Below are 56836 nucleotides of genomic sequence, written 5' to 3'. Positions count from 1 at the left end.
ACGCCGAGCAGATTTTTGCCGGACATCAGCGGCAGCAGGCACAGCGTCTGGATTTGATTGCCCCAGGTTTCAAACAACATTCGCTCGTAGGGCGCGAGTTTGTCGCGCTCGTGCAGATTGAGCAGCAGCATCTCTTTGCTGCGGAACACCCGTTCGGTCAGCGTTCCCTCTTCGTCGGCTTCCTGAATCTCATGCTTCGGATTCAGTTCATCTTTGTAGTGCGTCGAATAGATAGTCAGCTTGCCTTTGCGGCTGCCGCGTAGCACCAGGCTGATAGCATCGATGCCGAAATAGTAGTGGATCTCTTTCGCCACTTCGCTGACCAGCTCGTCCATATGCAGCCGCGAGAGCACCGCATTGGTGATGGCTACCAGAATGCGAAAATCGTCCCGCTCCTGGCACAATAATTGGTAATCCGGCGTCTGGCTGTCGCGGCTCTGGAGCTGCTCGGCGACCACGGCGACGATTTGCGCCAGGGTGTGCAGGCGTTCGCTCTCTTTATCGCTCCACGGTTGCCCGTCGTGGCGAAAAAATTCGCAGCCGCCGAAAATTTGCCCCTCCGCCGCCAGCGGCAGCAGGCAGTAGTGCGCAAACGGCGGATAGAGCCGGTTCTGCGTCAGCGCCGGCCAGGTTTCCGCAAACGTGGCTGCGCTGCAATAGAGCGCCTGCGGGTGGGAAAGAATGTGCCTGACCGGCCCACTCGCCAGCAGTAAATGATCCTCATAAGTTGCGTTGTTTGCAGGGGCGTTGACGGCGTAGCGGCTGGCGCTGTGGCTGTCTGCATGCCACAGCACAATCGCCGCGCTATCCGCGAGTGCCGCCTGGCGGGTCAGCCGGGCCAGCGTTTCGCTGAGTAACGCCATATCCGGCTGTTGTAACAAAACACGGGTGATATCGAACAACCCCTGTTGTCCGAGATCGCTCATCGGTGTATACGACATATTGCTCATCCAGGAACACACTCGCAGGTGTGAAAAAATAATAAAAAACAAAAAATTAGCAAATACGCGGTAACGGTTCCGCGTGGGGTAAATCTAACAGGCGTTTAACGCCGTACAGCCCCGCCAGGCGTACGCCCTGACGTTCAACAACTTCACCAATGATAGCGGCATCCGCGCCAAGCGGGTGGGCGCGTAAACGTGACAGCGCCTGCTCTGCGGCCTCGCGCTGTACGGCAATCACCAGTTTGCCTTCGTTGGCAAAGTTCAGCGCTTCCAGCCCCAGTAACTCGCAAACGCCGCGCACCGCCGGTTTCACCGGTAACGCGGCTTCGTTGAGCTCGATACCGAAGCCGCAGGCTGCGGCAAACTCATGCACCACCGCATTCACGCCGCCGCGCGTGGCATCGCGCAGCGCTTTCACGCCGGGAAGATCGTGCAGGGTGGCGATTAACGGCGTCAGCACCGCGCAATCGCTGGACAACTCGCCGTCCAGCCCCAGCCCTTCGCGCAAGTTAAGAATCGTTGCGCCGTGATCGCCCAGCGTACCGCTTGCCAGCAGTACATCGCCCGGTTGCAGCGACTGCGCCGCCCAGCGAATCGAACGTGGAATCGCGCCAATCCCGGCGGTATTGATAAATAGCTTATCCGCCGCGCCGCGCTGCACCACTTTGGTATCGCCGGTCACAATCGCGATATCGGCCGCGCGGGCGGTGGCGGCCATGCTGTCGACGACGGTTTTCAGCGTCGCCATCGGCAGGCCTTCTTCAAGGATAAACCCGCAAGAGAGATAGCGCGGTGTCGCGCCACTGACGGCGATGTCGTTGGCGGTGCCGCACACCGCCAGCTTGCCAATATTGCCGCCGGGAAAGAACAGCGGATCGATCACATAGCTGTCGGTGGAGAATGCCAGCCTGTCGCCGCTGGCAGCCAGCGCGGCCAGATCCAGCCGCGCCTGATCTTCCTGCTCGGCCAGCCACGGGTTGGCAAACGCCTCCATAAAGAGCTGGCTGATAAGCTGTTGCATCGCCTGGCCGCCGCTGCCGTGGGCGAGTTGGACTTCATTCATACTTCACACTCCTGAGCGCGATACTGATACCAGGCTGCGCAGGCTCCTTCTGAGGAGACCATCAGCGCACCAAAGGCGCTTTGCGGATTACAGGTGTTGCCAAACAGCGGGCACTGGTGCGGTTTGCAGCGGCCGGTCAGCACATCGCCGCAGCGGGCGCGCGGATCGTCATACACCTGCTGCGCGGCCGGGCGAAAGTGCGCTTCGGCATCGAACTGCTGATAAGCCTGCGTCAGATGGACACCGGATTCGCCAATCACCCCCAGCCCGCGCCACTCGCTGTCGCCGCTGACGGCAAATACATCGGCAATCGCAGCCTGCGCCAGCCGGTTACCTTCATCCGGCACGACACGGCGGTACTGGTTTTCCACCCGGCTCTGCGCAGCGATTTTCTGTTCCACCAGCATTACCACGCCCTGCAACAGATCCAGTGGTTCAAACCCGGCAACCACCAGCGGGCGGCGAAATTCTTCGGCAATAAAGGTGTACGCGTCGGTACCGATCACCATGCTGACATGGCCGGGCGCAAGGAAAGCGTCGATGCCGTTATCCGGCTGCTCCAGCAGGCTGCGCAGCGTAGGGATCAGCGTAATGTGCTGGCAGAAAAACCAGAAGTTATTGATGTTGCGGGCTTTCGCCTGTTGCAGCGTAATGGCCGTGGCGGGCATGGTGGTTTCGAAACCGAGGCCGAAGAACACCACTTTGCGCTGCGGATTTTTTTCCGCCAGCGCCAGCGCATCCATCGGTGAATAGACGATGCGCACATCGGCACCGCGCGCTTTCGCCTGTAACAGCGAGCCTTTTTTCCCCGGTACACGAATGGCGTCGCCGAAAGTACAGAAGATCACTTCCGGATGGCTGGCGATCTCCACGCAGGTATCAATACGCCCCATTGGTAACACGCACACCGGGCAGCCCGGCCCGTGGATAAACTCGATGTTTTCCGGCAGTAACTGATCGAGGCCGAATTTAAAGATGGCGTGCGTATGGCCGCCGCACACTTCCATAATGCGCAGCGGACGCGCGGCGGTATAGCTAAGATGAGAGGCCCGTTCGCGCAGATGGGCAATCAGTTGCATCACCTGTTCCGGGGCGCGATATTCGTCGACAAAACGCATTATTTCTCCTCGCCGTAGAGCAGCGCGCCGACATCCGGCTCGACATCGAACATGTTTTGCAGCGCCGCCAGCGTATCCAGCGCCTCCGCTTCGTTAATCACGCTCATGGCAAAACCGACATGCACCAGCACCCACTGGCCGAGACGCGGCTGGCCGTGTTCATCATGGCTGCCGACCAGGGTTAAATCCACGTCGCGCTGAATGCCGCAGACGTCCACTTTGGCTTGCAGGCCGTCAATGGCGCAAATTTGCCCCGGTACGCCTATGCACATCGTTGTGTCTCCAGCCAGTCGAGCCAGGCGTCCATCCCGTCACCTTTGGTGGCGGAAACCAGCAGGATCTCAATCTGCGGGTTCACTTCACGGGCGTAGGCGATGCAGCGTTCGACATCGAAATTGAGGTACGGCAGCAGATCCACTTTGTTCAGCAGCATCAGCGAGGCGGCAGCGAACATGTGCGGATATTTCAGCGGCTTGTCTTCCCCTTCAGTCACTGACAGTACCGCCACTTTATGGCGTTCGCCCAGATCGAAGCCCGCCGGGCATACCAGGTTACCAACGTTTTCAATAAACAGAATGCCGCGATCGTCGAGCGGCAGACGCGGCGCAGCATCGGCAATCATCTGCGCATCCAGGTGGCAACCCTTGCCGGTGTTCACCTGAATCGCCGGGGTACCGGTGGCGCGAATACGCGCGGCGTCATTGACGGTTTGCTGATCCCCTTCGATCACCGCGCAGGGTACGCGCGCATTCAGGCGCTGCAGGGTTTCGGTAAGCAGGGTGGTTTTGCCGGAGCCAGGGCTGGAGACCAGGTTCAGCACCAGTTGCTGGCGGGCGGCAAAGCGGGCGCGGTTGCGGGCGGCGATCTGGTTATTTTTATCCAGTACGTCGATCTCCACTTCCAGCATCCGGCGCTGGCTCATGCCCGGCGCGTGGGTGCCGGCTTCGCCGTGACCGTAATGCAAATCGCCGTTACCCGATTGGGTTGGGGTGAACTCTCGGGTATTGACGCGTGTTATAGTTAGCGCAGGGCGCGCAGCAGGGGCGAACGGTGCGCTGCGAAACGCAGAGTGCGGGTTATGTTCGTCACCCTCGATATAAAGGTTACCGTCCTGACAACCACATGTTGTACACATTGTTTACTCCTCAATTTCCAGGCGCTGAATTTGCATTCCATCGTCGGCAACGATCTGCAACTGGTCGCTGTGGCATTGTGGGCAGCGGCGAACACGCTGGGTGAGCAGCGTGACGTACTGCCGACAAGACTCGCACCAGCACTCCGCTTGCTGTTGTTCGATGTGCAGTGTACAACCTTCAGCCAGGCTGCCACGGCACACCAGATCAAAACAAAACGTTAAAGCTTCGGTTTCGACACAGGAAAATGCGCCCACTTTTAACCAGACGCCGGTAACCCGACGCGCGCCGCTCGCGGTGGCCTGTTGTTCAATAATTTCCAGCGCCCGCTGGCACAAAGTGATCTCATGCATAATCCCTCCTTATGAGTTGCCGCGTTAATGCAATAAGAGTGCCATGAGTGATTTTGACACTGTGACGATGTCGAACCTGTCGAGATGACACGTCGAAATTAACGAATATTTTTATTTATTCCTTTAATAATCAATAAATTAAATGTTGGCATGGATGATGCTTTACCGCCGTTGTTTCAATTAATCAGGTAAGCAGACATGACGATTTGGGAAATTAGCGAAAAGGCAGATTACATTGCCGGGCGACACCATCTCCTGCAGGAGGAGTGGCGCAGTTACTGCAACGCGCTGGTTCAGGGGATCACGCTGTCAAAAGCGCGCCTGCACCATGCCATAGGTTGCGCGCCAGAGCAGCAGCTCTGTTTTGAGCTGTTCGGCCACTTCACGGTCACCGTCTCTCTGACCGGCGGCTTTAATGGTCATACCATCGAATATGCGATTGCCAATAAAGATGGCAGCGATAAACGCTTGATTGCAAAGGCGCAGCTCACCAGCGACGGCAAAGTGGACGGCGTTATCAGCACCCACGATCGTGAAAAAGTGCTGGAGCACTATCTGGAAAAAATCGCCACGGTTTACGACAGCCTGTACGCGGCGGTGGAAAACGATACCCCCATCAATCTCTCTCTTCTTGCCAGCAGCGCGCACGCGTCTGCGCTGGCCTGAGTTTGGGTGTCGAGATGTGTCGAAGTGACACGTCGTGCGACTGATTTCGTCAAAAATGACCGCCCGGACTGGGTGAATCACCTGAGGATTAGCTGGTGAACCGTTTTGTAATTGCCGACCCGGCGCTCTGTATCGGCTGCCACACCTGCGAGGCGGCCTGCGCGGAGACGCACCGCGCGTATGGCTTGCAGTCGATGCCGCGGCTGCGTGTGATGCGTAATGAACATGAATCCGCGCCGCAGCAGTGCCACCACTGCGAAGACGCGCCCTGTGCGGGCGTTTGTCCGGTAAATGCCATTAATCGCGTCGATGGCGCGGTGCAGTTAAATGAAAGCCTGTGCGTAAGCTGCAAACTGTGCGCGATTGCCTGCCCGTTTGGCGCTATCGAATTTGCCGGTAGCCGTCCGCTGGATATTCCGGCCAACGTTAACTCGCCGCTCGCACCCGCCGCGCCGCCTGCGCCTGCTCGCGTCAGTACGCTGCTGGACTGGGTGCCTGGCGTGCGGGCTATCGCCGTGAAGTGCGATCTCTGCCATTTCGATGATCAAGGCCCGGCCTGCGTGCGGATGTGCCCGACCAAGGCGCTGCATCTGGTCAATAACCTCGACATCGCCCGCGCCAGCCGTCGCAAACGCGAGCAGACCCTGAATACGGACTACGGCGATTTGTCGCTGTTTACCCAGCTTAACCGGAGTGCAAAATGACGATCCTCTCTTTGCTCAACGGCGCGGTGGCGGTGTTTATCTGCGCTGCTGCGCTGGCGTACCTGTTTACGCGGGCGAAAATTCTCAGCGGCTGGCTGGCCGGTCTTGGCGGCGCAATCGGCAGCGCCATGGCGACAGCCGCCGGGTTGTTGTCGCTGCTGGGCGCTGATGCCGTTTCCGGCAGCCTGACGCTGTTGCAGTACCCGTTACTGATCACACCCCTGCGTGCCGTGTGGGTGATCACCTTCGGCCTCTGCGGCCTGCTTATCAGCCTCTATAACATCCACTGGCACCGCCATGACGCGGTGAAAGCCAACGGGTTGTTGATCAATTTGCTACTGGCCGCCGCGCTGTGCGCCGTCTGCGCCGCGAATCTGGGCGAGCTGGTCGTGATGAGCGAAATCATGGCGCTGAGCGCGGTGTTTCTTACCGGGTGCAGCGCCTCTGGCAAGCTGTGGTTTGCCATGGGGCGTCTTGGCACGGTGCTGCTGGTGCTGGCCTGCTGGTTTATCTGGCAGCGTTATCAGACGCTCGATTTTGTTCAGCTTAGCGGGCAACAACTGAGCAGTGGCGTCTGGCTGCTGGGGGTGATTGGTTTTGGTTTGCTGGCGGGGATTATTCCGTTGCACGCCTGGGCGCCGCAGGCGCATGCCAGCGCGCAAGCGCCGGCCGCCGCGCTCTTTTCTACGGTGGTGATGAAAGTCGGGCTGTTCGGCATTCTCAGTTTCTCCTTGCTGGGCGGCCAGCCGCCGCTGTGGTGGGGCGTTGTGCTGCTGGTATTCGGCATGATCACCGCCTTTGTCGGCGGTTTGTATGCGCTGATGGAGCACAATATTCAGCGCCTGCTGGCGTATCACACGCTGGAAAACATCGGCATCATTTTGCTTGGCCTTGGCGCGGGCGTAACCGGGCTGGCATTGCAGCAACCGGCGCTGATGGCGCTGGGGCTGGTTGGCGGTCTGTATCACCTTTTCAACCACAGCCTGTTTAAGAGCACGCTGTTTCTTGGCGCGGGTGCGCTGTGGTTTGGCACCGGCTATCGCGATATCGAAAAACTGGGCGGTATCGGCAAAAAAATGCCGCTTATCTCGCTGGCGATGCTGGTCGGGCTGATGGCGATGGCGGCGCTGCCGCCGCTCAATGGCTTTGCCGGTGAGTGGGTGATTTATCAATCCTTCTTCAGCCTGAGCGGTAGCGGCCACTTTGTCCTGCAACTGATTGGGCCGCTGCTGGCCGTTGGCCTGGCGATAACCGGTGCGCTGGCGGTGATGTGTATGGCGAAAGTCTATGGCGTCACCTTCCTTGGCGCGCCGCGCACCCCGCAGGCGGAAAACCCGCAATCCATTCCTTGGCTGATGACCGCAAGCGTGGCCGTACTGGCACTCTGCTGCGTTATTGGCGGCGTTGCTGCGCCGTGGCTGCTGCCGCGTCTGTATGCCGCCGTACCGCTGCCGCTGCACACCGCGAACACGGTGGTGTCGCAACCGATGATCACGCTGCTGCTGATTGCCATGCCACTGCTGCCGCTGCTGTTGATGGTGCTGTTTAAAGGCGATCGTCTTCCGTCCCGCAGCCGCGGAAGCGCCTGGGTCTGCGGCTACGATCATGAAGGCTCAATGGTGATCACCGCCCACGGTTTTGCCATGCCGGTAAAAGCCGCATTTGCCCCGGTGTTGAAGCTGCGCAAATGGCTGGAGCCCACGCTGATTCTGCCCGGCTGGCGTACCGACGCGGCGCCGCTGCTGTTTCGTCGGCTGGCACTGATTGAGCTGGCGGTGCTGGTGGTTGTGGTGATTTCCCGAGGAGCCTGATGATGAATTTTCTGTATGCGTTATTGCAGGCGCTGGTGCTGTTTGCCTTTGCGCCGCTGCTGTCCGGTATCAGCCGCGTGGCGCGCGCCCGGTTGCACAATCGCCGTGGGCCTGGCGTGCTGCAAGAGTACCGCGACCTGGTCAAATTGCTGGGCCGCCAGAGTATTGCGCCTGCAGCGTCCGGCTGGGTGTTTCGCCTGATGCCGTTTGTGATGGTGGGCGTGATGCTGAGCATTGCGACGGCTTTGCCGGTGATCACCATTAACTCGCCGCTGCCTTTGCTGGGCGATTTGATCACCCTGATCTATCTGTTCGCCATCGCTCGCTTCTTCTTTGCTATTGCCGGGCTGGATACCGGTAGCCCGTTTACCGGCATCGGCGCCAGCCGCGAAGCGATGCTGGGCGTGCTGGTTGAACCGATTTTGCTGCTCGGTTTGTGGGTGGCGGCTCTGGTCGCAGGTTCCACTCATATCAGCCATATCACCGACACCGTTTACCACTGGCCGCGCGCGGCTTCAATCCCGCTGTTTCTGGCGCTCTGCGCCTGCGCGTTCGCCACCTTTATCGAAATGGGCAAACTGCCGTTTGATCTTGCGGAAGCGGAGCAGGAGTTGCAGGAAGGGCCGCTGTCGGAGTACAGCGGCAGCGGCTTTGCGCTGCTGAAGTGGGGGATCAGCTTAAAACAGCTGGTGGTGCTGCAAATGTTTGTCGGCGTCTTTCTGCCGTGGGGGCAGATGAGCAGCTTCAGCGCGGCGGGTCTGCTGCTGGTGCTGGTGGTGGCGGTAGTGAAATTAATCGTTGGCGTACTGGTGATTGCCCTGTTTGAAAACAGCATGGCGCGCCTGCGTTTTGCTGCCACGTCACGTGTCACCTGGGCCGGGTTCGGCGTTGCCTTTTTAGCGTTCGTCTCCTTACTGGCGACGTATTAAGAGAGTTTATGCATGTCTGAAGAAAAAATCGGTCAACACTATCTGGCTGCGCTGCACGAGAAATTTCCCGGCGTAGTGCTGGATGAAGCGTGGCAGACCAAAGACCAAATCACCCTTACCGTGAAAGTGAACTACCTGCCGGAGGTGGTGGAGTTTCTTTACTACCAGCAGGGCGGCTGGCTGTCGGTGCTGTTTGGTAACGACGAGCGCAAGCTGAACGGTCACTTTGCCGTTTACTACGTGCTGTCGATGGAGCAGGGCGTCAAATGCTGGATAACGGTGCGCGTTGAAGTCGATGCGCTGAAACCGGAGTATCCATCCGTGACGCCGCGCGTGCCTGCGGCCGTGTGGGGCGAGCGCGAAGTGCGTGATATGTATGGCCTGGTGCCGGTCGGTTTGCCGGATGAGCGCCGCCTGGTGCTGCCGGATGACTGGCCGGACGAACTCTATCCGCTGCGTAAAGACAGCATGGATTATCGCCAGCGCCCCGCGCCGACCACCGACGCGGAAACTTATGAATTCATCAACGAGCTGGGCGACAAGAAAAACAATGTGGTGCCGATTGGCCCGCTGCACGTTACGTCGGATGAACCGGGCCACTTCCGCCTGTTTGTGGATGGCGAGAATATTGTCGATGCCGACTACCGCATGTTCTATGTGCATCGCGGGATGGAGAAACTGGCGGAAACCCGCATGGGTTACAACGAAGTCACCTTTCTCTCGGATCGCGTGTGCGGCATCTGTGGGTTTGCCCACAGTACCGCTTACACCACCTCGGTAGAGAACGCGATGGGCATCGTGGTGCCGGAACGCGCGCAGATGATCCGTGCCATTCTGCTGGAGGTGGAACGTCTGCACTCGCACCTGTTAAACCTCGGTCTGGCTTGCCATTTTGTCGGTTTTGACTCCGGGTTTATGCAGTTTTTCCGCGTGCGTGAAACGTCAATGAAGATGGCGGAAATTCTTACCGGGGCGCGTAAAACCTACGGTCTGAACCTGATCGGTGGCATTCGCCGCGACATGCTGAAAGACGATATGGTGCAGACGCGCGCGCTGGCGCAGCAGATGCGCCGCGATGTGATGGAGCTGGTTGATGTGCTGATGAGCACGCCGAATATCGAGCAGCGCACCGTGGGTATTGGCCGTCTTGATCCGCAAATCGCCCGCGATTTCAGTAACGTCGGCCCGATGGTGCGCGCCAGCGGTCACGCCCGCGATACCCGCGCCGATCACCCGTTTGCCGGTTACGGCCTGTTGCCAATGACCGTGCACAGCGAGCAGGGTTGCGATGTCATTTCCCGCCTGAAAGTGCGTATCAACGAAGTGCTGACCGCGCTGAACATGATCGATTTCGGTCTGGATAATCTGCCCGGCGGCCCGCTGATGGTTGAAGGCTTTACCTACATTCCGCACCGCTTTGCCCTTGGTTTTGCCGAAGCGCCGCGTGGGGATGATATCCACTGGAGTATGACCGGCGACAACCAGAAGCTCTATCGCTGGCGTTGCCGTGCGGCGACCTACGCCAACTGGCCAACGCTGCGCTATATGCTGCGCGGCAACACCGTTTCTGATGCGCCGCTGATTATTGGCAGCCTCGATCCTTGCTACTCCTGCACCGACCGCATGACGGTGGTGGATGTGCGCAAGAAGAAAAGCAAGGTCGTGCCGTACAAAGAGCTGGAGCGTTACGGGATCGAGCGTAAAAACTCGCCGTTGAAATAGTGGGAGAACGCTAGCGATGTTTACCTTTATCAAAAAAGTGATCAAAACCGGGACGGCAACCAGCGCGTATCCGCTTGCGCCGATGCCGGTGGATAAAAACTTCCGCGGCAAACCGCAGCACAACCCGCAGCAGTGCATTGGCTGCGCGGCGTGCGTCAATGCCTGCCCGTCGAACGCGCTGACGGTGGAAACCGATCTTGCGACCGGCGAACTGGCCTGGCAGTTTAATCTCGGGCGCTGCATTTTCTGCGCCCGCTGCGAAGAAGTGTGCCCAACGGCGGCGATTAAGCTCTCTCAGGAGTACGAACTGGCGGTGTGGAGCAAAGCCGATTTTCTGCAACAGTCGCGCTACGAGCTGTGCCAGTGCCGCGAATGCGCGCGGCCTTTTGCGGTGCAGAAAGAGATCGATTACGCCATTGCGCTGCTGGCGCATAACGGGGATACCCGCGCAGAGCAGCACCGCGCCAGCTTTGAGACCTGCCCGGATTGCAAACGCCAGAAATGCCTGGTGTCGTCCGACCGCGTCGAATTGACCCGCCATATGAGAGAGGCCAGCTAATGAGCCAGCTAATAGGTCCGCGTGATGCGGATGGTATTCCGGTGCCGATGACGGTGGAGGAATCCATCGCCAGTATGAAAGCCTCGCTGTTGAATAAAATCAAACGCTCCGCTTACGTTTATCGTGTGGATTGCGGCGGCTGCAATGGCTGTGAGATCGAGATTTTCGCGACGCTTTCGCCGCTGTTCGATGCAGAACGCTTCGGCATTAAGGTCGTACCTTCACCGCGCCACGCCGACATTCTGCTGTTTACCGGCGCCGTCACCCGCGCGATGCGTTCACCGGCGCTGCGCGCCTGGCAATCTGCGCCGGATCCCAAAATCTGTATCTCCTACGGCGCATGCGGTAACAGCGGTGGTATCTTCCACGACCTGTACTGTGTCTGGGGCGGCACGGATAAAATCGTTCCGGTGGATGTCTATATTCCCGGCTGCCCGCCGACGCCTGCCGCCACGCTGTATGGTTTTGCTATGGCGCTGGGGCTGCTGGAGCAGAAAATTCATGCCCGTCTGCCCGGCGAACAGGACGATCAACCGGCAGAGATCCTGCATCCGACTATGGTGCAGCCGCTGCGGGTGAAAGTGGATCGCACCGCACGTCGCCTCGCGGGTTACCGCTATGGCCGCCAGATTGCCGATGATTACCTGCGCTTGCGCAGCGTCGGCGAACATGAAGTGGTGCGCTGGTTAGCGCAGGAGAACGATCCGCGTCTGACCGAAATTGTCAGCCACCTTAATCAGGTGGTGCAGGAGGCGAAAATCTGATGAGCGAGACGGTGGCCTTTAGCCAGCTGCGGCGGAAATTTGTCGATGAGAATGATGCCACGCCGCCGCAGGCGCAGCAGGTGGTCTATTACTCTCTGGCGATTGGTCACCATCTTGGCGTGATCGATTGCCTGGAAACGGCGCTTTCCTGCCCTTGGGAGGCTTATCTGGCGTGGATCGGCACGCTGGAGAGCGGCAGTGAAGCGCGGCGAAAAATGGAAGGCGTGCCGCGTTACGGCGAGATTGTTATCGACAGCACGCACGTGATGATGCTGGCCAACGCCTTTGACCGGGCGTTGGCCGGGCAGAATGAACAGCAGCAGGCCTGGAGCAGGGCGCTGCTGTCGATGTTGCACGACATTCATCAGGAAAGCGCTATCTATTTGATGGTAAGGAGATTACGTGACTGACGTATTACTTTGCGTGGGCAACAGCATGATGGGCGACGATGGCGCAGGCCCGTTGCTGGCGCAGATGTGCGCGGAAAACCCGCAGGGAAACTGGCGCGTGATCGACGGCGGCAGCGCACCGGAAAACGACGTGGTGGCGATCCGCGAGCTGCGCCCGACGCGGTTGCTGATTGTGGATGCTACCGATATGGGGCTGAACCCCGGCGAGATGCGCATTGTCGATCCCGATGACATCGCAGAGATGTTCCTGATGACCACTCACAATATGCCGCTCAACTATCTGATCGATCAGTTGAAAGAGGATATTGGCGAGGTGATTTTTCTTGGCATTCAGCCCGATATTGTCGGCTTTTACTACCCGATGACGCCGCCAGTGAAAGCGGCGGTAGAAACAATTTACCAGCGGCTGGCTGGCTGGGAAGGCAACGGCGGGTTCGAGCCGCTATAAACAGCGCCGGGTTTCCGGCGCTGTATTAACGACGGCGTTTTTCCGAGTACATCACCTTATCGCAATCTTCCAGCATGCCGCGCAGCGTGGTGTACTTATCGCCGCCGTTTTCAATAATCCCGTGCGAGTAGTTGATGTGATAATTCTTGCCGGAAAGATGGTCGATGGCATCGATGCGTGATTGCAGATCGAAGAGAAACGCATCAGCATTGTGAGTCGGCGTGTTCGCCAGTAGTACCGCAAACTCACCTCCGCTAAGCCGGGCGGCGATATCCTGATCTTTCAGGCATTTTGTCATATTGCTGGCGAAGATTTTTACCACCTCGTCGCCCTCTTTATTCCCCAGCAATTCATTGATCGATTTCAGATTGTCGATGCTGAAATAGAGCAGACTGAGATCTTTTTTATGCTCTTTGAGCCAGGCAAAACGTTTTTCGCCGGAGCGGTAAAAGCCACGGCTGTTGGGCATGCCGGTCAGCAAATCGGTCATTGCCATGCTGAGGATCAGAAACTCATCTTCCACAATGGCGGCGAAATCGAGCAGAGTGTTGATTTCCGCACTGGAAAACGGGCGCGGATAGGTATCGATGACGCAGATGGTTCCGGCAATTGCGCCGTCCGGCAGCCGCACCGGGCAACCCGCATAAAATCGCACCCACGGCTCGCCAACGACAAACGGGTTTTCGGCAAAGCGCGGATCGGCAAGGGTATCTTTGACAATAAACACGCCCTCTTCGAGGATCGCATGCGCGCAGAACGACAGATTGCGCGGCGTTTCGTGGGTATCGATGCCGCTGCGCGACAGCAACCACTGACGATCGCGATCGAGCAGACTTATCACCGCGATGGGGACATCAAAGGTAGTCTTTGCCGTGCGGGTGAGCCGGTCAAAACGTTCATCATCCTTTTTATCCAGAAGATCCATCATATACAAAGACTTAAGCCGCTCTCTTTCATTGACTGGCATGGCCGGGAAGATCATAGGGCATCCTCGATTTTCTTTGTTTTCTCAAGTGTAGACAGATCTTCCCATCATTGCGTTATATATCCGTGGTTTGCCCCTGAGCGCGGATAAAATCAATAAACGCCTGTAATGGCGCAGGGATTAAGCGTCGGGAATTGTAATAGAGCCAGGGGCCGCTAAATGATTGCCACCAGGGTTCCAGCAACGGCGTCAGCGCGCCGCTTTCGAACGACGGGCGCAGCCACTCTTCAAACAGATAGATGATGCCGCTACCGGCAATCGCCGCCTGTACCGCCAGATCCACCGCGCTGCCGACGCTGACCACCAGTGAACCATTCACCTGAATGCGCAGGGTTTCGCCCTCGCGGGTAAATTCCCACTCCGGCATCACGCCGCTGGCGTAGCGCCCGCGAATGCAGTTGTGGCTAATCAGATCGCGCGGGTGCTGCGGCAGGCCGTAACGCTGCAAATAGGCCGGTGCCGCCGCTGCGGCAAAACGCTGACGGCGCGGGCCGATGGGCAGCGCCACCATATCCTGTTCCAGGCTTTCGTCGTAACGGATCCCCGCATCGCAATTGTCGCGAAACACATCCTGTACGTTGCTTTCGGCGACGATCTCCAGGCGAATGTCCGGGTATTGCGCCAGAAAAGGGGGGACGATGGTGGGCAGAACCAGCCGTGCCGCGCTGACCGGGACATTCAAACGCAGCGTGCCGCTCGGCGTGGTGCGATAGCGGTTGATGGCGTCCAGCGCGGCATCCACTTCGCTCATTGCCGGTTGCAGGCGCTCCATCAGCGCTCTGCCTGCCTCGGTCAGCGCCACGGTACGGGTGGTGCGGTTAAACAGCCGTACGCCGAGTTGCTGCTCGGCGCGGCGCACCGCGTCGCTCAGGCGGGAGGGATTTGAACCGGTCACGCGCGCAGCTTCACGGAAGCCTCCGGCGTTGGCGACCGCGACAATGGCATTTAACAGGGCGAAATCCAGCTTCATTGTTCGGTGAACCGTACAGTGTGTATTAATTTTGCTGGATTGTTGCACAGCCGTACAGCTCCTACAATCGGGTTACTTAACGCACAGGAGGTTTTCCATGTCTCAATCCACACTTACTTATCGTCTTGGCGATCGTCAGGTTGGTCGTCTGGGTTACGGTGCGATGCAACTGGCTGGCCCTGGCGTGTTTGGTCCGCCCGCGGACGAAGCAAAGGCGCTGGCGGTATTGCGCGATGCTATTGCTGCCGGGGTGAATCATATCGACACCAGTGATTTTTATGGTCCGCATGTCACCAATAAATTGATTAAACAGGCGCTGCATCCTTATCCGGACGACTTATGCATCGTCACCAAAGTCGGCGCGCGTCGTGATGATAAAGCCAACTGGCTGCCCGCATTCAGCGCCGAAGAGTTGACCCGTGCGGTGGAAGATAATCTGCGTCACCTCGGTCTGGAGACGATAGAGGTGGTCAACCTGCGTTCGATGTTTGGTGTGCACGAGCCGGAAGAGGGGCCGCTCGAAGCGCCGCTGGAGGCGTTGATCAAACTGAAAGAGCGCGGGCTGATCCGCCATATCGGGCTGAGCAACGTTACAGCGAAGCAGGTGGCCGACGCGCAGAAAATGACGCCCATTGTCTGCGTGCAGAACCTGTATAACGTGGCGATCCGTAAGGATGATGCGCTGGTGGATAGCCTGAACGCGCAGGGCATTGCCTTCGTGCCGTTCTTCCCGCTGGGCGGTTTCACGCCGTTGCAATCCGGTGAGCTGAACGAGGTGGCGCAATCGCTTAACGCCACGCCGATGCAGGTGGCGCTGGCGTGGCTGTTGCAGCGTTCGCCGAATATCCTGCTGATCCCCGGTACGTCGTCGCCGCAGCATTTACAGGAAAACATGGCGAGCGCGAACCTCGTGCTGCCGCCGGAAGCGCTGGAAAAACTCAACGGCATTGGCGCGTAGCTTCTGCGCCGGATGGTTGCCCCGATCGGGCCTGTGGGATCGCATCGGTTCATAGGCCCGATAAAGCATCGCCGCCATCCGGCAATCAGCCGCCACAGAGCCATTATTTGGGGGGCGCCACCGACTCGCGCCGCACCAGTTCACCTTCGTGTGAACGGGCCGCGTGCTCGCCTGGCGTCAACAGAATGTCGATGGCGTGACGGATCATCGCCTCCATCGGCACATGAATGGTGGTGAGCGACGGGTTGTAATACTTGCCGAGCACCGAATCGTCAAACCCGGCCAGCGACACATCCTGCGGCAGGCGCAGCCCCGCTTCCAGACAGGCTTTCGCCACGCCAATCGCCATATCGTCATTGCCCGCGAGGATGCAGGTAAACGGCACCTTGCGCGCTAACAGTTCACGCCCTGCGGCATAACCACTGTCGGTAGACCATGCGCCATGTACCATCAGTTGCGGGTCTGGCTCAATACCGGCGCGGCGCAGCGCCTGCCGGTAGCCCGCCAGGCGTTTTTCCCCGGTTGGCGAACCTTCAGCACCGGCAACAAAAGCAATACGCGTATGCCCCTGCGCTAACAGGTGGGCCATCATCGTTTCACAACTTTGTTGATGATCGACAAACACGCACTGATTGCGGTGGCGGGAGAGTTCACGGTTGATGACGACGATAGGCGTCTGGCTGTTATCGATAATTGCGTCCAGCTCATCGACCGTCAGGTATTTGGGGTAAATCATGATCGCTTCACAGCGCAACGACATCAGCAGATCGATGGCGTCGCGCTCTTCCTGCGCGCTGTGTTTACCGTCTGCCAGCACCAGTTGTCGGCCATGTATTTCACTGTTGGTCGCCGCGTGGTAAGTCAGGCTGGCGAAAAACGGGCCGTTATACAGCCCGTTAGTGATCACCAGCCCCACTGAGTTGGTCTTATTATTGGCAAGATTGCGCGCCAGCTGGTTGGGGCGATACCCCGTCTCGGCAATGGCCTGGAAAATGCGTTCCTTCACTTCCTCACGGACAAAAACTTTGCCATTTAGCGCGCGCGATACCGTCGCTTTCGATACGCCAGCCAGCCTGGCGACATCCAGTATCGTTACCATTTTTCGACCTCACTCTTGTTATTATGCTGGCTGCGCTCCTGTCTCCAGTGACATCAGCGGCATACCGGGGCTGACGGCACCCTGCGACTGATGGCGAGTCAGCGTAAATTCATCACTGTTCACCACCAGCACCGGCGTGGTCAGATCGTAACCCGCCTGCTCAATACGCGCTTTATCAAACTCCAGCAGCGGCGTGCCAGCGGTGACTCTGTCGCCCTCTTTTACCAGCGGCGTAAAGTATTGACCCTGAAGGTTAACGGTATTCAGACCAACATGGATCAGTAATTCTGCGCCATTATCACATATCAGGCCGATAGCGTGATGCGTGTCAATTAATGTGGCGACCTGCGCGTCACACGGGGCGACCACTTTGCCTTCGTGAGGAACGATCGCCACACCGTCGCCGAGCACTTTCCCGGCAAGGGCTTCATCTGGCACGTTTTCCAGTGCGATCACTTCGCCTTTAATCGGGCTGAGCATCTGTAATGAACCAACCTTCAGCGGCGCGGGGTCAGCGCTTTCCTGCGGATCTTCAAAACCGACAAACTGCACCATCACAATGGTCAGCACAATCGCGGTGCCTGCGCCAACCAGTTCGCCAATAAACGACATTGGCGCATCCGGGCTAATGGCATTCACCAGCGTGAACAGGCCGGGCAGCGCCGCATAAGCGTAGTAGAGGCTGCCAAACAGGCTGGCGACCACCGCACCAATCGCTCCGCCGATACAGCCGCAGATAAACGGTTTTTTAAAGCGCAGCGTCACGCCGTAAATGGCGGGTTCAGTGATGCCGAAAATGGCGGTAACCCCCGCAGAAAGCGAGGTGGCTTTTAGCGCTTTATTGCGGCTTTTGATAAACACGCCAAACACGGCGGCCATCTGGCCAATCACCGCGATGGTCTGGTAAGCCTGGAATGAGTCATAACCCTGGGTATCGAAGTTCGCCATGATCACCGGCGTGATCCCCCAGTGAACGCCAAAAATGACGATCACCTGCCATACGCCGCCAATGATCGCAGCGGCAACGGCCGGAGCGGCATGGAACAACGTGTTATAGCCATGAGCAACGCCCAGCGCGGCCCAACTGGTAATCGGCCCAATCACCACCAGCGTCAGCGGCACAATCACCACAAAACAGAGAAGCGGCGTAAACAGCGGGCTTATCACTTCCGGCAGCCATTTTTCGACGCGGCGTTCAAACCAGGAGAGCGCCCAGACAAGGAACAGTGGCGGCAGTACCGATGAGGTATAAACCGTTTCCGCCAGCGGGAAGAAGAGGAATTTCACTTCGCTACCGGCGGCGATTTTCCCGGCCAGTGCCGTCCACTCCGGGTTGATCAGCGCACAGCAGCAGAGCACGGCAATAAACGGATTACATTTGAAATGGCGCGCCGCGGTAATGGCGATAAACACCGGCAGAAAGGCAAACGGTGTCCAGGACATAAAGTTAAGAATGGCGAAGGTGCCGGTGGTTTTGATATCCGCATCCGCGAGGCCCAGCAGAATCAGCAGCCCCTGCAAAATCCCGGCGGCGGCAAGAATATAGACAATCGGGGCAAACACCGCTGACATGGTGGCGATGACCGCATCCAGCCAGCGTGTTTTCGGCTGCGTGGCGCTGCCGTCTTTCTCTTTCACCATACCGCTCAGGGCGTTAAACACATCGGCGACATGGGTACCAATGACCACCTGGAACTGACCGCCGCTCTCCACCACGGCGATAACGCCGGGCAGGATCTGGATGCTGGCTTTCGCCGTGGCGGGCGTTTCGTTTAATACCAGACGCAGGCGGGTCGCGCAGCGGGAGAAGTTGTTGATGTTCTCTTCGCCACCCACCTCGCGCAGGATATCACTCGCTAACTTATTGTAATCCCTGATAACGGCCATTTTTGTTTACCTTTTATTATCGGTGACTGAGTAGGTGTATCTAGGTGAAACCGGTTTCATGCTAACCTGGTCAGATCGCCGTGCAACCGGTTTCATGGAAAACTGCGAAGGAAATCACGCCATAATATTTGGCATTTATATTTCGTTGCAGGCCGAAGCATGGTGTGCCGGGCTACGTAAACTGGCGGCACATTCACTGATGGAGAGCGCTTATGATCGCTGTACTGTTTGAAGCCGATGTCGCCGCTGGCAAGCAGGATCGCTACCTGCAATTAGCCGCGGAGCTCAAGCCGCAACTGGCAGAAATCGAGGGTTTTATCGCCATTGAACGCTTTCAGAGCCTGAGCACGGAAGGGAAGATCTTGTCCTTATCCTGGTGGCGGGATGAAGAGGCGGTACTGGCATGGAAGAGCAACGTCCTGCACCAGGCAGCGCAGGCGGAAGGACGGCGATCGATTTTCTCGTTTTACCGTATCCGTGTCGCGCAGGTTTTTCGCGATTATTCATCCGCAGCAGGGAAGACCGACCATGTATGATATTCACGTTATGCTTAATGAGGCGCCCGGCGGGCTGGCAGAACTGGGTGAAACGCTGGGTAAAAACGGTATTGGTCTGGAAGGCGGCGGCGTTTTCAGCATCGGGAGGGAAAGCCATGCCCATTTTCTGGTGGCCGACGGCGAACGCGCCCGTCAGGTTCTGGAGTCTGCCGGATTTACAGTGTGCAATGTAGCGCAGCCGGTGATCCGCAAACTAAAGCAGGAAAAACCCGGTGAGCTAGGCGCGATTGCCCGCACGATCGCGCAACATGGCATCACTATTCTTGTGCAGTACAGCGATCATGATAATCGCCTGATTCTGCTGACCGACAACGATCCGCTGACCCATGAGGTCACGCAACCCTGGAAGGGGGCGACATGAGTTTACCCGGTTTATCTGCGGCACACGGCAACACGCTGGCGCTGGAAGAGGCGCTTGCCGGTATTGCCAGTGCGATGGCCGATCCTTCGCGCTCGCGGATGCTTTGTGCGCTGATGGATGGACGGGCGTGGACGGCGACGGAGCTAAGCACCGTGGCGGATATTGCCCCTTCGACCGCCAGTGCCCACCTGAACCGGCTGTTAAATCATGGCCTGCTGGTCTGCGTTTCGCAGGGGCGGCACCGCTACTACCGGCTGGCGGGCAGTGATGTCGCTGCGCTGCTGGAAAATATGATGGGCGTGTCGATGCGCACAGGACGTACGCTGACCAGCCGAACGCCGCCGGAACTGCGGCAGGCACGCACCTGTTACGATCATCTTGCCGGTGAAATCGCGGTGGACATCTACGCGTTTTTGCAGCGTGAAGGCTGGATCACTGACGATGGCAGCGCGGTAACGAATGTCGGTAAACGGCAACTGGAAAAGATCGGCGTGACGCTCGATCCGCATACTCGCCGCAAGCCCTGTTGCGCGTGCCTGGACTGGAGCGAAAGGCGTTTCCATCTTGGCGGCGATGCGGGTGCCGCGCTACTTATCGCCTTCGAGCAGCAGGGCTGGCTGCGCAGAACGCCCGGCTACCGTGAAGTGACCATTACCGGGGAAGGCAAGACGGCGTTTTTAAGATTATTTGCTGTCGGGCTGTAATGCTGCCTTTGGCTGTAAAAAATGGTCGTCCGATTTTCGGTTGTGAGGGAGAGGCGGCAAACGCCACACTCATCGCACAACACAACCGGAGACGACCATGGATTTCATAACGCTTTATCATCAATCCTACTGGCCAATGTCCGGGATGGCACCGGCGCGCGGGCGGCACAACAAGCGGGATATCGGGTGTCTGGCAGGTAAGGCTGGCGTTTATCCGGCCTGCAGAGTCCGCAGGCCGGTTGCGTGACAAACTCAGTCGAGATCTTCGCCGTTGCTGGCGATCACTTTTTTATACCACCAGAATGACTTTTTCCGGCTGCGCGCCAGCGTGCCGTTGCCTGCATCGTCACGATCGACATAGACAAAACCGTAGCGCTTGCTCATCTCGCCGGTGGAAGCTGCCACCAGATCGATACAGCCCCAGGTGGTGTAACCGATAACCGGGATGCCGTCTTCAATGGCATCGCCCATTGCGCGGATATGTTCGCGCAGATAGCTGATGCGGTAATCGTCGACGATTTCGCCGTCGGCATTAAACTCATCTTTCGCGCCGAGGCCGTTTTCCACCAGGAACAGCGGTTTCTGGTAACGGTCATACATCATGTTCATGGTGATGCGCAGACCCAGCGGATCGATGCCCCAACCCCATTCGCTCACTTCAATATGCGGGTTACGCAGGGATTTCACGATATTGGCGGCGCTGGTGTTGTTGGCATTCATATCGGCCGAGGCGCAGCGTGAGGCGTAGTAGCTGAAGGAGACGAAATCGACGGTATTCTTCAGGATTTCGTCATCGCCCGCTTCTTTGACAATGCTGACGCCTTTTTCGCGGAACACGCGTGCAGAGTAGGCCGGGTAGCTGCCGCGCGCCTGTACATCAATAAAGAACAGGTTTTCGCGATCTTTTTCCAGCGCGGTCCACACATCGGCCGGTTTGCAGGAGTAAGGGTAGAAATTACCGCCCGCCAGCATGCAGCCCACCTGGTTTTGCGGGTTCACTTCATGAGCAATTTTGGTCGCCAGCGCGCTGGCAATCAGCTCATGATGCGCGGCCTGGTACTTCACCTGATCCTGATTTTCACCCTCTTCGAATACCAGGCCCGCGCCGGAGAACGGGCTGTGCAGCATGATGTTGATCTCATTGAAGGTCAGCCAGTATTTCACCAGCCCGTCGAACGCCTCAAAGCAGGTGCGCGCGTAGCGGGTGAAAAATTCCACCATTTTACGGTTGCGCCAGGAGCCGTACTCAATCACCAGATGCATCGGCACATCAAAGTGGCAAAGCGTCACCAGTGGCTCGATATTGTACTTTTTGCACTCTTCAAACACCGCGCGATAGAAGGCGATGCCTTCTGGATTTGGTGTCAGCTCATCGCCTTTCGGGTATAAACGGCTCCACGCGATAGAGGTGCGAAATACCGTAAAGCCCATCTCTGCCATCAGCGCGATATCTTCTTTATAACGATGGTAAAAATCGATCGCCTGATGGCTCGGATAATACTCATCGTCACGCAGTTGAAAGCGCTTTTCCTGGCCCAGTTTCACAGGCAGGCGGTTGACGCCGTGCGGGATCATATCGACGGTGGTCAGCCCCTTACCGCCCTCCAGATAACCCCCTTCCGACTGGTTGGCGGCAAGTGCGCCGCCCCATAAAAATCCTTGCGGAAATACTGACATGCGTAACCTCTTTTTTGTTAATCAGGCGCGTGCTTCTTTAACATTGACCGGCTGTGCTGCCTGCGGTTTGCTCGCGGTTTCCACCGGAATATCTTCAAAGCCCAGCAGTAACGTCAGCACAAACGACAGCACCACGGCCAGCGCCATCACACCAAACACCCAGACGATGGACATTGGGTTGGCCGGGTCGAAGAACTGCACGCTGGTAAATAAGCCCGGCGCGGCCATTGAGTGGCTGGCCAGCCCGGCAATACCGGCAACCGCGCCGCAGATAAAGCCGCTAATCAGGCTGGCGATCAGCGGACGTTTCAGACGAACGGCCACACCGTAGAGCGCCGGTTCGGAAATCCCCGCCAGAATGGCGGAAGCCGCTGCCGCCATTGCTGTCTGGCGCAGTTCCGGGTTTTTCGTTTTCCACGCCACGGCGAGCGAAGAGCCGCCAAGCGACAGGTTCGCGCCAATTTCAGACGGCATGACCATGCCCTCTTTGCCGGTTTCGGCAATGGTCTGAATGATGGTCGGCGTAAAGACGCGGTGCATCCCGGTCATCACCAGCAGCGGCCACAGCGCGCCCATGATGGCGACGGAGAGCCAGCCGAGGTAACCGTGAATGGTATACACCAGCGCGGAGATGGCACTACCGATCCAGATGCCCAGCGGGCCAATCAGCACAATCGCCAGCGGCGCGGCAATCAGCACAATCAGCATCGGTTTAAGGAAGTTTTTCGTTACCGCCGGAGTGATGCGATCGACCCAGCGCTCGATATACGACAGACACCAGGTCATCACCAGCGCCGGAATCACCGTGTAGGTGTATTTCACCGCCGTTACCGGCACCAGCGCGAACTCAACGTGCTCACCCTGCGCGGCTTTCGCCATCAATTCAATAAAGCTCGGATGCACCAGCACGCCCGCAATGGCAATCGCCAGCGACATATTGGTTTTGAATTTCACCGCCGCAGATGCGGCAACCATCAGCGGCAGGAAGAAGAAGGCGCCATCGCCGATCACCGTCAAAATGGTCAGCGTCGAGGAGCCTTTCGGCAGTGCGCCGGTCATCTCCAGCACCATGGCCAGCAGTTTCACCATCGAGCCGCCGATGATCGCCGGAATAAGCGGCGACATGGTACCGATCAGCGCATCGAGAATGCCCGCGCCAATGCGCTTCAGCGTCAGTTTTTGCGTGGAAGGTTCTTCAACTGGCTGCATATCTTGCGGCAGCAGGCTGACCACTTCGCGGAAGGCCTGGGAGACGGTATTGCCGATAATCACCTGGCACTGTTTGTCGTTACGCACCACGCCCATCACGCCGCTGATGCTTTTCAGCGTCGGACTGTCCACGCGCGTTTCATCTTTCACCACAAAGCGCAGGCGCGTCATGCAGTGCGTGACGGCCGCGATATTTTCCGCGCCGCCCAGCGCATCGACCACCGAGTGGGCCAGCGCCGCATAATTCTTTGCCATGGAGTTATTATCCTGTTTTATCAATAAGGTACTAGCTCACAGCCGCGCCTGGCGGCTGTGAAACATGAAATAGGTAACCGGTTCCACAAAATCATGAAGAGTTTATTTGTGGTTAACAAGGACTAAAAAGCGCCAATTTTTGAAATCGTGATAACGATCACTTATAAGATCGCGGGATGTGAAATCGTTGTGCGGCGTAAAGAGTTCCATTAAACGCAACGCCTGAAGTACACTTCGGCTCATAACATTTTCAGGGGGAAAAGATGGCGACAATGCTGGAGGTGGCGAAGCGGGCAGGCGTGTCGAAAGCGACGGTTTCCCGCGTTCTGACGGGCAAAGGATATGTCAGCGAAGAGACGAAAGACCGCGTATTTCAGGCCATTGCCGAAAGTGGCTATCGCCCGAATTTACTGGCCCGTAGCCTGGCGAGCAGTAAAACCCAGACGCTGGGGCTGGTGGTAACTAACACCCTCTACCACGGCGTTTATTTTAGTGAATTGCTGTTCCATGCTGCGCGAATGACCGAAGACAAAGGCCGTCAGTTACTGCTGGCCGACGGAAAACACAGCGCGGAAGAGGAGCGTCAGGCGATTCAATATCTGCTCGATTTACGCTGTGATGCGATCATTATTTATCCGCGTTTTTTGAGCGTCGATGAAATGGATAAAATTATCGACAGTCATTCGCAGCCAATAATGGTGCTTAACCGTCGTTTACGTAAAAACAGCAGCCACTGTGTTTATTCCGATCAAAAAGCCTCAAGCTTTAGCGCGGTGTCACAATTAATTTCTCATGGTCATCGTGATATTGCGTTTATTACCGGTTCACTCGATTCTCCGACCGGTATTGAACGTTTATCCGGGTATAAAGATGCGCTGGCGCAGCAGGGTATTGCGCTGCGTAATGAGTTGATTGTTGAAGGGAAATGGACGCCAGTTAGTGGCGCGCAGGGCGTACAGACACTCTTATCCCGGAACGTTGAATTTAGCGCACTGGTGGCAAGTAATGACGACATGGCGATTGGCGCAATTAAACAGTTACACGACAGCAAAATAACGGTGCCGCAGCAGGTTTCGGTAATTGGCTTCGATGATATTGCGATGGCGCCATTTACCGTTCCGGCACTTTCCAGCGTGAAAATACCGGTCACCGAAATGATCAAAGAGACGATCAACCGCTTAATCTTTATGCTCGATGGCGGCGACTTTACTTATCAGCAAACCTTTCCCGGCGAATTAATGTTACGTGACTCACTGATTTCCGGCCCGCACGCCTGACCTCGACATCTGTCATCGACAGAAGTGTCGATGACAGCCATCCTTACCGAATGCTTCTTTAAATTTCCTTAAATAACAGCAAGTTAAAAACTGGCACGGTTTATGAATATTCCGGCGGGATAAAGCACATTGCCGGAGAAGATAATGAACCGATTTATCATGGCGGACGCTGCAAAATGCATTGGCTGCCGCACCTGCGAGGTCGCCTGTGTGGTGTCTCATCAGGAAAACCAGGACTGCGCGGCGCTCACGCCTGAGAGCTTTTTACCGCGTATCCATGTTGTCAAAGGCGTCAACGTCTCGACAGCGACACTCTGTCGTCAGTGCGAAGACGCGCCGTGTGCCAACGTCTGCCCGAACGGTGCCATTAGCCGTGACGAAGGGTTTGTGCATGTGATGCAGGAACGCTGCATTGGCTGCAAAACCTGCGTCGTGGCCTGCCCGTACGGTGCGATGGAAGTGGTTGTGCGTCCGGTTATTCGCCATAGCGGCGCAGGGCTGAATGTTCGCGCAGAAAAAGCCGAAGCCAACAAATGCGATTTGTGCCACCACAGTGAAAGCGGTCCCGCCTGTATGCAGGCATGTCCGACGAAAGCGCTGGTCTGTGTCGATCGTAATTTACTGGAACAGATGAGCGCGGAGAAACGTCGTCGCGCCGCGCTGGACAGCGCTGTTTCTCTGGTGTTCTAAACAATCTGACTTTCACTTTTAACAGGTCTGTTACTGATGAAAAAAATCACAAGTGTATGCCCATACTGCGGCGCGGGCTGCAAACTGAAACTGGTTGTCGACGACGGAAAAATCATCCGCGCAGAAGCGGCCGACGGCCACACCAACCAGAATGAACTCTGCCTGAAAGGCTACTACGGCTGGGATTTCCTCAACGACACCAAACTGCTGACGCCGCGTCTTACGCAGCCGATGATCCGTTACGAAAAAGGCGGCAAATTGACCCCCGTCAGTTGGGATGAAGCGATCCGTTATACCGCAAAGCGCCTCAGTGAAATCAAAGCCAAATATGGCCCGCGCGCCATTATGACTACCGGTTCATCTCGCGGTACGGGCAATGAAACCAACTATGTGATGCAGAAATTCGCCCGTGGCGTGCTTAACACCAATAACGTCGACTGTTGCGCCCGCGTCTGCCACGGTCCATCGGTGGCGGGTTTGCAGGAAACCCTTGGCAACGGTGCGATGAGTAACTCTATCGGCGATATCGAAAACTCCAGTTGCCTGCTGGTATTTGGTTATAACTGCGCCGATTCGCACCCGATCGTCGCGCGGCGGGTGATCAAAGCCAAACAGAAAGGGGCCAAAATTATTGTTTGCGATCCGCGCCGCATTGAGACCGCGCGTATTGCCGATCAGCATCTGCAACTCAAAAACGGTTGCAATATGGCGCTGGTCAACGCTTTCGGCTATGTGCTGCTGGAAGAAGAGCTGTACGACAAAGATTATGTCGCCAGCTTTACCACCGGGCTGGATGACTATCGTGAAACGGTTAAAGACTATGCGCCGGAGGCGGTAGAGCATCTGACTGGCGTGCCGGCAAAACAGGTTCGCCAGGCAATGCGCACCTACGCGGCAGCGCCATCCGCCACCATTATGTGGGGCATGGGCGTGACGCAGTTCGGCCAGGCGGTGGATGTGGTGAAAGGGCTCTCCAGCCTGGCGCTGCTGACCGGGAATCTTGGGCGCGAAAATGTCGGCGTCGGCCCGGTGCGCGGCCAGAACAACGTGCAGGGCGCGTGCGATATGGGCGTGATCCCCAACCAGTTCCCGGGTTATCAGGATGTGGTGAACCCGGAGGTGCGGGCAAAATTTGCCAAAGCCTGGGGCATCGATCCGGCAGTGATGGATGACAAAGTCGGCGTCCGCATTACCGAAGTGCCGCATCTGGCGCTGGAAGGCAAGGTGAAAGCCTATTACATCATGGGTGAAGATCCGTTGCAGACCGAAGCGGATCTGGGGCTGGTGCGTAAAGGTTTCGAAGCGCTCGATTTTGTGGTGGTGCAGGATATCTTTATGACCAAAACCGCCGAACAAGCTGATGTGCTGCTGCCCGCCACTTCCTGGGGCGAACACGGCGGCGTCTTCACCTGCGCCGATCGTGGCTTCCAGCGTTTCGAAAAAGCCATCGAACCGAAGTATAACGTCAAACGTGACTGGGAGATCATCAGCCTGATCGCCACCGAGATGGGCTATCCGATGCACTATGACAATAACCAGCAGATCTGGGACGAACTGCGCGAGTTGTGCCCGCTGTTCTACGGCGTCACCTACGAGAAAATGGGCGACATGGGACACGTTCAGTGGCCGTGCCCGACCCTCGATCATCCGGGCACGCCGTACCTGTATCAGAACAATAAGTTCGATACCCCGGACGGTAAAGGCCATCTTTTTGCCACGCCGTGGCGAGCGCCCGCAGAGCGCCCGGATGCTGAATTCCCGCTGGTGCTTTGTACCGTGCGTGAAGTAGGCCACTACTCTTGCCGTTCGATGACAGGCAACTGTGCCGCGTTGCAAACCCTTGCCGACGAACCGGGCTTTGTGCAGATCAGCCCGGCCGACGCCGAAGCGCTGGGTGTGAAAGACCGGCAACTGGTGTGGGTGGAATCACGCCGTGGCAAAGTGATCACCCGCGCGGATGTCAACGAACGCATCAACAACGGCAGCGTTTATATGACGTACCAGTGGTGGATTGGCGCCTGTAACGAACTGACGCAGGATAATCTGGATCCGATTTCCAAAACGCCGGAAACCAAATACTGCGCCGTTCGGGTGAGTGCGATCAACGATCAGCGCTGGGCCGAGGAGTACACTCAGAGCACTTATCAACAGATGAAGAATCGCTTGCTCAACGCGGCGATGCAGTGATGCGATGACAACCAGCAACGGTGTTTGCTTACGCGTATACGGTAAAGTTCAGGGGGTGGGTTTTCGCCCCTTTGTCTGGCAACTGGCGCAGCAGCACCGTTGCAAAGGCGATGTCTGTAATGATGCACAGGGTGTCGAAGTTCGCCTGCTCGGCGATGCCGGTGATTTCGTCACCCTGTTGCATCAACACTGCCCCCCATTGGCGCGCATCGATCGCGTCGTCAGTTCACCGTTCCACTGGCCTTCACCTCCACAAGATTTCACCATCCGCCAGAGCGCGGGTGGCACGATGAATACGCAAATTGTTCCCGATGCGGCGACGTGTCCCGCCTGCCTCGCGGAGATGAACGATCCCCGCGAACGCCGCTACCGTTATCCGTTTATCAACTGCACCCATTGCGGGCCGCGATTTACCATTATCAACGCCATGCCTTACGATCGGCCTTATACGGTGATGGCGGCGTTCCCGCTCTGCGCGGACTGCGAAGCGGAGTATCGCAGCCCCTTCGATCGTCGTTTTCACGCTCAGCCCGTCGCCTGCCCGCAGTGCGGCCCGCAGCTTGAGTGGCGCAGCGATGTCTGGCAAACCACTGGCGAAGCGGCATTGCAGGCCGCGATTTCACTCCTGAAAAGCGGAGGCGTGGTGGCTGTCAAAGGCGTGGGCGGTTTTCATCTCGCTTGCGATGCGCATAACCAGGCGGCGGTGCAGCATCTGCGCGCCTGTAAACGCCGCCCGGCAAAACCGCTGGCGGTGATGGTGCCGGATGCCGCAGGGTTACCTGCCGATGCGCAGCGTTTACTCGCCACGCCAGCCGCGCCGATTGTGCTGGTAGCGAAATCCACCGTTGACGGTTTATGCGACGCCGTGGCGCCGGGCCTGGATGAAGTGGGCGTTATGTTACCGTCCAATCCGTTGCAGCATCTGCTGGCGCAGGGTTTGCAGCGCCCGCTGGTGATGACTTCCGGCAACCTCAGCGGCAAACCGCCCGCCCTCACGAATGAACAGGCGCTGGTCGATCTGGCGGGAATTGCCGGTGGTTTTTTACTGCACAATCGCGACATTGTGCAACGCATGGATGATTCCGTGCTGCGGGCAAACGGCGAGATGCTGCGCCGCTCGCGCGGCTACGTGCCGGATGCGCTGAGCCTGCCGGAAGGGTTCAACGCCATACCGCCGCTGCTGTGTCTTGGCGCGGATATGAAAAACACCTTTTGCCTGCTGCGCGGTGAAGCGGCGGTGCCGGGTCAGCACTTTGGCGATCTCACCGATGAAGGTGTGGAAACGCAGTGGCGCAACGCGCTGCGCCTGATGCAGACGATTTACGACTTCACTCCGCAGCAACTGGTCATCGATGCGCATCCCGCTTATCGCACCAGCCAGTGGGCTCATTGCAGTGGATTGCCACTGCAAACGGTGCTGCATCACCATGCGCATGCCGCAGCGTGTCTCGGCGAGCACAACTGGCCGCTTGACGGCGGTGATGTGATTGCGCTGACGCTGGACGGGATTGGCATGGGGGAGGGCGGTGCGCTGTGGGGCGGCGAATGTTTGCGCGTCAATTATCGCGAATGCGAGCACCTTGGCGGCTTACCGGCGGTGGCGTTACCGGGCGGCGATCTGGCCGCGCGGCAGCCGTGGCGCAACCTGCTGGCGCAGATGCTGGCGTTTGTGCCTGAGTGGCAACATTACCCGGAAACCGCGGTTCTCCGGCAGCAAAACTGGCCGTTGCTGGCACGCGCCATTGAGCGCGGCATCAACGCGCCGCTGGCCTCTTCCTGCGGACGTTTATTTGATGCGGTAGCTTGTGCGCTGGGCTGCGCGCCGCTGCAACTGAGTTATGAAGGCGAAGCCGCCTGCCAGCTTGAAGCGCTGGCGGCGTCCACTTCTGCGGTGGAGCACCCCGTCACGCTGCCGCTACGCGGAAACCAGCTTGATCTCGCCGCCTTCTGGCGGCAGTGGCTGGGCTGGCAGGCATCACCCGCACAGCGTGCATGGGCGTTTCACGACGCGCTGGCGCAGGGGCTGGCAAGCCTTGCCCGCGAACAGGCAGAGCGACGCGATATTCAGACACTGGTATTCAGCGGCGGTGTACTGCATAACCGCCTGCTGAAGGCGCGCCTGCAAGCCTGGCTTCCTGACTTTACCTTGCTGTTCCCGCACCAGCTCCCGGCCGGTGATGGCGGAATTGCCTTCGGCCAGGGGCTGGTTGCTGCTGCGCGGACTATAGCGCCAGCGCTTTAAGCAGGGCGAAAGCCTCTTTCATGCGTTCTTCGCTGACCACGAAAGCGCGCAGTTTTTCATCGGCATCAAGCCCTTTCGCTACCATACCCTGGGGGTGGGTTGTAATCTGCCAGTTCAGATCGCGGCGGGCGGTTTCTCCGGCCAGATGCAGCGGCATCAGCGGCGTTTTTACCTTCACCAGCATGGCAGGCAGCGCCAGTTGCGCGTTGTTGCCGAGCAGGTTTTTCGCAAGCGTAATGGCGCTGAGCTGGGCGGGTTGCAGGAAAGGCAGCACCCTGCCGTTGATCTCGGCGCAGTCGCCGAGTGCATAGATCTGTGGGTTGCTGGTTTGCAGCGCCGCATTAACCACGATGCCACGGCGGGTTTCCACCCCGGCGGCTTGTGCCAGCGACACTTCCGGCGACAGGCCCGTGGCGGCAATCACCACATCCGCCTCTACGCAGCGTTCGTCATCAAGCTGCGCACAAATGCCATTCGCGCTCGCCGTCAGGTGTTGCAAACGGGAGGAGAGCAGCAGGCGCACACCCAGCGACGTCAGGCTATGTTGCAGGCGGCTACTGACTTCCGGCGGCATCAGCGAAGGCAGAATACTGGCGGCGTTATCCAGCAGCGTGACGGTTTTCCCGGTACGGCGAAAATCCATTGCCAGCTCGCAGCCAATCAACCCGGCACCGACAATCAGCACGCTGGCGGCATCGCGCAGCCTGTTTTCACAGGCGCGATACTCTTGCAGGCTGTTGAGCGTCAGCATGTGCTCGCGCCCCGGCAGCGGCGGAACGAAGGCTTTTGCCCCCGTCGCCAGTACCAGTTTGTCGTACTGCCACTGTTTATCGACGCTTTTCACTACCTGCGCTTCAGCATCAATGGCGGTGATAACCGTGTGCGGGAACAGTCGCAGGTTAAATTGCTCGGCAAATTCTCCCGCCGGTTGGCGCAGCAAATCATCGGCACTTTGCGCTTCGCTGATGACATGGCTGAGATCCGGTTTGTTGTACTCATCGATGCTGTCGGCGGCAATCAGCGTCAGCGGTACGGCGCTGTCGAGTTTACGGATGTTTTTCACCAGCGACCGGGCGGCGAAGCCCGATCCGATAATCACAATGCCTGCGCTCATTTTGCCTCCGTTGCCAGTTCGTCAAACACCTCTTTGCCTAAAGAACATTCCGGGCAGAGGAAGTTATCCGGTACCTCGCTCCACGGCGTTCCTGGCGCAACATCCTGCATTGGCTCGCCTTTTGCTGGATCGTAGATCCACTGGCAGACGCTGCACTGCATGCGCGGGCCGAGTTCCGCAGCGGCGGCTGCGGCACAGGCACAGGCTTCCTGAGCTGCTGAGGAGGCCGGTTTTACCGCTTCCGGCAAAGGAGAGAGCGCCCACTGGCGGGCGATATCGCGCCCGTGCTGGCGGCACACTTCCAGCGCGTCGATGTCCGGTCGCCATTTGGCCTTCAGGCTGACGGACATTTCAAACCCGGCATCCTGTAAGCGGGTGGAGAGACGGTCTACCGCGCCGCCGCTCCACCCGTGGGAGCCAAACGCGCTGGCGCGTTTGTTGCGAAAACGCAGGCCGGTGATCTCTTCGACCAGCCCGGCGATTTTCGGCATCATCACGTTATTCATGGTCGAGGTGCCAACCAGCACGCCTTTCGAGCGGAACACATTGGTGAGAATGTCGTTTTTATCGCTGCGGGCGACGTTAAAGATTTTCACCGCCACGCGTGGGTCAACTTCGTTAATGCCCTGCGCAATGGCGTCGGCCATCATGCGGGTGTTGTTGGACATGGTGTCGTAGAAAAGGGTGATGCGATCTTCCTGATAATCGGCCGCCCATTTCAGGTACAGTTCGACAATTTGCGTTGGGTTATCGCGCCACACCACGCCGTGCGAGGTAGCAATCATATCTACCGGCAGGTTAAAGCCGAGGATCTCGGTGATTTTCGGCGTCACCAGGCGGCTGAATGGCGTCAGGATATTCGCGTAGTAGCGCTGGCACTGTTCGAACAGCTCCGCCTGATCCACTTCATCGTTAAACAGGCGTTCGTCGCAGTAGTGCTGGCCGAAAGCGTCATTGCTGAACAGTACGGCGTCGCCGGTCAGGTAGGTCATCATGCTGTCCGGCCAGTGCAGCATCGGCGTTTCAACGAAAATCAGCTGCTTGCCGTTGCCGATATCCAGCGTGTCGCCGGTTTTCACGACGTTAAAGTTCCACTCCGGGTGATGGTGATGGCCGGTGATCGAGTCGATCGCATTCGCCGTGCAGTAGATCGGCGTATACGGGATGTGCGACATCAACTCGGTCAGAGCACCGGCGTGATCTTCTTCGGCATGGTTAATCACGATGTAGTCGATGCTTTGCAGATCGATCTCTGCGCTCAGGTTCTGCACAAACTCGCGGCTGAATTTGTGATCGACGGTATCGATCAGCACGTTTTTGCCTTCGCGAATCAAATAGCTGTTGTAGCTGCTGCCTTTCAGCGTTTTGTATTCAGTACCGTGAAAATCGCGCACTTCCCAGTCACGTTGCCCAACCCAGTGAATGTTGTTTTTTACATGAATAGCCATATCAAATGTCCTGTACTTTTTTCAGTTCGATGTATGGCTAATATCAAAGGCTGTGCCAACTTTTTAATTAATTGATTTTTATATTTTTTTAATGGGTTAACTGAAAAGATAGTTGTCATTATGACTATGATATTTACAGTCAATATGACACTATGTATTGTCAAAAAGACAGTGAGGTAAGCATGAGTTTTTCACTGAATGTGCTGGCAGGAATCGCCATTGAATTGCAGAGCGGTATCGGCCATGCGGATCGTTTCCAGCGGCTGATCGCCACGCTGCGCCAGGTGCTGGCGTGCGATGCCTCTGCGCTGCTGCGTTACGAGGCGCGGCAGTTTATTCCGCTGGCTATCGACGGGCTGGCGCAGGATGTGCTCGGCAGGCGTTTTACGCTGGAAGGGCACCCAAGGCTGGAAGCGATTGCCCGCGCCGGGGATGTGGTGCGTTTTCCGGCCGATAGTGATTTGCCCGATCCTTATGATGGGCTGATCCCCGGCCAGGAGAGCCTGAAAGTGCACGCCTGCGTCGGGCTGCCGCTGTTTGCCGGACAGAACCTGATTGGCGCGCTGACGCTGGATGGTATGTCACCGGATCAGTTCGACACCTTCAGCGACGAAGAGCTGCGACTGATTGCGGCGCTGGCGGCAGGGGCGTTGAACAACGCGCTGCTGATTGAGCAACTGGAGAGCCAGAATATGCTGCCCGGCGCACCCGCCGCGTTTGAGCCGGTGGCGCACAGCGAAATGATTGGTTTATCGCCCGGTATGGTGGCGCTGAAAAAAGAGATCGATATTGTCGCCGCGTCCGATCTTAACGTGCTGATCAGCGGCGAAACCGGCACCGGGAAAGAGCTGGTGGCTAAGGCGATTCATGAAGGTTCCGCGCGGGCAGCCAGCCCGCTGGTTTATCTCAACTGTGCAGCGCTGCCGGAAAGCGTGGCCGAGAGTGAACTGTTCGGCCACGTGAAAGGGGCTTTTACCGGAGCCATCAGCAATCGCAGCGGCAAGTTTGAGATGGCAGATAACGGCACGCTGTTTCTTGATGAGATCGGTGAATTGTCCCTCTCATTGCAGGCCAAGCTGCTGCGGGTCTTGCAGTATGGCGATCTGCAACGTGTCGGCGACGATCGCAGCCTGCGCGTGGATGTGCGCGTGCTGGCGGCGACGAACCGCGATCTGCGAGAAGAGGTACTGGCTGGCCGTTTTCGCGCCGATCTCTATCATCGTCTTAGCGTGTTTCCGTTGTCGGTGCCGCCGCTGCGTGAACGGGGCGACGATGTGGTGCTGCTGGCGGGTTACTTCTGCGAGCAGTGCCGTCTGCGTCTGGGTCTTGGCCGGGTGGCACTCAGCCCCGGCGCACGAACGCATTTACTCAGCTACGGCTGGCCGGGCAATGTGCGCGAGCTGGAACATGCCATTCACCGCGCGGTGATTCTGGCGCGCGGGACGCGCAACAGCGACGATGTGGTGCTGGAGGCGCGACATTTTGCCCTCAGCGATGAACAGACGCCGGTGGCACAAACCGCTTCGGCGTTACCGGCGGGGCAGAATCTGCGCGATGCCACTGAGGATTTCCAGCGGGCGCTGATTGCCAGAACGCTTGAAGAGTGTGGGAGAAACTGGGCGGCCTGCGCCAGGACGCTGGAAATGGACGTCGCCAACCTGCACCGGCTGGCGAAACGTCTGGGGCTGAAGCGTTAAAGAATACCGGCCTGATAGAAATCCTGCAGGTTGATGGCGCCCACCAGAATTCCCGCGTCATCCACCACCGGGGCGGCGGCGATTTTACGCTGCATCAGGCGCTCTTTGGCATCCACTGCGCGGCTGTTGGCGTCTAAGGTGATGCCGCCGTGCGTCATCGCTTCACTGACGGCGGTGGTTAACGCGCCGCCTGCCACCAGCCAGCGACGCAGATCGCCATCGGTAAAGACGCCTTTAACCTGGCGTTGTCCATCGCAAACGGCAACCAGGCCTAAACCGGTGCGGCTTAGCTCCAGCATCGCCTCCATCACGCTGGTCGTCAGTTGCACCTGCGGGATCTGCTCCTCTTTGCGCATCAGATGATGCACTTTATTCAGCAGCCGCGCGCCGAGCGCGCCTGCCGGATGCGAGCGGGCAAAATCCTCTTCGTCAAAGCCGCGCGCCTGCATCACCGACATCGCCAGCGCGTCACCCATCATCAGCGTCGTGACGGTACTGGAGGTCGGCGCCAGATGCATCGGGCAGGCTTCACGTTCAACGGAGATATCCAGCACTGCGTCAGCGGCCAGCGCCAACGGCGAGCGCGGTTTTCCGGTCATCGCCAGCAGGGCGACGGATTTCTCCGCCAGCCGCGGCAGGATCAGATCCAACTCCTTTGCCGAACCGGAGTAGGAGATAAACAGCATCACGTCGCGGCTTTCAATCATGCCCAGATCGCCATGCAGCGCTTCCGCCGGATGAACAAAAAAAGCCGGAGTGCCGGTGCTGGCAAAGGTAGCGGCGATTTTTTTGCCGATATGCCCCGATTTGCCGATGCCGGAAACAATCACTTTCCCCTCGCACTTCAACACCGTTTCGGCGGCTCGCACGAAAGCCTCGCCGAGCCTCTCCGGCAGGCGGCTTGCTTCCTGAAGCTCCAGTAACAGGGTCTGACGCCCGGCATTAATTAACGACTCACTCATGATCTTCTCCGGCAATAATCACCTCGACGCCTTTGGTTTCCAGCGCGGCGCGAACGTCCGCCGGGATACCGGCATCGGTGATCAATTTATTGACGCTTTCCAGGCTGCACACCACGTTCGGGCTTTTGCGGCCAAACTTCGATGAGTCGGCCATCAGAATCACTTCCCGCGCGGCGTTGCACATCGCTTTGCTGACGGTGAACACTTCGTTGAAGGTGGTGACGCCCGCGTTCAGATCGATGCCGTCCGTGCCCATAAACAGCTTGTCGAAGCTGAAATGGTCAAAGGCGTTTTCCGCCAGTTGGCCGTGAAACGAGGCGGATTTTTTGCGGAAGGTGCCGCCGGGCATCAGGATGGTCTGCTCGTTATCCAGTTCCGATAACGCATTAACGATGTGCAGGCTGTTGGTCATCACCGTGATGTTATTGAAGTGGCTGAGCAGCGGCACCATCTGCAAAACGGTGCTGCCTGCATCAAGGATGATCGAGTCGCCGTCATGAATATAGGTGACCGCTTTTTCGGCAATCAGCCCCTTTTGTACGGTGTTGATCAGCGTTTTGTGATCGATAGGGGGATCGGCTTCGTCTTTATTGAGCACCACGCCGCCATAGGTGCGGATCACCGCGCCGGAATGCTCCAGCGCGACCAAATCCTTACGTATGGTCGTCCCTGTGGTGTCGAAGTATGCTGACAGCTCTTCAACAGAACACTTTCCCTGCTTTTGCAGATGCTCAAGAATAGCCGCCTGACGCTGACGTGGTTTCATAGGCGCTGATATCCTGCGTTACGTTGCGAAATGATAATTTCGCAAGCTAATAGCGTTCACAACGAAATTATCAATGTTTCATTTTAAGCGCTAATGATAGAGCATTCTGACAGGCCGGATCATGGGGAAAGATCACATCAGGCTCTAATTCCTCTCTTTTCACACCGATTAAATGGTTGATTTTTGCCGGGCGGGCGAAAACCGTAATGCCGCGCATCAGCAGCGTATCGCAAACACAGTCCTGCTTATCAAAAGCGACGGCCAGAACGACGCGGGGTTTAAAGCGCCCGCCGGAGCGGCCAACGCCGACGCGTCCGCGCTGGCACAACGCGTCGAACGCCCGGTTGAACTGGCGGATTTGCCAGCCGCCAAGCGCTAGCTGGCTGAGCCAGGCGATGGCGGCGACGGTAATCAGGGCTGAAACCATTCTGTCCTCCTTTATTGTTGCGTCAGGGTAACGCCTTATCCGGCCTGCGACGTTTCGCTTTCAGACAGTACGCACAGGCCTGTAAGCAAAGCGCCATCAGATGATGGCGCATGCATTGTCAGAACATCACCTGGCCGCCGGTCACGTTAATCGACTGCCCGGTGCAGTAAGAGGCTTTTGGGCTGGCGTAAAACATCAGCACATTCAGCACGTCCTGATAGTCGCAGCCGCGTTTCAGCGGCACTTTGTCGATGTAGTACTGCTCGACCTCGTTAGCCGCAATGCCCAGTTTGCTGGCGTATTGCGGGATAAGTGACTGGAACATCGGCGATTTCAACAGGTTGCCCAGCATCAGCGAATGTACCGTAATGCCATATTCCGCCAGATCCAGCGCCAGCGACTGGGTTAAGCCGACGCCGCCGAATTTTGCCGCGCTGTAGCCGGAATTGTGTTTGCTGCCCACTTTGCCGGATTTTGAGTTGATCTGGATAATGCGCCCCTGAATACCGTCGCGAATCATCAATTTGGCGAATTCGCGTGCGCAGAGGAAATAGCCAACCAGGTTGACCTGTAGCGAGCGGTCAAAATCCCCCAGCGCAAAATCGCTGATAAAAGCCGCCTTGGCGATGCCGGCGCTGTAGACCAGCAGATCTGCACGGCCAAAAATTTCGTCCACGCCGCGCGCCAGAGCCAGCACGCTGTGTTCGCTGGTGGCATCCGCGCCAAAGCCGTAGGCCATCCCTTCGCCAAACTCGCTGTTGATCTCCTGGGCGACATTCGCCGCTTTATCACTCTGAATATCCACTACCGCCACGCGGTATCCTTCTGCGGCAAGCCCACGGCACAGGAACGCCCCGAGGGTTTGTCCTCCGCCAATGACTACGGCAACCTGTTTCATACTCTTCTCCTTACGACTTAAGCGACAAATTTCAAAATGCAGCCGGGGGCGATAGTGTCCGGCACCGGGCCTGCGACATGTACCGTTCCGGGGTATTCCGCCTGCGTTTGCCCATCAAAACGCAGGGTGATATGGCCAAGCTCACGTAAATTCTGTTCGGCGACGTCGCCAACGGCAGTGACCGGGTAATGTTGTTCGCCAAGCTCGAATTGCGCGCCGGGTAGCAGTGCGCCGCTAAGCGCACCGTGGTTATGGATAAAACAGAACTCGGCAACATCGGCGGGCGCACCTTCCCTGAATGTAATCAGCATGTTGTCACTGAGCGCATCCGCTGCGCTGTCGCCAATGCGGGTAATGGTGGTTTGATAAATAACGCTCATGACAGCTCCTTACTGATAAATGAAACCGGAAACAAACCAGGCAATCAGCACCGTTGGCGCACCAGTCAAAAAGCGGCTGACCAGCACTGAGGGCACCCCGACGCGAACCGTATCCTGGCGGGCTTCCGCCAGCGACAAACCGACCGGGATAAAGTCGCAAGCCGCCTGTGCGTTAATGGCAAACAGCGCGGGCAGGGCGAGATGCGGTGGGATATTCCCCTGGCCAATTTGCACGCCGATCAGCACGCCAATCACCTGCGCGATCACGGCACCAGGGCCGAGAAACGGCGACAGCAGCGGGAAAGAGCAGATCAGCGCCAGCGTCACCAGACCCAGCGGATGGCTGGCCAGCGGCGCCAGACCGTGGGCGATCCAGTCGCCGAGACCGGAGGCGATAATGATGCCGATTAACGCCGAGACGAAGGCCATAAACGGCAGGATGGTCTTCAGCACCGTATCGATGGTGTCGCGCCCGGCCTGGAATAGCACCGCCACTGCCGAGCCCATGCCCATACCGACTTTTGCCAATAGCCCGTCGCTCTGCTCGGTGATTTTTTTACTGCTGTCGTACTCCCGCCGGGCGGCCGGTTTGGCCGTGGCCGCTTCGCCTTGCAGATGAATGTTTTCCTCTTTCACGCCAGAGACATAGATATCTTCGAGGATGTATTGCGCCAGCGGCCCGGATTTTCCCGTTGCGTGGATGTTCACCGTCGGGATGCGCCGTTTCGGGTAGATGCCACAGCGCAGCGTGCCGCCGCAGTCAATCACCGCCACGCCGATCTCTGTTTCCGGTGGTTCGCCCTCTTTAAAACCGTCCACCGCCTGCCAGCCGGTAAGTTGCGCCAGCTTGTCAACGATGGCCGGACGTGTTCCGGCAGTGATATAGACGATTTTCTTCTCAACGCTGGCGTCGATTTCCAGCGGGCCGCCCCAACCGCCAGCGCCTTTTTCAATCACAATGTGGGTCATGATGTTGCTCCGGCGAGTTGGACATCCTGTTCAAGTTGAATCCCCATTTTCTTCTCGAAAATGGCCGTTGTGAGATCGGTAATCCAGCCACGGAAGAAGTTAGTGACCAGGCCAACCAGCAGATAGCTCACTGCCAGCGGGCCTAACGGTAAACCGAGCGTGGTCAGGCCGTTGGCAATGCCGAGATAGACAAACAGCTCGCCGGGATTAATGTGCGGAAACAGGCCGTTCATTGAGTGGCAACTGTAAGACGCCGCAGCGTAATAACTGGGTTTGTAGCGCTCCGGCATAAAGCGCCCAAGGCTTAATGTCATCGGGTTGCAGAAGACAAAAGTGCCGACGCACGGCAGCAGTAAGTAACGGGTCAGCGGATTGCCCGCGCAGCGCTGCGCGAGCTTTTCAATTCGCTGCTGACCAATAAAGTTAATCAGCGCATTCATGATTACCAGCAGGCTTATCAGCAGCGGCAGAATACCGGTCACCATGCCGGTAAAAACTTCTCCGCCTTTCTGAAACAGCCCGATGAACCATTCGGCACCATGCGTGATGGTTTCCATTGTTCTCTCCTGTAGGGTTGTCGTTTTGTTGTTTAACCGTGCGCTATCATAATCATGATGAAAGGTTGAAATGTGTTATTTGGATCTCGTTATGAAAGAAAAAATGATCATTGTGAAAGGTTATGCGAAGAGCGACGCTTTTAAATGAACACGCAATGAGAAGAGAAAAAGTGGGGTGCGATCGTGCGCGCAGGCCTGATGTCGCTTCCTTGTGGATAGCCAGATGCTTTACCATACTTGCTCCTGGCTGAATTCGTTTAAAATGGATGTCCCATGTTGAAGCGTTATTACGCAGCGTTGCTGCCTGCGTTTGTTGTGCTCTGTGCCTGTAGCAGTAAACCCCAGCTTGCCGAAACCCCTCAAACCGTATCACCTAAGCCTTCCGGCGGTTTTCTGCTGGAGCCGCAGCATTCGGTAGTGATGACCGGCGGCGACTTCGCCAATAATCCGGCCGCTGAACAATTCATCGATATGATGGTGAGTAAGCACGGTTTTGACCGCCAGCAACTGCACGAAATTCTGTCGCAGGCGAAACGTCTGGACTACGTGCTGCGCCTGATGGATAAACAGGCGCCGATATACACCGGGCCGACGGGGCCGAATGGCGCCTGGCTGCGCTATCGCAAACAGTTCATTACCCCGGATAACGTGCAAAACGGCGTGGCGTTCTGGAACCAGTACGAAGATGCGCTCAATCGCGCGTGGATGGTCTATGGCGTACCGCCGGAAATCATCGTCGGCATTATTGGCGTGGAAACGCGCTGGGGCCGGGTGATGGGCAAAACCCGTATTCTGGATGGTCTGGCGACGCTCGCCTTTGCTTATCCGCGCCGCGCGCAATACTTTGCCAGCGAACTGGAAACCTTCCTGCTGATGGCGCGCGATGAGAGTGATGATCCGCTCGATTTGAAAGGTTCTTTCGCCGGAGCAATGGGTTACGGCCAGTTTATGCCTTCCTCCTATAAAGAGTTTGCCGTTGATTTTAATGGTGATGGTCACATCAACCTGTGGGATCCGGTCGATGCCATCGGCAGCGTGGCGAACTACTTCAAACAGCACGGCTGGGTGAAAGGCGATCTGGTGGCTGTACCGGCCAACGGCCAGGCGCCGGGGCTGGATAATGGCTTTAAAACCAACTACAGCGTCGGACAACTGGCGGCGGCAGGTTTAACGCCGCAGCAGTCGCTGGGCAATCATCAACAGGCCAGCCTGCTGCGCCTGGATATTGGTACTGGTTATGAATACTGGTACGGGTTGCCGAACTTCTACACCATCACCCGCTATAACCACAGCACCCACTACGCGATGGCGGTCTGGCAGCTTGGCCAGGCTGTGGCGTTAGCGCGCGTGCGCTGATCCCTCCCCCTTCTGCGGGCTGTCTCTTATACACAAATCCCTGATGTGGTCGTCAGGGATTTTTTTGAACCTGACACGGGCAACGCCGGACATCCGCAAAAGAATTATCTGATTTAAAATTTTATCCTCCCCATATTTGCGAGCGCTATCACGTTAATTAGCGTGAAAAGTGTGATCTGCGCTGGAAATATCTCTTAGATTCCCCTTCTTGTCTTATTCTCTGTCCGGAAGGCAGGACACGATTTAGTATTGTCGTTATTTCAATACCCTCTTATATTTATCATCACGGATTGCAAGTGGAGCTTATGTGTTGAGAGCTTCTTAATTATTTTTAATCTGCGTAAGGGTAAATAATGCAAATGATTACCTCGCGACAAAACAGATTATTGAAATTCCTTCTTCCACGAAGGGAATTTATTACCTTGTTAAAAATCGCTGAATACTTAAATGTTTCGGAAAAAACCATTCAACGCGATTTCCGAATGCTGGAGCCGTGGCTAGCAGAATGGAGTATTCGCATAAATAAACGTGCCGGTGCCGGGGTCATGTTAAGCGCAGATAATATAACGGACCTGTTGCATCTTGAGCAGCTACTTAGTGTGGAAGGTGACGATACCGATGGCATGATGAACAATTCCCGGCGAGTGAAAATAGCCTCACAATTATTAAGCGAAACGCCACATGAAACGTCCATCAGCAAATTGTCAGAACGCTATTTTATCAGCAATGCTTCAATCGTTAACGATCTGAAAGTGATTGAATCCTGGATTGCTCCGCTGGGATTGACGTTGATTCGTAGCCAGAGCGGAACGCATATCGAAGGCAGCGAAAGTAGTGTGCGTCAGGCAATGGCATCGCTGATTAATGGCATCATTAACCATAACGAACCGGGCAGCGTGATCTATTCCCGCCTCGACCCGGGAAGTTATAACGCGCTGGTCCATTATTTTGGCGAAGAAGACGTTTTATTCGTTCAGTCATTATTACAGGAGATGGAAAAAGATCTCTGCTGGTCGCTGGGCGAGCCGTATTACGTCAATATTTTTACTCATATCCTGATCATGATGTACCGTATTACGCGCGGCAATGCGCTGCCGAAAAAGGACGATAACGCCAGCGTCTTCGATGAAAACATCTTTTCTGTTGCCAGCCGCATGATTCAGCGTATCGAAACACGCATTGCCCATCCGCTGCCGGAAGACGAAGTTTGGTTTATTTATCAATATATTATCTCTTCCGGCGTGGTCATCGAAGAGCATAACGACGTCAGCGTGATTGGCCATATGCACTCCAGCGATGAGGCCCGGCTGATTACCTGCCGGCTTATCGCAACCTTCGCCGATATGGTCGACAGCGATTTTAGCCAGGACATCGCGCTGTACGACGGGCTACTGATTCACATTAAGCCATTGATTAACCGTCTCAATTACCAGATTTGCATTCGTAACCCGCTGCTGGACGATATCAAAGGCGAGTTACAGGACGTCTGGCGGCTGACCCAGTGTGCGGTGAACCGGGTGTTCAGCGGCTGGGGCGAGCAGGCGGTATCGGAAGATGAAGTCGGCTATTTAACCGTGCATTTCCAGGCGGCGATGGAGCGACAGATTGCCCGTAAGCGCGTACTGCTGGTCTGTTCGACGGGTGTCGGAACCTCGCATCTGCTGAAAAGCCGCATTCTGCGCGCCTTCCCGGACTGGACCATCGTTGGCGTGGTTTCTGCGGGGAGCTTGCCGTCGGTACTGACGGAAGATATTGAACTGGTTGTCTCGACGATCAATCTGCCGACCATTGCTCTGCCAGTGGTATACGTCACCGCTTTTTTTAATGACGCCGATATTAAGCGCGTGACGGAAACGGTTATTACGGAAAAATTGCATCGTGCGACGTCTCTGGTCGTCGAACATTAATATCTGAATCCATGAGGTATGTTTAATGGACATAACAAAAATCCTGAATACAAATCGCGTTATTTTGAATATGAAAGCTACGAATAAAACGGAGGCGATTGAGGAATTAACCGATCTTTTACAAAAAGATGGCGCTATTAGTTGCCGGGAAACGTTTATTCAGGATGTCTGGCAACGTGAATCAGAAGGATCGACCGGCTTCGAAAATCATATCGCGATACCCCATGGTAAATCCTCGGCGGTAGTTAATACCACCCTGGCGATTGGACGCACACACCACGATATTCCCTGGGAAACACTGGATGGCAGTAACGTGCGCTGCATTATTTTATTTGCTGTACGGCTTGAAGATCAAAATACGACGCATATTCGCCTGCTTTCTCAGGTGGCAGGTGCACTGGCGGATGAAGACATCATCGAGCAATTACTTGAAGAGAGCAGTCCACAAAAGATTATTGACTTGTTTAGTCAATATGCTGAATCCGATGTTTGCTAAATAAAAAGTGGGGTATGTTATGAATATTGTTTGTGTCGCTGCCTGTACGGCAGGAATTGCACATACGTATATTGCCCGCGAGAAGTTAATTAAAGGCGCGAAAGCGCTTGGGCATAATATTAAAATTGAAACTCAGGGCACTATCGGTACTGAAAATGAGTTGCTGGCGGAAGATATTTCCGCAGCCGACGTCGTTATTCTTGCGGTCGATGTCAAAATAAAAGGAGAAGAGCGCTTCATTAATAAACGCATCGTGCGAGTTAAAACCGAAATTGTCATTAAATCACCCGTTCAGTTTCTTGAAAAGGTCGAGAAATCATTAGCTAATGCGTGATCCTTATCTGGAGGTCACATGAGTGAAAATAAAGTTCCTGTTTCGCAGGAAATAAAAAGACATCTTTTGACGGGCATCTCGTGGATGATTCCGTTAATTGTGGCAGCGGGCATTTGTATTGCCCTCGGCCAGGTACTCGGCGGCACAAACGTTGGAGAAAAAACGGGCACCATCCCCTGGATGCTCAATCAGATTGGCGGCTGGGGAATGGGATTGATTGTACCCCTGATCAGCGCCGCCATTGCCTACTCCATTGCTGACCGCCCCGGATTCGCACCGGGCCTGATTGTTGGCTTTATCTGCGGACAGATTCATACCGGGTTTATTGGTGGGATGCTGGGTGGTTTCCTGGTGGGTTACACCGTCCTGCTGCTTAAACACTATATTCGCCTGCCGAAATCAATGCAGGGTCTGATGCCTATCATGGTGCTGCCAGTGCTGAGCACCATTATCGGCGGCCTGCTGATGATGACGCTGATCGGCAAACCCATCGCCTGGCTGCAGGAAGCGCTGATCCACATGCTGGAGTCGATGCAGGGTGGTTCACGCTTCCTGATGGGGGCCATCCTCGGTGCAATGGCGACGTTCGACTTCGGCGGCCCGGTGAACAAAACCATGTCGCTGTTCGCCGATGGGCTGCTGGTGAGTGGTGTGTACGGGCCGGAAGCGGTGAAGTTTGTCGGCTCTATTATTCCGCCGTTCGGCATCACCCTCTCGTTCCTGCTGACACGCCACAAATACACCCGCGCTGAACGTGAAGCGCTGAAAGCCGCCTTCCCGATGGGGATCTGCATGATTACCGAAGGAGTTATCCCGATTGCGGCGCGTGACCTGCTGCGCGTGGTCGGCTCCTGTGTGGTGGCCTCGGCTATTGCGGGTGGCCTGATCATGGTGTGGGGCGTGGAAAGCCCGGTGCCGCACGGTGGCATGTTCGTGGTCCCGCTGTTTACCCATCCGCTGCTGTTCTGCCTGGCGCTGGGGATCGGCACGGTTATCTGCGGCGTGATGCTGTCACTGTGGAAGAAACCGGTGACCGAGCGTGACGAAGAGTTTGACGAGCTCAGCGATAAGAAACTGAAAGACGAAGAGATCACCTTCACCCTGGAATAAACGGAGACCCTATGTTTGCCGATATGAAAAGCATGGTGACCAAAGCCTGGTGTGAACACTATGCGTTGCTCGCTATCAACTGTATGAACCTGGAAAGCGCCCGTGCGGCGGTTCGGGTTGCCGAGAAACACCGCGCACCGATCATCCTGAACCTGTATCAGGAGCATCTTGCCCATTTCCCGGCACCGGTTGCCGTGGCGGTGGTAAAAGCGTTGGCCGAGGAGGCCACGGTGCCGGTCACACTGGCGCTGGACCACGGGAAAGATCCCGTGCGTATTCGCCAGGCGTTTCGCGCCGGGTTTAGCGGGCTGATGATTGATGCGTCCGCCTTCCCGCTGGAAGAGAACGTCCGTCAGACCCGCGCGGTGGTTGAGCTGGCTGCCAGCGCCGGGCTGTGTGTGGAGGGGGAGTTAGGCCATCTGGCCGATGCACCGCGCTACGATCACGCCACCAATGCGGATCTGATGACCCAGGCCGCCGACGTCGAGCCGTTTATCCAGCAGACTGGGATTGACCTTCTGGCAGTGTCAGTCGGAACCGCGCACGGCATGTACGCCCCCGGCATCACGCCCGCCATCGATTTTCAACGCCTGGAAGAGGTGGCGCGTAAATCGACGGTGCCCCTGGCATTGCACGGCGGCAGCGGAACCCCGTTTGACCAGATGCAGCGCTGTCCGTCCTTTGGTGTCGCCAAGATCAACGTCGGCGCTGCGGTGTTCGAAGCCGGGAAAGCCGCGCTGCTGCATACCCTGTGTCATGACCATTCTCGCGAACTGGTGGATGTGCTGATGGCCATGGAGCAGGCCAGCGAGGAAGCCATTATCCCGTATCTACAGGCCAGCGGCGCCATCGGCAAAGCCTGATTCATTTTTCTGTAACGCCTTCTATGCCTCTGCAACGATGCACCGGCAGGGCTTGCTACACCCTGAAACTGGAGAATTAACATGTTAATTTCGATGAAAGAGTTACTGAAACCCACCCGCCAACACGGTTTCGCTATTGGTGCGTTCAACGTGGCGGACAGCTGCTTCATTCGCGCGGTGGTGGAAGAAGCGGAAGCCACCAACACGCCTGCAATTATCTCTATCCACCCCAGCGAACACGATTTTGTCGGGGATAGCTTTTTCGGCTATGTCCGCGATATCACCATGCGCAGCCCGGTGCCGTTCACCCTGCACCTGGATCACGGCGCATCGGTCGAGCATGTGCTTCGGGCAATCCAGTGCGGGTTCACCTCGGTGATGATCGACGGCTCGCTACTGCCCTATGAGGAGAACGTGGCGCTGACCAAAGAAGTGGTGCGTCTGGCGCATGCAGTGGGCGTTTCGGTGGAAGGGGAACTGGGCACCATCGGCCAGACGGGCACGTCTGTGGAAGGCGGCGTGTCGGAAGTGACCTATACCGACCCGACACAGGCAGAGGATTTTATTGCCCGCACCGGGGCAGATACTCTGGCGGTGGCGATCGGGACGGCACATGGTATCTACCCGAAAGGGATGCAGCCGAAGCTGCAAATGAACATTCTGCGCGACATTGCCGGGCGTCTGGATATTCCGCTGGTGCTACACGGAGGTTCGGCCAACCCGGATGTAGAAATCGCCGAGTCCGTGACCCTGGGGGTGGGCAAAATCAATATCTCCAGCGACATGAAGTACGCCTACTTCCAGAAAGTGCGTGAGATCCTTGCCAGAGAAACCTGGTGGGATCCGAACGTGATCTATCCGGATGCGATCAACGCTGCGCGAGATGTGATCCGCCACAAAATGAAGCTGTTTGGATCAACCGGGAAAGCGTCACTCTACTAAGGCCATTGAGGCGGGTTCGCCCGCCTCTTTCGCAATAAGGAAAGAGATATGTACTACCTGGGGCTGGATATCGGCGGCACGAAAATGGCGGCGGTGGTGATGGACGCACAGGGGCAGGAAATAGCCCGTTACCGTTGCCCGACGCAGAAAGCGAGTTATCCGCAGTTTGTGGAATCGGTGGTCGCCTTTATCGACCAGATTAGCCATGACATACAACTGCCGATGATGACGGGGATTGCCCTGCCGGGCAGCGTCTCGCCGCTGAGCGGTCTGATTAAGAACTCTAATATCCAGGTAATTAATGGTCGCGCGTTGCAGACGGATCTCCAGCAGTTGCTGGGGCAGACAATGGTGGTGGCAAACGACGGAAACTGTTTCGCTTTGTCGGAAGCCTGTGACGGTGCGGGGCAGCAGCATGAAGTCGTGTTCGGTATCACGCTCGGTACCGGCTGCGGTGGCGGGATAGCCATTCACCGCCAGCCGTTTGTTGGCGCGTGGGGGAATGCCGCCGAGTGCGGACATATCACCCTGCCTGGCTACAGCGAGCAACTCGATGGGCCGCCAGTGCGCTGTTACTGCGGTAAAGATAACTGCGTGGAGTCGTTTGTCTCCGGGACGGGGTTGAGCGAACGCTATCAATGGCTTAACGGACAGCATCTTACGGGCGATGCGATTGTGGCGCTGGCGCAGCAGGGGGAGCCCGATGCCGTGCGGCAGGTAGCGCGGTTTCGCCAGCAGCTTGCCCGCACTCTGGCGACGGTAGTGAATCTTCTCGATCCAGGTGTGATTGTGATTGGCGGCGGGCTGTCGAATGCGGCGTTGCTTATCGCGAACCTGGACACCGAAGTGGCCCACTTCGTTTTTACCGATCATTTCTCCACCCCCATCGTGAAAGCCCACCACGGCGACAGCAGCGGCATGCGTGGCGCTGCCTGGCTTGCCATTCGAACCGGGAGAACAGAATGAAACGTTCACAGATTAACTATGCCATTGATAAAGCTCATGCCATCGCCGAGACGTTCGGGGTGTGCCTGCCGGAGTTTGCATTTTTTACCGCCGATGCCTGGCGAAAGCAGCCGCTGGGGGAGTGGGGCGAAGTACTGGATCTGCAGTTGGGCTGGGATATCACCGATTTTGGCCGGGGTGATTTCGACAAGATTGGCCTGACGCTGCTGACGTTGCGTAACGGCGCGCTGAATTCGAGAGCGTACCCAAAGCCGTATGCCGAAAAGATGCTGCAAATTCAGCAGGAGCAGCAGACGCCGTGGCATTTTCATACCCATAAGATGAAAGACATTCTGAACCGGGGCCGCGGCGATTTGTGTATGCAGCTCGGCTGGGCGACGGATGAGGCGCTGTTTGACGAGCGGCGCATGGTTGAAGTGAGCGTGGACGGGCGGCAACGTACGTTTAAGCCCGGCGAGACGCTGGTGTTAAAACCGGGGCAGGGGGTGTGTCTGCCGCCGCGTTTGTATCACCGTTTCTGGGCCGAGAAAACGCTTGTGCTCGGTTGGGAGATTTCGATGGTGAATGACGATAAGCGCGATAACTATTTCCTCGAACCTGGCGGGCGTTTTCCGACCATTGAGGAGGATGTCCCCGTGAAGTGGTTGTTATGCAAAGAATATGATCGTTTGAATGTGACGTGACACGAACGGTATCTTATGTGGACAGCGCGTTTTCCCCCCTTTCCCTTTTCTGTTTCTTATACTCAAATCCCTGATGTGGTCGTCGGGGATTTTTTTGAGCCTTTTTCCCATCCATGGGAAAAACATGAGTGTAAATGGCTCTTGCGAAGATGGGGCGATGGATGACAGCTGGGTAGTGATATGGCACGGCCTGGTTCAGGCTTCAGAATATCGTTGAAGAATATCACCCAGCGAAGCCTCTTGATCAGACGATCTGATCAAGAGATAGCCTACTGGAGGGGAATCTGAAACATTTCGATGCACTCCCGTTTCGCCTCTGCATTTACATCAACGCCGTGAATGTTTATTGTTACGTTATAACATATTTGAGGCGTATCGATGATCCCCGTAACTCTGTTTTCTCTGTCTGGTGCGACCCGGTTGCTGCTGGCCGTCGCGTTATTGCTGGTGCTCTGGCTCCTGACTGATTGGGCGGTCACGTTGCCATGATTGAACTTGACCATTTAGTGGCGGGATATGACCGGCTGGCAATTACCCCTTCGCTCTGCGGCACGCTGGAGCGCGGAAGTATGACCGCTATTGTCGGCGCTAACGGCTGCGGCAAATCGACATTATTAAAAACGCTGGCCGGATTTTTACCTCCGGTGAGCGGCGTGCTGCGCTGGCAACCATCACGCCCGACAATTGGCTGGCTGGCGCAGCGTCACGCGCTGGAATCACAATTTCCGCTTACCGTTCAGGATGTGGTTTGCATGGGCTGTTGGCCGCGTATCTCCCTGTTTCGCGGCCTGAATCGTGATGCGCGTATGCGGGTTGCACAAGGGCTGGAACGCGTGGGCTTAACGGCCATGGCGCGTGAAACCATTGATACGCTCTCCGGAGGGCAATTCCAGCGCATGTTATTTGCCCGCGTCTGGGTACAAAACGCGCCGCTGGTCATGCTGGATGAACCCTTCACTGGCATTGATGAAATTACCTCGCAGATATTGATGGAACAAATTGTTGATATGCATCACGAAGGGCAGACCATTCTGGCGGTGCTACATGATAGTGAACGCGTGGCGCGTTACTTTCCGCAAACCTTGCGCCTTGGCGAAAAAGCCGCGCAGTGGGGCGCATCCGCTCAGTCTCAGGCGACGGCTGAGGTGTGCAGCGCATGATCTGGCATCTCTTTTTCCAGCCGTTTATTGAATTTGGTTTTATGCGCCGCGCTCTGGTGGTTTGCATGGCGCTTTCGGTTAGCACCACGGCGCTGGGTGTCTTTTTGCTGCTGCGTCGTATGAGCCTGATGGGTGATGCGCTTTCGCACGCCATTTTGCCGGGTGTGGCAGTCGGTTACTTGCTGAACGGCATGTCGCTGCTGGCGATGAGTATTGGTGGTTTCATTGCAGGCATCACCGTGGCGCTGGTCGCTGGCTGGGTCAGCCGCCGTACGCCGCTGAAAGAGGACGCCAGCTTTGCCGGTTTTTATCTTGGCTCGCTGGCGCTGGGCGTCACGCTGGTGTCGTTACGCGGTTCGAACGTTGACCTGTTGCACCTACTGTTTGGTTCGATTCTGGCGGTGGATAGTGATGCGGCGCTGTTTGTCGCGGGTGTCGCCAGCCTGACGCTGATCGTGCTGGCGGTGGGGTATCGCGGGCTGGTCAGCGAAGCGTTCGACAGTGCGTTTTTGCAGGTGAATGCATCCCGCTTGCCGGGATTGCTGCACGGGCTGTTTCTGGCGTTACTGGTATTAAACCTGGTGGCCGGGTTTCAGGTCCTCGGCACGTTGATGGCGGTGGGCGTCATGATGCTGCCCGCAGTGGCGGCGCGCTGTTGGGTGCGCACGCTACCGGCGTTGTTACTGCTGGCGGCGATAACCGGCGCGCTCTGCGCCTGGCTGGGCTTAAGTTTATCGTGGATGGCGGGCCTGCCTGCTGGCCCCGCCATTGTGCTGACCGCCAGCGCGGTGTTCTTTTTTTCCATTTTATTTGGCACGCGCAGCGGGCTGGCTCAAAGCCTGCGTGCGCTTTTAACATAGCAAGGGGAAATGATGAAACGTACAGGGGTGATGCTGGCGCTTGCGCTGGGCTTGATGGCGCAGGGCGCGATGGCAAAAACATTAAATGTGGTGGCCAGTTTTTCTATTCTCGGTGATATCGCACAAGAAGTTGGCGGCGATCATGTAAAGGTGACGGCGCTGGTCGGGCCGGATGGCGATCCGCATACCTTTGAACCCTCGGCAAAAGACAGCGCGCTGCTGAATAAAGCCGATGTAGTGGTGGTTAATGGTTTAGGGCTGGAAGGCTGGCTCGACAGGCTGGTGAAAGCCTCCGGTTTTAAAGGCCAACTGGTGGTGGCTTCAACTGGCGTATCCACGCATACTCTGGAAGAGGATGGTAAAACCGTGACCGATCCTCACGCCTGGAACAGCGCCGCCAACGGTGCGCTGTATGCACAAAATATTCTGGCCGCGCTGGTGAAAGCCGATCCGGCAGATGAAGCCGCGCTTAATGCTTCCGGCCAGCGCTATATCGCCGAGTTAAAACAAATGGATAGCTGGGCGAAAGAGCGCTTCAGCGCTATCCTGCAGGCGAAACGTAAAGTGCTGACCAGCCATGATGCCTTCGGCTATTTCGCCCGTGCCTACAATGTTGAGTTTATGGCGCCGCAGGGGATCTCCTCGGAGAGTGAAGCCAGCGCAGCACAGGTAGCGTCGTTGATTAAACAGATTAAAGCCGATGGCGTTCACGTCTGGTTTATGGAGAACCAGCTCGATCCGCGTCTGGTAAAACAGATTGCCAGCGCGACCGGCGCGCAGCCGGGCGGTGAACTCTATCCGGAAGCGCTCAGCGCGAAAGGCGGCGTGGCGGATACTTATCAGAAAGCGTTTCGCCATAACGTTGACACCATCGCAAACAGCATGAAATAACTCCCAATAAGCCGGATAAGCGGCAACCGCTATCCGGCGAATTACCCGGCGGCCGGGTCTGTGGTTAGGGCCGCCATTTTCTCTACCGCGCTTTTTTCGGAAGCCTCCTCGTAAATTCATTAACCCGTCCCCATATTTGCCCGGAAAGTGGTATCTTTTCCGCCACGATTTTTGTGCACGGGAGCCATCATGACGGACACTGAATTAATGCAACTGAGTGAGCGTATCGGGCAGGCTTTAAAAGCGCGCGGCGCAACGCTAACGACGGCGGAATCCTGCACCGGCGGCTGGGTTGCAAAGGTCATCACTGACATTGCCGGCAGTTCCGCCTGGTTTGAACGTGGGTTTGTTACCTACAGTAATGAAGCAAAAGCGCAAATGATTGGTGTGCAGCCCGACACGCTGGATGCGCACGGTGCTGTGAGCGAGCCGGTGGTGGTGGAAATGGCGATTGGCGCGCTGAAAGCGGCGCGTGCCGATTATGCTATTTCGATCAGCGGTATCGCCGGGCCGGATGGCGGCAGTGAAGCGAAGCCGGTCGGCACCGTCTGGTTTGGCATTGCCAGCGTCAGTGGGGAAGGGATTACGCGGCGCGAATGCTTTCCTGGCGATCGCGAAGCGGTGCGCAGGCAGGCGACGGCTTATGCGCTGCAAACCCTCTGGCAACATTTTCTACAAAAGACTTGATACTGTATGACCATACAGTATAATTGCGACAACAGAACAGTAATTCACCGCGGGGCGTAACGCGCTTCACTCTGCATGACAGGAGTAATAATGGCTATCGACGAAAACAAACAAAAGGCGCTTGCAGCTGCACTGGGTCAGATCGAAAAGCAATTCGGTAAAGGCTCCATCATGCGTCTGGGTGAAGACCGCTCCATGGATGTGGAAACCATCTCCACCGGTTCGCTCTCGCTGGATATCGCGCTGGGCGCGGGCGGTCTGCCGATGGGGCGTATCGTCGAAATCTACGGGCCGGAATCATCCGGTAAAACCACGCTGACATTGCAGGTGATTGCTGCAGCGCAGCGCGAAGGTAAAACCTGTGCGTTTATCGATGCGGAACACGCGCTGGATCCTATCTATGCCCGTAAGCTGGGCGTTGATATCGACAACCTGCTGTGCTCCCAGCCGGACACCGGTGAGCAGGCGCTGGAGATCTGTGATGCGCTGGCGCGCTCCGGCGCAGTTGACGTGCTGGTTGTCGACTCCGTGGCGGCATTAACGCCGAAAGCGGAAATCGAAGGCGAAATCGGTGACTCTCACATGGGCCTCGCGGCACGTATGATGAGCCAGGCGATGCGTAAGCTGGCCGGTAACCTGAAACAGTCCAATACGCTGCTGATCTTTATCAACCAGATCCGTATGAAAATTGGTGTGATGTTCGGTAACCCGGAAACCACCACCGGCGGTAACGCACTGAAGTTCTACGCTTCTGTGCGCCTGGATATTCGCCGTATCGGTGCGGTAAAAGAGGGTGACAACGTTATCGGCAGCGAAACCCGCGTAAAAGTGGTGAAAAACAAAATCGCTGCGCCGTTCAAACAGGCTGAATTCCAGATCCTTTACGGTGAAGGTATCAACTTCTACGGCGAGCTGGTTGACCTTGGCGTGAAAGAGAAGCTGATTGAAAAAGCGGGTGCCTGGTACAGCTACAACGGTGAAAAAATCGGACAGGGTAAAGCGAATGCAACAACCTGGCTGAAAGAGAACCCGGCAACGGCGAAAGAGATCGAGAAAAAAGTGCGCGAGATTCTGCTCAGTAATCAGAATTCCGCTGCGGAATTCTCGGTGGATAGCAACGGCGAAGACGTTGAAGAAACCAACGAAGATTTCTGATAATCTGAACCGCAATCGAGGGCTGCTGATGCAGCCCTTTTGCTTTTCTGCGACCACAGGAATGAGCCATGTCTGACGATACTCCCCGCCGCTCTGCTCTTCCCCGTTTGCGCGATCGGGCGATGCGGATTCTGGCGATGCGCGATCACAGTGAAAAAGAGTTTCGCCGCAAATTGACGGCGCCGGTAATGGGGAAAAACGGCCCGGAGGAACTCGACTGTACGGAAGAAGAGGTGGTGCAGATTGTAGAGTGGTGTCTTGAGCACCATTTTCTCGATGATGCCCGTTTCGTGCGTCAGTTTATCGCCAGCCGGGCGCGCAAAGGCTATGGGCCTGTTCGTATTCGCCAGGAACTGAATCAAAAAGGGATAGCGCGGGAAACGACGGAACAGGCGATGCGCGAATGCGATATCGACTGGGTCGCCAGCGCTCGCGATCAGGCGCTGCGCAAGTATGGAGAACCACTGCCGACAGAGTTTGTCGCGAAAGTAAAAGTGCAACGCTTTTTGCTCTATCGTGGCTTTTTGCAGGAAGATATTCAGGAGATATGGCGAAATTTTGCCGACTGAGCGCATACGGGATTTTACTTCGCACTAAAGAAAACTTATCTTATTCCCACTTTTTCCAGTAACTGGCGCGTCTGCTATGTCATGGCGGCGGCTGGTTACCACATTTCGTTAGCTTGATTTCAGGATAATTATGAGCAAGAGCACCGCTGAGATCCGTCAGGCGTTTCTCGATTTTTTCCATAGCAAAGGACACCAGGTAGTTGCCAGCAGCTCCCTTGTGCCAAATAACGACCCGACTTTGCTGTTTACCAACGCAGGGATGAACCAGTTCAAGGATGTGTTCCTTGGGCTCGACAAACGTAATTATTCCCGCGCCACCACGGCACAGCGTTGTGTCCGTGCCGGTGGTAAACACAATGACCTGGAAAACGTCGGTTACACTGCACGTCATCACACCTTTTTTGAAATGCTGGGCAACTTTAGCTTCGGCGATTACTTCAAACATGATGCTATTCAGTATGCATGGGAACTGCTGACCGGTGAAAACTGGTTCAACCTGCCGAAAGAGCGTCTGTGGGTGACGGTGTACGAAACGGATGATGAAGCCTACGAAATTTGGGAAAAAGAAGTTGGTATCCCGCGTGAGCGTATTATTCGCATCGGTGATAACAAAGGCGCAGCTTACGCGTCTGATAACTTCTGGCAGATGGGCGATACCGGTCCGTGCGGTCCGTGTACCGAGATTTTCTACGATCATGGCGATCACATCTGGGGCGGCCCTCCGGGCAGTCCGGAAGAAGATGGTGACCGTTACATCGAAATCTGGAACATCGTCTTTATGCAGTTTAACCGCCAGGCCGATGGCACCATGGAACCGCTGCCGAAACCGTCAGTGGATACCGGTATGGGCCTGGAGCGTGTGGCAGCCGTACTGCAACATGTGAATTCCAACTATGAAATCGATCTGTTCGTTAAGCTGATCGAAGCCGTAGCGAAAGTGACCGGTGCGACGGATTTGAGCAACAAATCCCTGCGCGTTATCGCGGACCACATTCGTTCCTGTGCTTTCCTTATTGCTGACGGTGTGATCCCATCGAACGAAAACCGCGGCTATGTGCTGCGTCGTATCATCCGTCGTGCTATCCGCCACGGTAACATGCTGGGCGCGAAGGACACCTTCTTCTATAAACTGGTTGCGCCGCTGATCGCTGTGATGGGCTCTGCCGGTGAAGATCTGCAACGCCAGCAGGCGCAGGTTGAACAGGTTCTGAAAACTGAAGAAGAGCAGTTTGCCCGTACTCTGGAGCGCGGTCTGGCGCTGCTGGACGAAGAGCTGGCAAAACTGAAAGGGGATACGCTGGACGGCGAAACAGTCTTCCGTCTGTACGATACCTACGGTTTCCCGATGGATCTGACCGCGGACGTTTGCCGCGAGCGTAACCTGAAAATTGATGAAGCCGGTTTTGAAGCCGCCATGGAAGAGCAGCGCCGCCGCGCACGCGAATCCAGCGGATTTGGCGCAGACTACAACGCGATGATTCGCGTTGATAGCGCGTCGGAATTTAAAGGCTACGATCACCTTGAACTGAACGGTAAAGTGACCGCACTGTTTGTCGACGGCAAATCGGTGAACGCGATTGCTGCAGGCCAGGAAGCGGTTGTCGTGCTTGATGAAACGCCATTCTATGCAGAATCCGGCGGTCAGGTTGGCGATAAAGGCGAACTGAAAGGCAACGGTTTTACGTTTACCGTGCAGGATACGCAGAAATATGGTCAGGCGATTGGCCACATCGGCAAGCTGGCGACCGGGACTCTGAAAGTGGGTGACGGTGTGAAAGCAGAAGTCGACGAAGCGCGTCGCGCGCGCATCCGCCTGAATCACTCTGCAACGCACCTGATGCACACTGCATTGCGTACCGTTCTTGGTACTCACGTCGCGCAGAAAGGTTCGCTGGTGAATGACAAAGCGCTACGCTTTGACTTCTCTCATTTCGAGGCGATGAAACCGTCTGAGATCCGCGCGGTGGAAGATCTGGTGAACGCGCAGATTCGCCGTAACCTGCCGATCGAAACCAACATCATGGATCTGGAAGCCGCGAAAGCGAATGGCGCGATGGCGCTGTTTGGCGAGAAATACGATGAGCGCGTGCGTGTACTGAGCATGGGCGATTTCTCTACCGAACTGTGCGGTGGTACGCACGCGTCCCGCACCGGTGATATTGGTCTGTTCCGCATTGTGTCTGAATCAGGCACTGCTGCTGGCGTTCGTCGTATCGAAGCGGTTACCGGTGAAGGTGCGATTGCCAGCCTGCATGCGCAGAGCGACCAACTGCACGATATCGCGCAGTTGCTGAAAGGCGATAGCCAGAACCTCAGTGACAAAGTGCGTACCGTTATCGATCGTACGCGTCAGCTGGAAAAAGAGTTGCAGCAGCTTAAAGAGCAGGCAGCAGCGCAGGAGAGCGCGAACCTGTCCGGCAAAGCGATTGAAGTTAACGGCGTGAAACTGCTGGTCAGCGAACTGGCAGGCGTCGAGCCGAAGATGCTGCGTACCATGGTGGACGATCTGAAGAACCAGTTAGGCGCTTCTGTTATTGTTCTCGCCACTGTGGCTGAAGGGAAAGTTTCTCTGATTGCGGGCGTCTCGAAGGATGTGACTGACCGTGTGAAAGCAGGGGATCTGGTTGGTATGGTTGCCCAGCAGGTTGGGGGCAAAGGGGGGGGACGTCCGGACATGGCGCAAGCCGGTGGTACCGACGCGGCTGCGCTTCCCGCTGCTCTTGCCAGTGTTAAAGACTGGGTAAGCGCGAAACTGTCATAACTACAAAGCGAATGCACAGGCCATAATCTTACCGATTATGGCCTTGTTGCCACTACGCTATTGATAACAAGAAAGTCAGGTTGAAGTTGTGTATATCGGCTAAACTTACGTTTAACAGAATGTGATGCCGTGACTGCTTACACTTTACGTGTTTGTCATCGCTTACTTTTTGGCGTTATATGATGGATAATGCCGGGATACAGAGAGACCCGACTCTTTTAATCTTTCAAGGAGCAAAGAATGCTGATTCTGACTCGTCGAGTTGGTGAAACCCTCATGATTGGGGATGAGGTCACTGTGACTGTCTTAGGGGTTAAGGGTAACCAGGTGCGCATTGGCGTTAATGCCCCGAAAGAAGTATCTGTTCACCGTGAAGAGATCTACCAGCGTATCCAGGCTGAAAAATCACAGCAGTCCAACTACTGATGCTATTATGCGTCTCGCGGTTGTACGGCGAGACGCAACACCTCCTCCGGATTTTCTCCTCTCCAGGTTTCCTTTTTATTTCAGCCCGCTGATTTTTTATATCAGGCTCGTATTTTCGTGGCAGGTTTGTTTCTGTTTTTCTCCAGCGAAGCGGCGGAAATTCTGCTGAGAAAACATCCTTTTTGGCCTTTTTACAGGCTAATTGACTGCGAAGTGTGCAAACGATTCAGGGGCTGGAAAAATTGTTTGACTTATAAGTCCCAGAAAGTAATATGTGCGCCACGCAGCGACGATGAGCTCTCAACAAGTTCTTCAAAGCACTCGAAAGAGGCGTGTGGTGAGGTGGCCGAGAGGCTGAAGGCGCTCCCCTGCTAAGGGAGTATGCGGTCAAAAGCTGCATCCGGGGTTCGAATCCCCGCCTCACCGCCATTTTGCATCCGTAGCTCAGCTGGATAGAGTACTCGGCTACGAACCGAGCGGTCGGAGGTTCGAATCCTCCCGGATGCACCATATTTTGAGGGAATGACAGCGAATTTGTTGTTTCCGAAACGGCGGATAAAACCGCATGCACCAGGGTGGATAACGTTGCTTTAGCAACGGCCCGCAGGGCAAGTCGAAAGACGAGTCATCCTCCCGGATGCACCATCTTTGTCAGTGTGGCGAGGAATGCAGCACTGAATCAGCGTAGTAAATAAGTATTCCCGATGCATCCGTAGCTCAGCTGGATAGAGTACTCGGCTACGAACCGAGCGGTCGGAGGTTCGAATCCT

At 56.5% G+C, this 56836-nt stretch carries 56 protein-coding genes and 2 tRNA genes (1 of these 58 cut by a window edge); 37 read left to right on the top strand and 21 right to left on the bottom strand.

Annotated elements, in window-relative coordinates; translation table 11 throughout:
* The 6 genes in view from flhA to hypA are tightly spaced (at most 55 nt apart) and all read right to left on the bottom strand, a layout consistent with a single transcriptional unit that may run on beyond the window.
* Window positions 1-941: the beginning of a formate hydrogenlyase transcriptional activator FlhA gene (flhA, locus tag DK872_RS22860; RefSeq protein WP_161518879.1), read on the bottom strand. The gene continues 1135 nt to the left of window position 1, outside the view; 941 of the gene's 2076 nt are visible here — the first part of the coding sequence; it begins with the start codon at window positions 939-941; its stop codon lies off the left edge, out of view.
* Between the two features lie 55 nt (window positions 942-996).
* Entirely contained in the window at window positions 997-2007 is a 1011-nt protein-coding gene (hypE, locus tag DK872_RS22855; RefSeq protein ID WP_007370504.1) for a hydrogenase expression/formation protein HypE, read from the bottom strand.
* Complete coding sequence (hypD, locus tag DK872_RS22850; RefSeq protein WP_007370505.1) at window positions 2004-3125, bottom strand: hydrogenase formation protein HypD; 1122 nt, start codon at window positions 3123-3125, stop codon at window positions 2004-2006. The genes hypE and hypD overlap by 4 nt, the downstream gene beginning before the upstream one ends.
* Window positions 3125-3397, bottom strand: a complete 273-nt coding sequence (locus tag DK872_RS22845; protein ID WP_007370506.1) for a HypC/HybG/HupF family hydrogenase formation chaperone — start codon at window positions 3395-3397, stop codon at window positions 3125-3127. The genes hypD and DK872_RS22845 overlap by 1 nt, the downstream gene beginning before the upstream one ends.
* Window positions 3388-4260, bottom strand: a complete 873-nt coding sequence (gene hypB, locus DK872_RS22840; RefSeq protein ID WP_007370507.1) for a hydrogenase nickel incorporation protein HypB — start codon at window positions 4258-4260, stop codon at window positions 3388-3390. Before hypB ends, DK872_RS22845 begins: the two co-directional genes overlap by 10 nt.
* Before the next feature lie 3 nt (window positions 4261-4263).
* On the bottom strand, window positions 4264-4611 hold the full coding sequence (hypA, locus tag DK872_RS22835; protein WP_007370508.1) for a hydrogenase maturation nickel metallochaperone HypA: 348 nt from the start codon (window positions 4609-4611) through the stop codon (window positions 4264-4266).
* A 198-nt stretch (window positions 4612-4809) separates the two neighbouring features.
* On the opposite strand from hypA, the gene hycA reads away from it, so the two are divergent.
* The 9 genes from hycA to hycI all read left to right on the top strand — a co-directional run bounded on the left by hycA (window position 4810) and on the right by hycI (window position 12624).
* A complete protein-coding gene (gene hycA / locus DK872_RS22830) occupies window positions 4810-5277 on the top strand; it encodes a formate hydrogenlyase regulator HycA (RefSeq protein WP_007370509.1) in 468 nt (155 codons plus the stop codon).
* A gap of 95 nt (window positions 5278-5372) precedes the next feature.
* On the top strand, window positions 5373-5981 hold the full coding sequence (locus DK872_RS22825; protein ID WP_035890220.1) for a 4Fe-4S dicluster domain-containing protein: 609 nt from the start codon (window positions 5373-5375) through the stop codon (window positions 5979-5981).
* Window positions 5978-7792, top strand: a complete 1815-nt coding sequence (hycC, locus tag DK872_RS22820) for a formate hydrogenlyase subunit 3 (RefSeq protein ID WP_161518878.1) — start codon at window positions 5978-5980, stop codon at window positions 7790-7792. The genes DK872_RS22825 and hycC overlap by 4 nt, the downstream gene beginning before the upstream one ends.
* Window positions 7793-7794: 2 nt before the next feature.
* The gene (locus DK872_RS22815) at window positions 7795-8721 is read left to right on the top strand and encodes a respiratory chain complex I subunit 1 family protein (RefSeq protein WP_161518899.1); all 927 of its coding nucleotides are present in this window, start codon (window positions 7795-7797) and stop codon (window positions 8719-8721) included.
* Between the two features lie 12 nt (window positions 8722-8733).
* Window positions 8734-10443, top strand: a complete 1710-nt coding sequence (gene hycE, locus DK872_RS22810) for a formate hydrogenlyase subunit HycE (RefSeq protein WP_035890225.1) — start codon at window positions 8734-8736, stop codon at window positions 10441-10443.
* A gap of 16 nt (window positions 10444-10459) precedes the next feature.
* Window positions 10460-11002, top strand: a complete 543-nt coding sequence (locus DK872_RS22805; RefSeq protein ID WP_007370514.1) for a formate hydrogenlyase complex iron-sulfur subunit — start codon at window positions 10460-10462, stop codon at window positions 11000-11002.
* Window positions 11002-11766, top strand: a complete 765-nt coding sequence (locus DK872_RS22800) for an NADH-quinone oxidoreductase subunit B family protein (protein WP_007370515.1) — start codon at window positions 11002-11004, stop codon at window positions 11764-11766. Before DK872_RS22805 ends, DK872_RS22800 begins: the two co-directional genes overlap by 1 nt.
* Entirely contained in the window at window positions 11766-12176 is a 411-nt protein-coding gene (locus DK872_RS22795; protein WP_007370516.1) for a formate hydrogenlyase maturation HycH family protein, read from the top strand. Before DK872_RS22800 ends, DK872_RS22795 begins: the two co-directional genes overlap by 1 nt.
* Complete coding sequence (gene hycI, locus DK872_RS22790) at window positions 12169-12624, top strand: hydrogenase maturation peptidase HycI (RefSeq protein ID WP_007370517.1); 456 nt, start codon at window positions 12169-12171, stop codon at window positions 12622-12624. The genes DK872_RS22795 and hycI overlap by 8 nt, the downstream gene beginning before the upstream one ends.
* A 25-nt stretch (window positions 12625-12649) precedes the next feature.
* Here hycI and DK872_RS22785 read toward each other — a convergent pair whose 3' ends face one another.
* Together DK872_RS22785 and DK872_RS22780 are read right to left on the bottom strand one after the other, a co-directional pair.
* Window positions 12650-13606, bottom strand: coding sequence for a sensor domain-containing diguanylate cyclase (locus tag DK872_RS22785; protein ID WP_007370518.1), 957 nt, complete (start codon window positions 13604-13606; stop codon window positions 12650-12652).
* A 58-nt stretch (window positions 13607-13664) separates the two neighbouring features.
* Window positions 13665-14579: a LysR substrate-binding domain-containing protein gene (locus DK872_RS22780; protein WP_035890263.1), complete on the bottom strand. Its 915-nt coding sequence runs from the start codon at window positions 14577-14579 to the stop codon at window positions 13665-13667.
* A 97-nt stretch (window positions 14580-14676) separates the two neighbouring features.
* Between DK872_RS22780 and DK872_RS22775 the strand changes: the two genes are divergently transcribed.
* Window positions 14677-15537: an aldo/keto reductase family oxidoreductase gene (locus DK872_RS22775; RefSeq protein ID WP_007370520.1), complete on the top strand. Its 861-nt coding sequence runs from the start codon at window positions 14677-14679 to the stop codon at window positions 15535-15537.
* 103 nt (window positions 15538-15640) lie between these two features.
* Here the strand turns inward: DK872_RS22775 and DK872_RS22770 are convergent, their stop codons facing one another.
* Complete coding sequence (locus DK872_RS22770; RefSeq protein ID WP_161518877.1) at window positions 15641-16636, bottom strand: LacI family DNA-binding transcriptional regulator; 996 nt, start codon at window positions 16634-16636, stop codon at window positions 15641-15643.
* A 21-nt stretch (window positions 16637-16657) separates the two neighbouring features.
* On the bottom strand, window positions 16658-18523 hold the full coding sequence (locus DK872_RS22765) for a beta-glucoside-specific PTS transporter subunit IIABC (RefSeq protein ID WP_161518876.1): 1866 nt from the start codon (window positions 18521-18523) through the stop codon (window positions 16658-16660).
* Between the two features lie 212 nt (window positions 18524-18735).
* Between DK872_RS22765 and DK872_RS22760 the strand changes: the two genes are divergently transcribed.
* Genes DK872_RS22760 through DK872_RS22750 form a run of 3 tightly spaced genes read left to right on the top strand, consistent with a single transcriptional unit; the run spans window position 18736 to window position 20145 of the window.
* Window positions 18736-19059 carry an antibiotic biosynthesis monooxygenase gene (locus DK872_RS22760; RefSeq protein WP_007370526.1) on the top strand — a complete coding sequence of 108 codons (324 nt, stop codon included), beginning with the start codon at window positions 18736-18738 and terminating at the stop codon, window positions 19057-19059.
* Window positions 19052-19441, top strand: coding sequence for a hypothetical protein (locus tag DK872_RS22755; protein WP_007370527.1), 390 nt, complete (start codon window positions 19052-19054; stop codon window positions 19439-19441). The genes DK872_RS22760 and DK872_RS22755 overlap by 8 nt, the downstream gene beginning before the upstream one ends.
* On the top strand, window positions 19438-20145 hold the full coding sequence (locus tag DK872_RS22750) for a helix-turn-helix transcriptional regulator (RefSeq protein ID WP_007370528.1): 708 nt from the start codon (window positions 19438-19440) through the stop codon (window positions 20143-20145). Before DK872_RS22755 ends, DK872_RS22750 begins: the two co-directional genes overlap by 4 nt.
* Window positions 20146-20397: 252 nt before the next feature.
* On the opposite strand, the gene DK872_RS22745 is transcribed toward DK872_RS22750, so the two are convergent.
* Together DK872_RS22745 and ascF are read right to left on the bottom strand one after the other, a co-directional pair.
* The gene (locus DK872_RS22745) at window positions 20398-21822 is read right to left on the bottom strand and encodes a 6-phospho-beta-glucosidase (RefSeq protein WP_007370529.1); all 1425 of its coding nucleotides are present in this window, start codon (window positions 21820-21822) and stop codon (window positions 20398-20400) included.
* Between the two features lie 21 nt (window positions 21823-21843).
* Window positions 21844-23286: a PTS cellobiose/arbutin/salicin transporter subunit IIBC gene (gene ascF, locus DK872_RS22740; protein WP_007370530.1), complete on the bottom strand. Its 1443-nt coding sequence runs from the start codon at window positions 23284-23286 to the stop codon at window positions 21844-21846.
* Window positions 23287-23549: 263 nt separating this feature from the next.
* Between ascF and DK872_RS22735 the strand changes: the two genes are divergently transcribed.
* The 4 genes from DK872_RS22735 to hypF all read left to right on the top strand — a co-directional run bounded on the left by DK872_RS22735 (window position 23550) and on the right by hypF (window position 29682).
* Window positions 23550-24563 (top strand): LacI family DNA-binding transcriptional regulator, encoded by a 1014-nt coding sequence (locus tag DK872_RS22735; protein ID WP_007370531.1) that lies wholly within the window; start codon window positions 23550-23552, stop codon window positions 24561-24563.
* A gap of 144 nt (window positions 24564-24707) precedes the next feature.
* Entirely contained in the window at window positions 24708-25253 is a 546-nt protein-coding gene (gene hydN / locus DK872_RS22730; protein WP_007370532.1) for an electron transport protein HydN, read from the top strand.
* 36 nt (window positions 25254-25289) lie between these two features.
* Entirely contained in the window at window positions 25290-27440 is a 2151-nt protein-coding gene (gene fdhF / locus DK872_RS22725) for a formate dehydrogenase subunit alpha (protein WP_161518875.1), read from the top strand.
* A 4-nt stretch (window positions 27441-27444) separates the two neighbouring features.
* Window positions 27445-29682 carry a carbamoyltransferase HypF gene (hypF, locus tag DK872_RS22720; RefSeq protein WP_161518874.1) on the top strand — a complete coding sequence of 746 codons (2238 nt, stop codon included), beginning with the start codon at window positions 27445-27447 and terminating at the stop codon, window positions 29680-29682.
* Here the strand turns inward: hypF and norW are convergent.
* Window positions 29663-30796 carry an NADH:flavorubredoxin reductase NorW gene (gene norW / locus DK872_RS22715; RefSeq protein WP_090398540.1) on the bottom strand — a complete coding sequence of 378 codons (1134 nt, stop codon included), beginning with the start codon at window positions 30794-30796 and terminating at the stop codon, window positions 29663-29665. The two genes, hypF and norW, sit on opposite strands and share 20 nt — an antisense overlap.
* Entirely contained in the window at window positions 30793-32244 is a 1452-nt protein-coding gene (gene norV / locus DK872_RS22710; RefSeq protein WP_161518873.1) for an anaerobic nitric oxide reductase flavorubredoxin, read from the bottom strand. The genes norW and norV overlap by 4 nt, the downstream gene beginning before the upstream one ends.
* A 182-nt stretch (window positions 32245-32426) precedes the next feature.
* Between norV and norR the strand changes: the two genes are divergently transcribed.
* Window positions 32427-33941, top strand: a complete 1515-nt coding sequence (gene norR, locus DK872_RS22705; RefSeq protein WP_007370537.1) for a nitric oxide reductase transcriptional regulator NorR — start codon at window positions 32427-32429, stop codon at window positions 33939-33941.
* On the opposite strand, the gene gutQ is transcribed toward norR, so the two are convergent.
* From gutQ to DK872_RS22670, 7 genes are all read right to left on the bottom strand, one after another.
* Window positions 33938-34903, bottom strand: a complete 966-nt coding sequence (gutQ, locus tag DK872_RS22700) for an arabinose-5-phosphate isomerase GutQ (protein WP_007370538.1) — start codon at window positions 34901-34903, stop codon at window positions 33938-33940. The two genes, norR and gutQ, sit on opposite strands and share 4 nt — an antisense overlap.
* On the bottom strand, window positions 34896-35669 hold the full coding sequence (locus DK872_RS22695; protein ID WP_161518871.1) for a DNA-binding transcriptional repressor: 774 nt from the start codon (window positions 35667-35669) through the stop codon (window positions 34896-34898). Before DK872_RS22695 ends, gutQ begins: the two co-directional genes overlap by 8 nt.
* A 70-nt stretch (window positions 35670-35739) precedes the next feature.
* Window positions 35740-36096 carry a transcriptional regulator GutM gene (gutM, locus tag DK872_RS22690; RefSeq protein ID WP_071921289.1) on the bottom strand — a complete coding sequence of 119 codons (357 nt, stop codon included), beginning with the start codon at window positions 36094-36096 and terminating at the stop codon, window positions 35740-35742.
* 118 nt (window positions 36097-36214) lie between these two features.
* Window positions 36215-36994, bottom strand: a complete 780-nt coding sequence (gene srlD / locus DK872_RS22685; protein ID WP_072439150.1) for a sorbitol-6-phosphate dehydrogenase — start codon at window positions 36992-36994, stop codon at window positions 36215-36217.
* A 17-nt stretch (window positions 36995-37011) separates the two neighbouring features.
* Window positions 37012-37374, bottom strand: a complete 363-nt coding sequence (gene srlB / locus DK872_RS22680; protein ID WP_007370542.1) for a PTS glucitol/sorbitol transporter subunit IIA — start codon at window positions 37372-37374, stop codon at window positions 37012-37014.
* Between the two features lie 9 nt (window positions 37375-37383).
* On the bottom strand, window positions 37384-38343 hold the full coding sequence (locus tag DK872_RS22675; RefSeq protein WP_007370543.1) for a PTS glucitol/sorbitol transporter subunit IIB: 960 nt from the start codon (window positions 38341-38343) through the stop codon (window positions 37384-37386).
* On the bottom strand, window positions 38340-38900 hold the full coding sequence (locus DK872_RS22670; RefSeq protein WP_007370544.1) for a PTS glucitol/sorbitol transporter subunit IIC: 561 nt from the start codon (window positions 38898-38900) through the stop codon (window positions 38340-38342). Before DK872_RS22670 ends, DK872_RS22675 begins: the two co-directional genes overlap by 4 nt.
* Before the next feature lie 273 nt (window positions 38901-39173).
* On the opposite strand from DK872_RS22670, the gene mltB reads away from it, so the two are divergent.
* The 19 genes from mltB to DK872_RS22575 all read left to right on the top strand — a co-directional run bounded on the left by mltB (window position 39174) and on the right by DK872_RS22575 (window position 56576).
* A complete protein-coding gene (mltB, locus tag DK872_RS22665; RefSeq protein ID WP_035890274.1) occupies window positions 39174-40256 on the top strand; it encodes a lytic murein transglycosylase B in 1083 nt (360 codons plus the stop codon).
* Window positions 40257-40609: 353 nt separating this feature from the next.
* A complete protein-coding gene (locus DK872_RS22660) occupies window positions 40610-42163 on the top strand; it encodes a transcription antiterminator (protein WP_035890275.1) in 1554 nt (517 codons plus the stop codon).
* Between the two features lie 25 nt (window positions 42164-42188).
* On the top strand, window positions 42189-42659 hold the full coding sequence (locus tag DK872_RS22655) for a PTS sugar transporter subunit IIA (RefSeq protein ID WP_007370547.1): 471 nt from the start codon (window positions 42189-42191) through the stop codon (window positions 42657-42659).
* Window positions 42660-42678: 19 nt separating this feature from the next.
* Complete coding sequence (locus tag DK872_RS22650) at window positions 42679-42993, top strand: PTS fructose transporter subunit IIB (RefSeq protein WP_007370548.1); 315 nt, start codon at window positions 42679-42681, stop codon at window positions 42991-42993.
* A gap of 18 nt (window positions 42994-43011) precedes the next feature.
* A complete protein-coding gene (locus DK872_RS22645) occupies window positions 43012-44103 on the top strand; it encodes a PTS fructose transporter subunit IIC (protein ID WP_007370549.1) in 1092 nt (363 codons plus the stop codon).
* 11 nt (window positions 44104-44114) lie between these two features.
* Window positions 44115-44966, top strand: coding sequence for a class II fructose-bisphosphate aldolase (locus DK872_RS22640; RefSeq protein WP_007370550.1), 852 nt, complete (start codon window positions 44115-44117; stop codon window positions 44964-44966).
* 81 nt (window positions 44967-45047) lie between these two features.
* Window positions 45048-45908 carry a ketose-bisphosphate aldolase gene (locus tag DK872_RS22635; RefSeq protein WP_035890278.1) on the top strand — a complete coding sequence of 287 codons (861 nt, stop codon included), beginning with the start codon at window positions 45048-45050 and terminating at the stop codon, window positions 45906-45908.
* A gap of 48 nt (window positions 45909-45956) precedes the next feature.
* Window positions 45957-46874 carry an ROK family protein gene (locus tag DK872_RS22630; protein WP_071921284.1) on the top strand — a complete coding sequence of 306 codons (918 nt, stop codon included), beginning with the start codon at window positions 45957-45959 and terminating at the stop codon, window positions 46872-46874.
* Window positions 46871-47557 carry a D-lyxose/D-mannose family sugar isomerase gene (locus tag DK872_RS22625; protein WP_079517467.1) on the top strand — a complete coding sequence of 229 codons (687 nt, stop codon included), beginning with the start codon at window positions 46871-46873 and terminating at the stop codon, window positions 47555-47557. Before DK872_RS22630 ends, DK872_RS22625 begins: the two co-directional genes overlap by 4 nt.
* A 485-nt stretch (window positions 47558-48042) precedes the next feature.
* On the top strand, window positions 48043-48717 hold the full coding sequence (locus DK872_RS22620; protein ID WP_149288417.1) for a metal ABC transporter ATP-binding protein: 675 nt from the start codon (window positions 48043-48045) through the stop codon (window positions 48715-48717).
* Window positions 48714-49577, top strand: a complete 864-nt coding sequence (locus DK872_RS22615) for a metal ABC transporter permease (RefSeq protein ID WP_007370555.1) — start codon at window positions 48714-48716, stop codon at window positions 49575-49577. The genes DK872_RS22620 and DK872_RS22615 overlap by 4 nt, the downstream gene beginning before the upstream one ends.
* 12 nt (window positions 49578-49589) lie before the next feature.
* On the top strand, window positions 49590-50468 hold the full coding sequence (locus DK872_RS22610; RefSeq protein ID WP_161518898.1) for a metal ABC transporter substrate-binding protein: 879 nt from the start codon (window positions 49590-49592) through the stop codon (window positions 50466-50468).
* Window positions 50469-50657: 189 nt separating this feature from the next.
* A complete protein-coding gene (gene pncC, locus DK872_RS22605) occupies window positions 50658-51155 on the top strand; it encodes a nicotinamide-nucleotide amidase (protein ID WP_007370557.1) in 498 nt (165 codons plus the stop codon).
* Between the two features lie 90 nt (window positions 51156-51245).
* Entirely contained in the window at window positions 51246-52310 is a 1065-nt protein-coding gene (gene recA / locus DK872_RS22600) for a recombinase RecA (RefSeq protein WP_007370558.1), read from the top strand.
* 68 nt (window positions 52311-52378) lie between these two features.
* Window positions 52379-52879, top strand: coding sequence for a recombination regulator RecX (recX, locus tag DK872_RS22595; protein ID WP_007370559.1), 501 nt, complete (start codon window positions 52379-52381; stop codon window positions 52877-52879).
* Between the two features lie 130 nt (window positions 52880-53009).
* The gene (alaS, locus tag DK872_RS22590; protein ID WP_161518870.1) at window positions 53010-55640 is read left to right on the top strand and encodes an alanine--tRNA ligase; all 2631 of its coding nucleotides are present in this window, start codon (window positions 53010-53012) and stop codon (window positions 55638-55640) included.
* 240 nt (window positions 55641-55880) lie between these two features.
* A complete protein-coding gene (csrA, locus tag DK872_RS22585; protein WP_007370562.1) occupies window positions 55881-56066 on the top strand; it encodes a carbon storage regulator CsrA in 186 nt (61 codons plus the stop codon).
* Window positions 56067-56402: 336 nt separating this feature from the next.
* A tRNA-Ser gene (locus tag DK872_RS22580) sits at window positions 56403-56495 on the top strand.
* Window positions 56496-56499: 4 nt separating this feature from the next.
* A tRNA-Arg gene (locus DK872_RS22575) sits at window positions 56500-56576 on the top strand.
* Window positions 56577-56836: the final 260 nt, after the last annotated feature.

The organism is Kosakonia sp. MH5 (assembly GCF_009935945.1).
GTDB lineage: Bacteria > Pseudomonadota > Gammaproteobacteria > Enterobacterales > Enterobacteriaceae > Kosakonia > Kosakonia radicincitans.
The sequence above is the reverse complement of the archived record's forward strand: the minus strand, read 5'-3'. Positions and strand labels throughout refer to the sequence as shown.

Bases quoted from the DNA above. Each gene is read 5' to 3' on its own strand.
- hypE (WP_007370504.1), bottom strand. From the start codon at position 2,007: ATGAATGAAGTCCAACTCGCCCACGGCAGCGGCGGCCAGGCGATGCAA.
- hypD (WP_007370505.1), bottom strand. From the start codon at position 3,125: ATGCGTTTTGTCGACGAATATCGCGCCCCGGAACAGGTGATGCAACTG.
- DK872_RS22845 (WP_007370506.1), bottom strand. From the start codon at position 3,397: ATGTGCATAGGCGTACCGGGGCAAATTTGCGCCATTGACGGCCTGCAA.
- hypB (WP_007370507.1), bottom strand. From the start codon at position 4,260: ATGTGTACAACATGTGGTTGTCAGGACGGTAACCTTTATATCGAGGGT.
- hypA (WP_007370508.1), bottom strand. From the start codon at position 4,611: ATGCATGAGATCACTTTGTGCCAGCGGGCGCTGGAAATTATTGAACAA.
- hycA (WP_007370509.1), top strand. From the start codon at position 4,810: ATGACGATTTGGGAAATTAGCGAAAAGGCAGATTACATTGCCGGGCGA.
- hycC (WP_161518878.1), top strand. From the start codon at position 5,978: ATGACGATCCTCTCTTTGCTCAACGGCGCGGTGGCGGTGTTTATCTGC.
- DK872_RS22815 (WP_161518899.1), top strand. From the start codon at position 7,795: ATGAATTTTCTGTATGCGTTATTGCAGGCGCTGGTGCTGTTTGCCTTT.
- hycE (WP_035890225.1), top strand. From the start codon at position 8,734: ATGTCTGAAGAAAAAATCGGTCAACACTATCTGGCTGCGCTGCACGAG.
- DK872_RS22805 (WP_007370514.1), top strand. From the start codon at position 10,460: ATGTTTACCTTTATCAAAAAAGTGATCAAAACCGGGACGGCAACCAGC.
- DK872_RS22800 (WP_007370515.1), top strand. From the start codon at position 11,002: ATGAGCCAGCTAATAGGTCCGCGTGATGCGGATGGTATTCCGGTGCCG.
- DK872_RS22795 (WP_007370516.1), top strand. From the start codon at position 11,766: ATGAGCGAGACGGTGGCCTTTAGCCAGCTGCGGCGGAAATTTGTCGAT.
- DK872_RS22785 (WP_007370518.1), bottom strand. From the start codon at position 13,606: ATGATCTTCCCGGCCATGCCAGTCAATGAAAGAGAGCGGCTTAAGTCT.
- DK872_RS22780 (WP_035890263.1), bottom strand. From the start codon at position 14,579: ATGAAGCTGGATTTCGCCCTGTTAAATGCCATTGTCGCGGTCGCCAAC.
- DK872_RS22775 (WP_007370520.1), top strand. From the start codon at position 14,677: ATGTCTCAATCCACACTTACTTATCGTCTTGGCGATCGTCAGGTTGGT.
- DK872_RS22770 (WP_161518877.1), bottom strand. From the start codon at position 16,636: ATGGTAACGATACTGGATGTCGCCAGGCTGGCTGGCGTATCGAAAGCG.
- DK872_RS22765 (WP_161518876.1), bottom strand. From the start codon at position 18,523: ATGGCCGTTATCAGGGATTACAATAAGTTAGCGAGTGATATCCTGCGC.
- DK872_RS22760 (WP_007370526.1), top strand. From the start codon at position 18,736: ATGATCGCTGTACTGTTTGAAGCCGATGTCGCCGCTGGCAAGCAGGAT.
- DK872_RS22755 (WP_007370527.1), top strand. From the start codon at position 19,052: ATGTATGATATTCACGTTATGCTTAATGAGGCGCCCGGCGGGCTGGCA.
- DK872_RS22750 (WP_007370528.1), top strand. From the start codon at position 19,438: ATGAGTTTACCCGGTTTATCTGCGGCACACGGCAACACGCTGGCGCTG.
- DK872_RS22745 (WP_007370529.1), bottom strand. From the start codon at position 21,822: ATGTCAGTATTTCCGCAAGGATTTTTATGGGGCGGCGCACTTGCCGCC.
- ascF (WP_007370530.1), bottom strand. From the start codon at position 23,286: ATGGCAAAGAATTATGCGGCGCTGGCCCACTCGGTGGTCGATGCGCTG.
- DK872_RS22735 (WP_007370531.1), top strand. From the start codon at position 23,550: ATGGCGACAATGCTGGAGGTGGCGAAGCGGGCAGGCGTGTCGAAAGCG.
- hydN (WP_007370532.1), top strand. From the start codon at position 24,708: ATGAACCGATTTATCATGGCGGACGCTGCAAAATGCATTGGCTGCCGC.
- fdhF (WP_161518875.1), top strand. From the start codon at position 25,290: ATGAAAAAAATCACAAGTGTATGCCCATACTGCGGCGCGGGCTGCAAA.
- hypF (WP_161518874.1), top strand. From the start codon at position 27,445: ATGACAACCAGCAACGGTGTTTGCTTACGCGTATACGGTAAAGTTCAG.
- norW (WP_090398540.1), bottom strand. From the start codon at position 30,796: ATGAGCGCAGGCATTGTGATTATCGGATCGGGCTTCGCCGCCCGGTCG.
- norV (WP_161518873.1), bottom strand. From the start codon at position 32,244: ATGGCTATTCATGTAAAAAACAACATTCACTGGGTTGGGCAACGTGAC.
- norR (WP_007370537.1), top strand. From the start codon at position 32,427: ATGAGTTTTTCACTGAATGTGCTGGCAGGAATCGCCATTGAATTGCAG.
- gutQ (WP_007370538.1), bottom strand. From the start codon at position 34,903: ATGAGTGAGTCGTTAATTAATGCCGGGCGTCAGACCCTGTTACTGGAG.
- DK872_RS22695 (WP_161518871.1), bottom strand. From the start codon at position 35,669: ATGAAACCACGTCAGCGTCAGGCGGCTATTCTTGAGCATCTGCAAAAG.
- gutM (WP_071921289.1), bottom strand. From the start codon at position 36,096: ATGGTTTCAGCCCTGATTACCGTCGCCGCCATCGCCTGGCTCAGCCAG.
- srlD (WP_072439150.1), bottom strand. From the start codon at position 36,994: ATGAAACAGGTTGCCGTAGTCATTGGCGGAGGACAAACCCTCGGGGCG.
- srlB (WP_007370542.1), bottom strand. From the start codon at position 37,374: ATGAGCGTTATTTATCAAACCACCATTACCCGCATTGGCGACAGCGCA.
- DK872_RS22675 (WP_007370543.1), bottom strand. From the start codon at position 38,343: ATGACCCACATTGTGATTGAAAAAGGCGCTGGCGGTTGGGGCGGCCCG.
- DK872_RS22670 (WP_007370544.1), bottom strand. From the start codon at position 38,900: ATGGAAACCATCACGCATGGTGCCGAATGGTTCATCGGGCTGTTTCAG.
- mltB (WP_035890274.1), top strand. From the start codon at position 39,174: ATGTTGAAGCGTTATTACGCAGCGTTGCTGCCTGCGTTTGTTGTGCTC.
- DK872_RS22660 (WP_035890275.1), top strand. From the start codon at position 40,610: ATGCAAATGATTACCTCGCGACAAAACAGATTATTGAAATTCCTTCTT.
- DK872_RS22655 (WP_007370547.1), top strand. From the start codon at position 42,189: ATGGACATAACAAAAATCCTGAATACAAATCGCGTTATTTTGAATATG.
- DK872_RS22650 (WP_007370548.1), top strand. From the start codon at position 42,679: ATGAATATTGTTTGTGTCGCTGCCTGTACGGCAGGAATTGCACATACG.
- DK872_RS22645 (WP_007370549.1), top strand. From the start codon at position 43,012: ATGAGTGAAAATAAAGTTCCTGTTTCGCAGGAAATAAAAAGACATCTT.
- DK872_RS22640 (WP_007370550.1), top strand. From the start codon at position 44,115: ATGTTTGCCGATATGAAAAGCATGGTGACCAAAGCCTGGTGTGAACAC.
- DK872_RS22635 (WP_035890278.1), top strand. From the start codon at position 45,048: ATGTTAATTTCGATGAAAGAGTTACTGAAACCCACCCGCCAACACGGT.
- DK872_RS22630 (WP_071921284.1), top strand. From the start codon at position 45,957: ATGTACTACCTGGGGCTGGATATCGGCGGCACGAAAATGGCGGCGGTG.
- DK872_RS22625 (WP_079517467.1), top strand. From the start codon at position 46,871: ATGAAACGTTCACAGATTAACTATGCCATTGATAAAGCTCATGCCATC.
- DK872_RS22620 (WP_149288417.1), top strand. From the start codon at position 48,043: ATGATTGAACTTGACCATTTAGTGGCGGGATATGACCGGCTGGCAATT.
- DK872_RS22615 (WP_007370555.1), top strand. From the start codon at position 48,714: ATGATCTGGCATCTCTTTTTCCAGCCGTTTATTGAATTTGGTTTTATG.
- DK872_RS22610 (WP_161518898.1), top strand. From the start codon at position 49,590: ATGAAACGTACAGGGGTGATGCTGGCGCTTGCGCTGGGCTTGATGGCG.
- pncC (WP_007370557.1), top strand. From the start codon at position 50,658: ATGACGGACACTGAATTAATGCAACTGAGTGAGCGTATCGGGCAGGCT.
- recA (WP_007370558.1), top strand. From the start codon at position 51,246: ATGGCTATCGACGAAAACAAACAAAAGGCGCTTGCAGCTGCACTGGGT.
- recX (WP_007370559.1), top strand. From the start codon at position 52,379: ATGTCTGACGATACTCCCCGCCGCTCTGCTCTTCCCCGTTTGCGCGAT.
- alaS (WP_161518870.1), top strand. From the start codon at position 53,010: ATGAGCAAGAGCACCGCTGAGATCCGTCAGGCGTTTCTCGATTTTTTC.
- csrA (WP_007370562.1), top strand. From the start codon at position 55,881: ATGCTGATTCTGACTCGTCGAGTTGGTGAAACCCTCATGATTGGGGAT.